Origin of the sequence: Lysinibacillus boronitolerans JCM 21713 = 10a = NBRC 103108 (genome assembly GCF_000772935.1) — a bacterium.
Classification (GTDB): Bacteria; Bacillota; Bacilli; order Bacillales_A; family Planococcaceae; genus Lysinibacillus; species Lysinibacillus boronitolerans.
Window position 1 is genome coordinate 1 of the sequence record NZ_JPVR01000065.1, and the last position, 57,671, is coordinate 57,671.

Here is a 57,671-nt window from a genome sequence, read left to right on the forward strand (position 1 = left end):
CAAAAGCCATCGAGAGTGAACCTCTCGATGGCTTTTGTCTACAGTCTGAGCTGTGGATGTTATCATCCACAGCTTTTTTTGCTTATTCATCTTGTTCATTAAAGTAGTTGAGAATTCCCTGATAAATACCAAGAGTCGCTTGTTCACGGAATTTAGCTGTTGTAATAACGCGCTCCTCACTTGAATTACTTAAAAAGCCTAACTCAATAAGGACGGCCTTTTGACGATTTTCTCGTAATACTAAATAATTCCCTTGTTGTGTACCACGGTCTCTTAAATCTAGTTTACTGGAAAGGCCGTCATGAATTGCTTCAGCAAGCCCTTTTTGATTGCTATTCATATAATAGGACGTGAAGCCGTTAATGGAGCTATCATCTGTTGCATCGTAATGAAGGCTAATAAAGGCATCTGCCTCATATTGATGGGCAATCGATACACGCTTACGCAATGCCACATATTCATCCGATTCTCTTGTCATGACAACGTTTGCGCCAGCAGCACTTAGCTTGGAAGCTAGCAAAGTGGCCGTTTTTAAAGTTATGCCCTTTTCCTCAGTACCACGTTGACCAGTTGTACCATGGTCATTTCCACCATGACCAGCATCAACAACGATCGTTAATCCACTTAAAGTACCTTTTTTACGGGGTTCTTCTATTTCTTTCTGTGGATTTGTCGCTTTATTGGAACTTGTTGTGACCACCCAGTTCGCGACAAAGGCTGTTTTTTCGTCGTCTATTTGTATTTCATAAAAATCATTTTTAACGCCTACTATCGGGTAATTTCCACCAGCATCTACACGTTCAACCACCTCTGCTGCTGTTGAGGCATCCGTTCGTAGGTTTGTCCCATTATAGATAATCGTAACAGACTCTAACTCTTTGGAAGATGATGTTTTTGAGGTACTTTTTACTTTATTGGAGAATGTACCGTAAAAACTATAGACCCAACCAACTTTTTTATCATTGTACTGAATTTGTACCCAATTATGCTCATGTGCGAGTACTTTAAAGGCTTGTCCTTTTGTTGCGGTGCCGATTTTTTTAGCGTTCAAATCTGGCTTCTTACGAACATTAAGGGTATCCACTAAAATGGTGAAGGTTGCATCTTTATTAGCGGATGCCGTGGTTGTAGTAGTTACTTCTACAGCATCTTCCTTGGGTTCCGTTTCCTTTTTAGGGTTATCGTTGATCGTGACATAATCCTTCGACACCCATCCTGTTAGTCCATTCCAATCGATTTTTGCCCATTCTCCATTTTCTTCAACGAGGTTTGCTTGGTTACCTGTAGAAAGTTGACCAAGAACAGCTGAAGAGATATCTGGTTCTGTTCGAATATTTAAACGGTCAACTTGTGAAATGACGGTTTTGTCGATCACTTGTTTAGCATTAGTAGGTGCTGTCAGCCAAGAGGCAACCCATCCTTCGTAATTACCTGCTTTGACTTGGTACCAATCACCTTCTCGACCGATTGAGGTTAAAGGGTCACCTTCTTCTAAAGTCGTAATAATGGGATAAGACAATCCAGGACCCTCACGCAAATGAAGAATCGTTCCAGCGACTTTTAGATCACTGGTGTCAGCGGAAGCTCTTTGAACAAAGTTCTTATTTGGAATCGCCATCGTTACCATTAGTACGAAGATGATTATACTATGTAAAATTTTTGTCCTCATCAGATTCCTCCTATTCCTTGTGCTATTTTACCATGCTTTTATCATAAAATTCGTGGTAAAATGGTAACAGAATTAGTTATTTTCAAGATAGACGGGTGAAAAATACAAAAATAGTTGACATTGCTTTAGCTAGTGACTAACATAAAGGGTAATCGAAAAATGATTAATCGCTTATGACCAAGCAAGTAGCGTATACCACTATTGGAAAAGAGAGGGAAAGACTTAGGCTGCAATCTTTCCTACAAAAATGTATCACGTGAATAACACTTGAGAGGCTTTTTTCTGAAAAGCAGTGCCTAGTAGGAAAAAACGGAATCGGCCGTTATCCGATTAAGAGGAGGACACATGTAATTATTTTGTGTCAACTAGGGTGGAACCGCGGAAGCTTATACAGCTCTCGTCCCTTGCATTAGCAAGGTGACGAGGGCTTTTTTTGTTGCCCAAAAAGTAATGAGTTTTTCGAGGGATTGCTGTTTTTGCTCAGAGAAGAGGGGAAGGCGCTCCAACTAGTGTGAAAAGCGCTCATCAGAGGTTGTAACCCGCTCAGAACGGCCAGAAATCCGCTCAATCAAAGCATGCATTCGCTCAAAGTGGTACAACAGCTGCTCTATCATAAGCAATCAATATAGGAGGGAATTACATGAGTTTTAAAGTGCCACGAGGGACACAAGATATTTTGCCAGGTCAATCTGAAAAATGGCAAAAGGTTGAAGCGATTATTCGTGATATTTGTCGTGTTTATCGCTATAACGAAATTCGCACACCAATTTTCGAGCAAACGGATCTATTTGCACGTGGGGTTGGGGAAACAACTGATGTTGTACAAAAGGAAATGTATACATTTGAAGATCGTGGAGGGCGTTCATTAACACTACGTCCAGAAAATACGGCTGGTGTCGTACGTGCCTATGTGGAGCATAAAATGTTTGGTGCTCCAGATCAGCCAGTTAAGCTTTCTTACTTAGGACCAATGTTCCGCTATGAGCGTCAACAAGCGGGTCGTTATCGTCAATTTGTACAGTTTGGAGTAGAAGCAATTGGTTCAGCAGATCCTGCGATTGATGCAGAAGTCATTGCTCTTGCTATGGACGTCTATGAATCAGCTGGTTTAAAGGATTTAAAATTAGTGATTAATTCACTTGGCGACAAAGAAACACGTGATACACATCGTACTGCTTTATTACAGCATTTTGAGCCACATATTCATGAGTTTTGCTCAGACTGTCAAAATCGTTTGCAAAAAAATCCATTGCGCATTTTAGATTGTAAGGTAGATCGTGAGCATCCGTTAATGCAAACGGCTCCAGCGTTAACTGATTTCTTAACAGAAGAATCAGCTGCTTATTTTGCTCAAGTGAAAACGTACTTAGATACATTGGCTATTTCATACGAGGTTGATCCAAATCTCGTGCGAGGACTTGATTATTATAATCACACAACATTTGAAATTATGTCCACAGCATCAGGCTTTGGAGCGATTACAACACTATGTGGTGGTGGACGCTACAATGGATTAGTGCAAGAAATTGGCGGTCCTGATGTACCAGGTATAGGTTTTGCATTAAGTATTGAGCGTTTGTTGCTGGCACTTGAAGCAGAGGGTGTTGAATTAGACACAGCTTCAGGGCTAGATGTTTACATTATTGCAATGGGCGATGAGGCGAAGCAAAAGGCTGTTGAGCTGACAAGCACTTTCCGAGCGAAGGGACTTGCGACAGAGATGGATTATTTAGACCGTAAAATGAAGGCTCAAATGAAATCAGCGGATCGTCTAGGTGCAAAATATACCCTTGTTCTTGGTGAAACGGAGCTTGAAGAGCAGGCAGCAGCTGTCAAACATATGGAATCTGGGGAGCAGCACAAAGTGGCATTCTCAGAGCTAGTGAACTATTTAACACAACAGGCATAAAACAGACAGAGGGCATTCCTAGTGAAATGCTACATAAATTGAAGATATTTTGGAGGAATTTAACAATGGCTACAAGAACACATGCGAGTAACGAGCTTTCAGAAGCGTTACAAGGCGAAAAAGTCGTATTAAAAGGTTGGGTACAGCGTCGTCGTGACCTTGGTGGTTTAATTTTCATTGATTTGCGTGACCGTACAGGTATTACGCAAGTTGTTTTTAGTCCAGACGTTGCAGAAGCACATGCATTAGCGGATAAAGTGCGTAGTGAATATGTGATCGAAGTGGAAGGCACTGTCATCCTTCGTACAGAAGATCAAATCAATCCAAATGTGCCAAACGGTAAAATCGAAGTGGAAGCAACAAAATTAGTGGTGATTAATACAGCAAAAACAACACCATTCCAAATCGAGGATCGCACGGACGTATCAGAAGATTTACGTTTAAAATATCGCTATCTAGACTTACGCCGTCCCGTAATGTTCGATACATTCAAAATGCGTTCTGATGTGACACGTACAATTCGAAACTTCCTACAAAACGAAGGTTTCTTAGAAGTAGAAACACCTATTTTAACAAAATCAACGCCAGAGGGTGCTCGTGACTATTTAGTCCCTTCACGTGTTCATGAAGGTGAATTTTACGCTTTACCACAGTCACCTCAATTATTTAAACAATTATTAATGGTTGCTGGTTTTGAAAAGTACTTCCAAATTGCGCGTTGCTTCCGTGACGAAGATTTACGTGCTGACCGTCAACCAGAGTTTACACAGGTGGATATTGAAACGAGCTTCTTAACACAAGAAGAAGTATTAGAAATGAACGAGCGCTTGATTCAAGCGGTTATGAAAGAAGTAAAAGGAATCGACATTCCTGCACCGTTCCAGCGCATGAAATACCAAGAAGCGATGGATCGTTATGGTTCAGATAAGCCAGATGTACGTTTTGGATTAGAGCTAGTGGCGTTAAATGATATTTTTGAAGGCTGTAACTTCAAAGTATTTGCGGATACGGTTGCACAAGGAAAACAAGTGAAAAGTATCAATATTAAAGGTGCAGCTGACAAATATTCTCGTAAAGACATGGACGAGTTAACAAAATTCGTTGGGATTTATGGAGCAAAAGGTCTTGCTTGGTTAAAGGTAACAGAAGAAGGCTTAAATGGTCCAATCGCTAAATTCTTTGATGAAGCATTAGCTGCAGCCTTAATCGAGCGTATGGGAGCGGAAGTTGGCGATATTCTAGTATTTGTAGCAGATAAAGCCGCTGTTGTAGCAGCTTCTTTAGGTGCTCTACGTACGAAATTAGGACAAGATTTAAATCTAATCGATGAATCACAATTTGCCTTCCTTTGGATTACTGACTGGCCGTTATTCGAATACTCTGAGGAAGATGGACGCTACTATGCAGCACATCATCCATTCACACGTCCGTTTGATGAAGATATAGCGTTAATGGACACAGATCCTGCAGCAGTACGTGCACAAGCATATGATATCGTTTTAAACGGCTACGAACTTGGTGGTGGTTCATTACGTATTTACGAACGTGACCTACAAGAGAAAATGTTTGAATTACTTGGCTTCTCAGAAGAAGAAGCACAAGCACAATTCGGCTTCCTATTAGAAGCGTTTGAATACGGCGTACCACCACATGCAGGTCTTGCATTTGGTCTTGATCGCTTCGTCATGCTATTAGCAGGTCGTACTAATTTACGTGATACAATTGCATTCCCGAAAACAGCTAGTGCAAGCTGCTTGATGACAGAAGCACCAAGTGAAGTATCTCCTGAGCAACTAAGTGAATTAAGCCTGGCCATCAAACCATTTAGAAAATAATGTGTAATACAAAATACCTGGACTTCCTAGCAAATACTGTTGGGAATCTAGGTATTTTTTGCGTTTTCTTAAGAAATTATAGATTATTAGAGAAAATCGTTTGAATTATCAGAAAAGTGGTGGTATGATAACTGTAATACGAATCCTGATGTGTTTGTCTAACTGCTAACTCTACTTCACAGTTTTGACCGAACATTATAGAATCGGGAGCCTTCATTTTGTAGTCGCAAACATGCCCCTAACGGAGCGGGACGTTTAAAGTTGCAAAGCGGGCACCCACCTGCGAATTGCGGGTTCAAAACGAATGTTTCTTGGCATTACGGCACAATTGGGATTCGTCCTATACATAGGATTGAAAGGAGCTTATCATAGCTCCTTTTTTATATCAAATTAAACAGGATCAAGGTTGCTAAGAACGAGTATAGAATTTTAAATAAATATTTAGAAAATACAAAATATTACTTTTTATTTCTGATGAAGCATCATATAATTGGTATAGACAACTATACCTTTATGAAGAGGCTATCTGTTCTAAAGATTAATAATCTTCTAAGTTATGGTTATCCTTTAGGTGGAATCCTTGGATGAACTTTTTTGAAAGCGTTTTAATTATGGATGCGGAAGTAACTGTTTAAGAGAAAGTAAATTGTATCAATATTACGAGTCGATGATTTGTCAGTAGAGAACATAATGGGTACAACGATTGAACGCAGATGCTACAATGATAGAGGGGCGTTCAGCATGCCATCATTAGCATACAACAAGCGAGGATGTAAATATGTCCTTTTCACACTGTCATGCAGATGTTGTTAGTGGACATAATTGAGCTTTACTTAATCAACAATGCGATATACAAAAAGCGATCTGAAGAGGTAAAGTTGTATTGAGAAATCATAAAGGCGATAAGGAAGGTGCAAGAATTGTTAGAGAAAAATTCTCATATACCTATTTATATACAAATAGAAGAGATTATTAAACAACGAATTTATTTAGAAGAATACAGAATTGGTGAGACCATCCCATCAGAACGAGAACTTTCTGCACAATTTGATGTAAGTAGAATGACTGTTCGTCAATCCATTACCAATCTAGTAAATAGTGGTCTATTATATCGAGAAAAAGGGAGAGGTACATATGTTGCAAATCCAAAATTAGAGCAACCGTTAAAAGGCTTAACGAGTTTCACGGAAGATATGCGAGCAAGAGGAATGGAACCAAGCAGTAAGGTGTTACGATTTGAGAAAATCATACCACCAGTGGATATTGCAAGAGATTTAATGATAGAGCCTGGTGAAGAAGTATTTTTTGTAGTGCGCATAAGAAATGCAGATGCGCAACCAATGGCAATCGAAAGAACATATATCCCCGTTAAAATTTATCCAGAGTTGGATGAGAAGCAAATAATGGGCTCGCTTTATGCCTTAATCGAAGCAAAGTTCCATCAAAAAATTGGAAATGCGGTACAACAGATGGAAGCAGCCATCGTATCGAAAGAGGATAGTAAGTTTCTACAAATTAATCAAACAGCACCAGTTTTAATTATCAAACGTACAAGTTATTTATCAGATGGTAAGCCCTTTGAGCTTGTACGCAGTACGTATCGAGCTGATCGTTATAAATTCATAAGTGAAATTAAAAGGTGATTTTATGCATGCATATTTTTCTGAAATCGAAAAGCTTATCCAGATTGTGAAGGAGCAGGAGGCATCACATATAGGTGAGGCGGCACAACTCATTGTCCAACGTCTCCAAAAAGGTGGGATAATTCAATTATTTGGTTGTGGTCATTCACAGCTATTGGCACAGGAGGCATTTTATCGAGCAGGTGGTTTAGTACCCGTACGTCCTATATTTATTGAACCTTTAGCTTTACATGCTGGAGCATTAGCTTCTTCAATCAATGAAAAAGATCCAACTATTATTGAACAGCATAAGGAACAGTTTGACTTTCGTGAAAATGATGTTTGCATCGTCATTTCAACCTCAGGGAGAAATGCAGCACCTATTGACGTCGCTTTATTAGCAAAGGACTCAGGGATATTTGTGCTATCCCTCCAGTCACTCCTCTATAAGGAACAGTCTACACGGCATCACAGTGGGCTACGGCTAGAAGATGTGGTAGATTTCGTCATCAATACCCATATACCGATTGGCGATGGTGTACTAAATATACATGAGATGCAGTATGCGCCAGCATCCACTGTTATTGGCTCATTACTAATAAATGCTTTGTTCAGTGAAATCATAGAAACGCTAGCAAAGTCCTCAATAGAGTTACCGATATTTGTCAGCAATAATGTTGATTCAGATTGGTCGCATAATGAGAAAATGATTGCCAAATATCAACATCGGATTAACTTTACGTGAAAGAAAGGAGATATGGTAAATGAAGAAAATGTATAAGATTACATCTCCTGAAGGTATTCATGCCAGACCTGCTGCATTACTTGTTACTGCAGTGACACCATTCCAAAGTGATATTAAATTAACATACAAAGAAAAATCCGTTAATTTAAAGTCTATTATGGGCGTGATGTCACTAGGTGTTAAACCAGAAAGTGTAGTGGAAATTTCAGCAGATGGGCCAGATGTGGCAACATTATTTCAAACTGTTACCGAAGTCATGTTGTCTAACGCAATAGGAGAAGAATGGCAAGAGGAATAAAAGATTCTTGCAGTGGTTACGATCATACCACTGCAACAGAATCTTATAAATAATTGTCTGAATATTGGAAATTAAGAGGTGGTTAAATGGACATTCACATCGTCTCGCCTAATGATTATGGGCAGATTCATCGACTGAGAGACTATTGCTTTCCAAATAAGTATACAGGGGCTCGTCGAGAAGATTTTCATTATTGGATTGAGCAAAGCACGACATTAGGTGCTTATGATCATAATAAAGTTGTTGGTCAGCTTTTAATATTGCCGTTAAATATAACGGTTCATGGGGTTTCTTATAAAATGGGAGGCATCGGCTTTGTTGCAACGTATCCTGAGTATCGACAGCAGGGTATTATCAAAAGGCTTATGACAGAAGCGCTACAAAAAATGCGAGACAATGGACAAACGATTTCAGTATTAGCACCATTTTCTGTGTCCTTCTATCGTTATTTTGGTTGGGAATTATTTTTTGAGAAGCTCCATTATACAATTCCTCAGACGCTTTTTCCCTCTTTAGGGAAACAAGTAGACGTCATGAAAAGAATGAGCTTTGAATGGTTAGATCCTGCACTTTTTCAGATGATTAAAGATTTTCATAATGCACTGGCAATTGTTCAACATGGTGGCATGGTAAGGGATGAAGGATGGTGGAAAAGAATTGAGAGAAGGAGCCCAGATAGTCACTTTGCAGTCTATTTTCAAGACAATAATATAGAGGGCTATATTCGTTATACGATTCAAGATGGGATATTTACTATCCAAGATTTTGTGGTAGCAAATCACTTAGCCGAACAAGCTATGTGGCGTTATGTGACATCTCATGCAGCGAGTGTCAGTAGCATAACCGGGGTTACTAGTAATCATTATCCTTTTGGCTTTTATTTCAAGGAGCCACAATTCAAAAGAGAAGTCAAACAGGATGTGATGATTAGAGTAGTAGATGTTTTCGCATTTATGCAGCAGTATCCGTGGAAGGATATTCAAGAAACATTAACCATTCGTATTGAAGATCCATTTTGTCTCTGGAATGAGCATGTTTATCAAATAAATAAAAATGGTCAGGTCTCAATAATTGAGACAAATTCAGTCTCTGACAAGCATATGCTAACACTACCAATTAATCTTTTTTCTGCGATGATGGTAGGATATCTTTCCGTCAAAGAAACGGTTGTCTATGCTAATCAACCTACGGCAGAAAAAATTATCGAACAGTGGCAACGGGCACTCCCTACTGAAAAGCCAGCATTTTATGAGTATTTTTAGGTAGTGAATAATAAGAAAATTTGAAATTTTTTTGGCTTTTTTTCTGGACTATACCAGTTGAGTATAACCATTAATTTTACGATAAAAGTAACGTAGCCCAATTTTGTAAATAACTTGATTAATATAAATTTAATGTAAAATTTATATTGTGGTATATACCAATAGGTGCTATTCTCAAAATAAGTAAGCGATTACACAATCGAAGAAAATAAAAGGAGTGTATCGAATGAAAAACATCATGTTAGTGTGTGTAGCGGGTATGAGTACTAGTTTATTAGTGTCAAAGATGCAAAAAGCAGCTCAAGAGCAAAATATTGAAGCCGATATTTTCGCCATTGCTGAGGGAGAGGTTGAAAAGATCCTAGCGACAAAGAAGGCTGATGTTCTTTTATTAGGCCCACAGGTTCGTTATTTAAAAGGATCCTTTGAAACAAAATATAAGGATAAGGGCTTTCCAATCGATGTGATCAATATGGCGGATTATGGCATGATGAACGGTGAAAATGTCCTGAAACAGGCACTACAACTAATTGGATGAAAGAAGGGCAAAGGGGAATGGAAGATACAGCATTAATGGAGTCCATTATGGGACTGATTGTGCATAGTGGAAATACGAAAAGTGAGTGTATGGAAGCTATTCAACTAGCAAAAAAGGGGCACATTGAGGCAGCAAAAGAAAAAATTAACCTAGCGAATGAGTCATTAATTGATGCACATCATTCTCAAACGGGCTTACTGTCTCAAGAAGCAAGGGGAGAAAAAGTAGAGGTTTCGATGTTATTAATTCATGCGCAAGATCATTTAATGAATGCCATTACTTTTCGCGATTTAGCACAGGAAATGATTGAGCTATATGAACGAATCAAAGGGGAGTAACATCAAATTTTGATGTTATAAATAAAAAGCAAAGGGAGTGTATGTGAGTGTTCCGTTTTTTAGAAGAAAAGTTTGTACCGGTTGCTGCTAGGGTAGGGAATCAGCGTCATTTAGTTGCCATTCGTGACGGATTTATTACGATTATGCCTTTAACGATTGTGGGATCTTTGGCTGTACTTATTAACAATTTGCCTATCGATTTTTATCAAAATGCACTCGATGCCATTTGGAAACATGAGACATGGACTCAATTCGGCGGTAATATTTGGAGTGCTACATTTAATATCATTTCACTGTTACTTGCCTTTACCGTTGCTTATCATCTTGCAAAAAGTTATCAAAAAGATGGGCTGTCTGCTGGGGTCATTAGTCTATCAAGCTATATGACATTTGGGACTTTCGGGGAAGGCGGATTAACCGGCTTAACAACAGGTACGGGTGGAATATTTATTGCTCTGATTGTTGCACTACTTTCTACAGAATTGTTTTGTAGATTGTCTGGCAATCCTAAGCTACTAATTAAAATGCCTACGGGTGTACCACCAGCTGTTGCCAAATCATTTGCTGCGTTACTTCCTGCCATTATTACGATTGGAATATTTGCTATAGTACGTACAATTATTTCAGCAGGTTTTGATATACCTGATATTGTCGGATCCTTCTACTCTGCGGTTCAAGAGCCATTTATGGGTCTAACAAATACATGGCTAGCCGCTTTAATTTTGGCATTTATACCTACATTTTTATGGACACTTGGCGTACATGGAGCAAATATCATCGAACCATTCATGCAAACGATTAATTTACCCGCTATAAACGAAAACGTTGCAGCTATCTCTGCTGGTAAAGTTGCGCCTTACATTGTCAATAAACCATTCTTTGATGCTTTTATTAATATGGGGGGCTCTGGCACGACAATAGCACTTATTATTGCGATTTTCATATTTGCTAGAAAGAATAAGCAATATAATACAGTTGGGAAATTATCTGCAGCACCTGGGATTTTCAATATTAATGAGCCATTACTTTTTGGGTTACCAATTGTATTAAATCCGGTTTTATTCGTACCGTTCATTTTGACACCAATGATAAATGTAACCATCGCATTCTTTGCAACGAAATGGGGCTGGGTGCCAGCTGCTACCGTCTCACCACCATGGACAACACCGCCGATTATTAATGGATTTTTAGCAACTCAATCTTGGCGTGGTGCTGTTTTGAGCATGGCCTTAATTGTCATCGCTGTTTGTATTTATCTGCCATTTATCTCGATGGCAAACCGTATGGCAAGGCAGAATGAGCAAAAAGCTGCTTTAGAGGCACAGAGTGAGGAATCTGTAGTGGAATCCAGAGGACAAAAAGTAGAAGTATAAGCGTCAAATTAACGGAGGGTTTGAAGTGAAAAGATTAGGAATCTCGCTATATCCGCAGCATAGTACGTTTGAGGAAATGAAGCGCTATGTTCAGCTGGCTCATGACAATGGCTTTGATCGTATTTTCACATGCCTAATGTCATTAAAACAGGATGAGGAGCGTCAAAAGTTACAGCAAATCAATGAATTTGCCCAACGCCTCGGCTTTGACATATCCGCTGATATTGCACCAGGTGTTTTTGAAGATTTAGGGTTAACCTATAGGGATATTGGCTATTTAAAAGAACATTATTATTTGGCAGCCTTACGTTTAGATATGGGGTTTTCAGGTCAGGAAGAAGCGTTGATGTCGCTTGATGCAAGTAATCTAAAAATAGAATTAAACATTAGTAATGGTACGAAGTATGTAGATAATATACTCTCTTATCAGCCCAATAAGGAGAATATTATTGGCTGTCATAATTTTTATCCAAGACGCTTTACTGGGCTATCTCGTCAGCATTTTTTACAAACGTCTCAACACTTTAAAGCACACAATGTGAGGACAGCAGCGATGATCTCCTCGCAACATGGTCAATTTGGACCTTGGGAGCAAACAGAGCACGGGTTACCTACATTAGAGGAACACCGTCAACTCCCAATCACTGTACAGGCGAAAGATTTATGGCATACGGGGTTAATTGACGATTGTATTATTGGCAATATGTTTGCTTCTGAGGAAGAACTACGTGCATTAGGACAATTAAATCGTAATAAGCTTGAGTTAAGGGTTATCCAGTCTGAAGACACGAGCATTTTAGAGGAGACGATTCTTTATAAAGAGCCTCATTTTAATCGAGGTGATGTGTCTGAATACGTGATTCGGAGCACCCAATCCCGTGTGAAATATAAAAATGGAGATTTTCCTGTGCATGATATAAGGCCATTAAAAACAGGAGATGTCACGATTGATAATAATTTAGATGTTCGTTATAAGGGAGAGCTACAGATTGTGCTAAAGGACATTCCGAATACGGGATCGAGTAATGTCGTAGCTCGCATTGTGGAGGAAGAACAATTTTTATTGACACATATTCAACCATGGTCAACATTTGGATTTACAAAGTAAAGAAGAGTGAAAAAGAGATTGAGTCATCAATCTCTTTTTCTTTATGGTGGTCTTACATATTCCGTAGGCAAGTTGGATTTTTTCTTTATATTTTTCTCTTGAACAATAACATGATAAAATGTAAGATAGGTTTTGATTTTATCTTAGTATATAACTAGGTTTACTAATAAAATTTCATAGATGGAGAGTGTCAGGATGTTACATCAATTTTCACGTAACGAGCTCGCAGTAGGTACAGAGGGTCTCGAGAAATTAAAAAATACAACGGTTGCTATACTTGGTGTAGGGGGCGTTGGCTCATTTGCTGCTGAGGCATGTGCACGAAGCGGAATCGGCCGTATAATTTTAGTTGATAAGGACAATGTAGATATCACAAATGTTAACAGACAACTTGTCGCATACCTATCAACAGTTGGTCAATCAAAATCAGCTGTCATGAAAGAGCGTATTGCAGATATTAACCCAGCATGTGAAGTGATTGACATGCACATGTTTTATACGGAAGAAACCTATGAAGAATTTTTTGCACAAGGCATTGATTATGTGATCGATGCAAGTGACACAGTGATGTATAAAATTCATATAATGAAGGAATGCTTAAAGCGTAATATCCCTATTATTTCAAGCATGGGTGCAGCAAATAAAATGGACCCTACTCGCTTCCAAATTGCAGATATTTCAAAAACACATACAGACCCATTGGCTAAAATCATTCGTACAAAGCTACGTAAAGAAGGAATTCATAAAGGTGTTACGGTTGTATTTTCAGATGAAAGTCCAATTGTCGTACGTCCAGATGTTGTCGAACATGTAGGTAAGCCTGATGCAGCAATTCGCAAAGCAAAGATGCCGCCTTCATCTAACGCCTTTGTCCCGTCCGTAGCGGGTTTAATTGCAGCAAGCTGGGTAATCAATACCATCCTAAAAGATGTAAAAATTACGCGCGTACAAGGTTAATACCATTTACGTGCTTTGGTAATAGTCAAAAAACAGCATAAATGTTCATATTCGTAGAAGTAGCTGCCTTAATTGTATTTAGAGGTAGCTACTTTTTCTATGTTACAATTAGACCGTTGTAAAAAAGGAGGCGTATACAAATGGAAAAAATTTATCAAATGGAATATAGAGGTTTAAATCTTTTCGACGAGATTAGCACAGTAGAGTTAGCTATAGATGAAGAAAACCAAACTATACATATTTTTGATGTTGGACAGGTTGTCAGCCCCATTTTTAATTTTGATGTATCAGCCTACGAATTGTCAGATGGTTTTTATAAAATGGCTGATGTTCTGCGACATAAAAAAATCTTAACAAATCAACAAGCAGGTAGTGATTTAACATTAAGTGAATGGTTAATTATGAACAATGCTTATTTTTATATACCTCAAAAGCGCATTAAAAAATATGTGCATGGAAGTATTATCGAAATCATCGATCGAGCAAAGGATCCATGGTTATTTGATGAATATGTACAAAGGGTATAATTTTACCAAAATAGTTCCCCTTATGTACATAAAATGCTATTAATTCACGAAATTGTCTTATTTTTTTCATGTCCACACTACTTCATATGGTTTATTGCTATAATTTAAATCATCCATTAGATAATCGATCAGTTTGTTTGGTTTGCTTGGTGCTACTCAGTGAATAGCCAGGAAGTTAAACAGCAAATGACATATGGGAGAGTGGGGAAATGGAAATTCAAGTAATTCGTGATCATTTAGATATTGTCAAACTTCAAGAGAAAATGAATGCCATTGTATTTGACTATTTGGATACATCCAACAATTATCCGAAAGCCATGAGAGAATTGAATCCTTTATATATACAAGTCACAACCTATTATAAGGAATATGTTAATCAACGGGCAGGGGAATTACCAAAAGCAAATACGTATTGGCATTTATTTATCGATTGTTGTGCAAAATTATGCTACTTTTTAGCTGCATCGACCTATTATTCTTCGAATGCTTTACAAAAAACGCCTGAAAAAGTAGAGCATTTATTAAAAATAGCAGCCTATTCCTTACCAAGTATTGAGCAGGAAGAGAATGAGCAATTATTAGAAGATATCATTGCTCTTTTAACTGAAGTGCTAGAGGATGAAGAACAAGCAACAATCATACGCAACGAGGTGCTGTCACAGAAAGGTGAAGTGAAGCAATGTCTTCAACAGTTTAAATTATTTGTTGATCAGGAACTTTCTTCTTAGACCTTAGACAATAATAGACTATCTATTTTCTGAAAATAGCCTATACGTCAAGAATCTACGTAACTAATTGTAAATAAATCAGTTTTTTCTACAATGTTCGATGTGGAAAGAGAGTGATTTACTTGCTTTTTTAGTGGCGTGGATTCTTTTTTTATTGTGGGGAAAGTAAAAAGACATATTTTCTTGAAAGGTATTTATGTATTTTTGTCGAATTATAGTTAGAAAATTGGTAATATATGTGCTCGCGCTGTAAGAACTTATTGGAAGGGGGCTAAGCAATGATTGTAAATGGAATAGAAATAGATTTGGCGAATTTGGAAAAACCTCTTTTATTAGTTAGTGAGGAAGATGAACTATTATTTCAACAGCTTATCCAACCGACAATTGAACAGGAGCTTATTCAATGTCAATTAGCGCTCTCAACAAGGAAATCTATTTCATTGGTCAAAGATATTTGGTTGGCTATGTATAGAGATCGGGAAAAGCTGTACATCAATAGCGGCCATGCCATGCTTTATCCAATTCGTTTAATTCTTTTTGAACTAGTCACACAAGCAGAATATTTCCAACGCTTGGCAAAAAAATCACGTGGCGATGAATGTCTTTCCCTTATCTATGCAGTGATTCTTTTGCAATTTGTCTTGCAGTGGTTAAAAGATCGATTTAGTGGAAATCAAGAGGTCTATGGTGCATTAAAACGGTTATACAGAGTGTCGGATGATGAATTAAGTACGGACCCCTCCTGTGAAACAAGAGAACAAAAAATTGCACAAGCAATTGCTGTAAAAGCAATTCGCTTTGAGGTAAGAGAAAACAATCAAGAGTTCGCGAGCTTATTGTATCAGTCGTATAATTTAATTGTCTTTTTGCATAGTAAGGCAGATAAAGGAGATGTAAAAGAATCCATTTTGCCATCACTTCGACATTTAGCAGAACCATTAAATTTGTTTTACCAAGAACGCTACACAACAAATAACCCGAGCTTTACAGGATGATTGCTAGAGCAGCCTATCCTGTTGTTAGATAAAAAGCAAAGTCATTTCAATTCCTTGAGATAGTGACTTTGCTTTTGTTTTATTATTTCTTATATTGAAATGATTTGAGTTTGTCGTAGATACTGGCCATGCGTTTTTCCTCACCAGCAATAACAGGCTTGTAGAATTCAGTGCCTACAAGTTCGTCTGGCAAGTATTGCTGGTTTACCCAACCACCAAAAGTACCAATCGGTGTGTTATGAGGATATTGATAGCCAACATGTCCTAAATCTTTGGCACCCTCGTAATGAGCATCTCGCAAATGATGTGGAATATCGCCTGTTTTGCCTTCATGAATAGCCTTAATGGCAGCATCAATTGCCACAATGGCTGAATTGGATTTTGAGGCAAGGCACATTTCGATGACAGCACTTGCAAGTGGGATACGTGCCTCTGGTAATCCAAGTCGTTCGGCTGCTTGAATAGCAGCTAACATATGAGGTCCGACTTCGGGATTAGCCAGACCAATATCCTCATAAGCCATAACAAGGAGGCGTCTGCTGACAGCCACTAAATCGCCTGTTTCCAATAAATGCGCTAAATAATACAAAGCAGCATTGGTATCACTGCCACGCACAGATTTTTGCAGGGCTGATAGTAAATTATAAAAATGTGATCCTTTTTTATCGCCATATACACCAATTCGACTGATGAGATGTTCAATGACATGGTCGGCAGCAATCGTTTGCCCATCCACCTCGTCACTGGCATAATAAATGGATTCAAGCAAAGTTAATGCCTTTCGCGCATCTCCGTTTGCTGCGGCTGCAATTTGTTCAATTTGTGATGGTGTTAAGGCAAAATGATATTTGCCTAGTCCCCGTCTTTCATCAGCTAATGCTTTTTCGATTAATTCGATTAAATTTTCCTTCGTTAAGCGTTTTAGCTGATAAATTTCGCCACAGCGTGAACGAATCGCTGGATTAACATCATGATACGGATTTTCTGTCGTGGCACCAATTAATACAATCGATCCATTTTCTACATGTGGTAACAGCGTATCCTGCTGTAATTTATTGAAGCGATGAATTTCATCCAAAAAAAGAAGCACTTTCCCTGAAATTCTGGCTTCTTGGACAATATCTTCCACATCTTTTTTGCCAGCTCGTGTGGCATTAAGTGCGAAGAAAGGGAGCTTGGAACTTCCTGCAATGGCATTGGCAATGGATGTTTTACCGATTCCAGGTTCTCCATATAGCAACATGGAAGGGACATGTTCATTTTGAATCATTTTATAAAGGGCGGTGTTGGGACCAATGAAATCCTGATGACCAACAATCTCATCAAGGGTTAAAGGTCGCATTCGAAAAGCGAGTGGTTCATTGTGCAAAATAACTTCCCCTTTCAGTCGTTGTCATTTTTTTGCTTCATCCATTTTTTTACGCTAAAATAAAGCACTCATATAGCTTTTGAACGATTTTATATCGCTTTAATTAGTATATCATATCCTTCTAGGTGTATTTCCGAGTTCATCAAGAGGAGATTATGATATACTGTTGGTAGTATTTTGACTAGACTAATTGAGGGTGATAAAATGAAAATTTCAACAAAGGGCCGTTACGGGCTTACAATTATGATTGAATTAGCAAAGCATTATGGAGAAGGACCAATTCCTTTGCGTAAAATTGCTGCGGAAAAGGAGCTTTCAGAAGCATATTTAGAGCAATTAGTATCTCCGCTTCGTAATTCAGGCCTAGTAAAAAGTGTACGTGGTGCTTATGGTGGTTACATGCTAGCTAATCCACCTAGCGAAATTTCAGCGGCCCATGTTATTAGTGTGCTAGAAGGACCTATTCAACCAGTAGAGGGCATTGAAAATGAAGAAGCACCTCAACGTGAGTTATGGCTACGTATTCGCGATGCAGTAAAAAATGTGTTAGATACAACGACCATTGAAGATTTAGCACAATATACAGAAGAAAATGTAGTGGAAGGCTACATGTTCTATATTTAAAATAGTTTAAGCTAAAGCGCTACTCCTGCATTCACTTCATCTTTTAGGGAGATTGTGAACGATTCACATCTCAATAACTATTTTACGATGAGTGATGTGGGTTTTGTGCTTTTATCTCGATTCAGAAATGTTTTTTGTCCTAAAATGAACCACCAAGTACGGAAGACTCCCCTCTCATAGAGGAGCGAGGTATACTTGTATTGATTTTGCAAGCATTAACTGAATCAAGCGAAAGCCTCTGGCGGATGTCACAGAGTTTGAAAAGGGCTTTTCGAGCGAGCTCGAAAAAATCCTGACTTAATTACGCCGAGGTGTAATTGATAAAAAGGAGTTTTCAACATGAATTCATATATCTATCTCGATCATGCGGCCACATCTCCAATGAATGGCCAAGTAATAGAGGCGATGACGACTGCTATGCAGGAGGTATTTGGCAATGCATCGAGTATTCATAAAGCAGGTCGAGAGGCAAGAAAATATCTAGATGATGCACGTGAGCTATTGGCGAAATCAATTGGTGCGCAAGCAGGGGAAATTATTTTCACAAGTGGTGGCACAGAAGCTGACAATATGGCAATTTTAGGGACTGTCTATGCCCGTGCAAAGGAAGGAAAACACATCATTACAACGCAAGTAGAGCATCATGCAGTATTACATACTTGTGAAAAACTTGAACGTGATGGCTTTGAGGTGACCTATTTACCTGTCGATCAAAGAGGGCGTGTCGCGGTTGAGGATGTCCAAAAAGCCCTTCGTGAAGATACTATTCTAGTGACAATTATGTATGGAAATAATGAAGTTGGAACGATTCAGCCAATTGCGGAAATTGGTGAGCTATTGCGTGAGCATCCTGCCACTTTCCATACAGATGCGGTTCAGGCTTATGGCTTAGAGCGCATTGATGTAAATGAATTACAGGTGGATTTATTGAGTGTATCTGCTCATAAAATCAACGGTCCAAAAGGTGTTGGATTCCTTTATCAAAAATCAGGAACACCGTTAGCAAGTTATGCTCTTGGAGGCGCACAAGAGAAAAAACGTCGTGCAGGTACTGAAAATATACCTGCCATTATTGCTTTTGCGACAGCAGTGCAAGTTGCAAATGAGTTGCGTGAAGAAAAGCGTTCACTATACAATCACTTTAAGCAAATTATGCTTGCTGTTTTTTCACAGCAAAAGCTAGCATTTCATGTAAATGGTGATGAGGTACATTCGTTGCCTCATGTTTTAAATATTAGCTTTGCGGGCATGGAGGTAGAATCGTTTTTAGTGAACCTTGATATGGCAGGTATTTATGTTTCGAGTGGTTCGGCATGTACTGCAGGATCGATTGATCCTTCTCATGTGTTAGTAGCAATGTTTGGACAAAGTGCAGAGGAGCTACGAAACTCCATCCGATTCAGCTTTGGGCAGGGTTTAACGGAAAAGGATATTCGAGATGCGGCAGAAAAAACGGCTCAAATTGTGAAAAAGCTAGCTAAAAAATAATTTGCAAAATACCATGTTATGTTTCGGTAGAATATTGAAACATAAACTGTAATTAGATAAAAGAAAAGGTGACCACAATGAAAGAAACACGTGACCCCTCTCAAATTCGAGTTGTTGTCGGCATGTCAGGTGGGGTAGATTCATCGGTGGCGGCATACTTGTTAAAACAACAAGGATATGAAGTAATCGGGATCTTTATGAAAAACTGGGATGATACGGATGAAAACGGTGTTTGTACAGCTACTGAAGATTATGACGATGTGATAAAAGTATGTAATCAAATTGGTATCCCATACTATGCTGTCAATTTCGAGAAACAATATTGGGATAAAGTTTTCACATACTTTTTAGAAGAATATAAAGCAGGGCGTACACCAAATCCTGATGTTATGTGCAATAAAGAAATTAAATTTAAAGCATTTTTAGAGCATGCCATGAACCTTGGTGCTGATTATTTAGCGACAGGTCACTATGCACGAATTGATCGTAGTGGTGATGGTGAAGTTAGAATGTTACGTGGCGTTGATGATAATAAAGATCAAACATACTTTTTAAATCAATTATCACAAGAGCAATTGGCGCATGTAATGTTCCCAATTGGTGATATAGAGAAAAAAGAAGTACGAAAAATTGCAGAAGAAGCAGGACTTGCTACTGCCAAGAAAAAAGATTCAACAGGCATTTGCTTTATCGGTGAACGTAATTTCAAAGAGTTCTTAAGTCAATATTTACCAGCTCAACCTGGGAAAATGGAAACAATGGATGGCGTTGAAATGGGCCAACACGATGGTTTAATGTACTATACACTTGGTCAACGACACGGGCTTGGTATTGGTGGGGACGGCGAGCCTTGGTTTGTGCTAGGAAAAGATTTAGCGCGTAATGTTCTACTTGTCGGACAAGGCTTTGACAATGAATATTCGTATTCAACATCATTAACAGCAGTGAAAATGAACTATACTTCGACAAAAAAATTGCCTGGGAAATTTTCTTGCACAGCAAAATTCCGTTATCGTCAAACCGATACACCAGTAGAAGTTGAAATTTTACCAGATGGGCGTGCCCATATTACCTTTGCAGAGCCTGTCCGTGCTATCACTCCAGGACAAGCTGTTGTTCTTTACGATGGAGAAGAATGTATGGGTGGCGGAACAATTGACGAAGTCTTTAAAAGTAATGAAAAACTAACATATGTTGGATAAATTGCGTTAAGACTGCTTTTATGGCCTCTTGGCTTCCTAAAAGCAGTCTTTCGCTACATAGAGGTGAAGAATAAATGAATTATAATGAACAGGGCATCCAAGCATTTCAAGAAAAACGTTATGAGGATGCTGCTCAACTATTTACAAAAGCAATTGAGGCAGAGCCTGAAAATGCTCTTGGCTATGTAAATTTCGGCAATTTATTAGCCGTATTAGAGGATACTGAACGTGCAGAACGTTTCTTCCAAAAGGCAATTACTGTGGATGAATCAGCAGCTACAGCCTATTACGGTCTAGCCAATTTATATTACAATGCTGAACGCTATGCTGAGGCTGTGAAGCTATATGAGCAAGCGCTAAAACATCATATTGAAGGTGCCGATGTCTATTATATGATGGGGAAATGCTTTGAACGTATGGATAACACAAAATTGGCATTACCTTATTTACAACGTGCTGTAGAAATTGCTCCAGAGGATACACAGATTCGTTTAGCCTATGCGATCGTACTATGTGCATTAGAAATGTTTGAGGAAGGGAAGAAGGAGTTGGATCTCTTGATTGAACAGGATTGGAATAATGCAGATGCACATTATAATTTAGGTGTACTATATGCCGTGTCCACTGAACAAACAGAAGATGCAATGTATCATTTGAAACAAGCCTTTACATTACAACCTGAATATGACCAAGCGCGTTATATTTACGATATGATTGCTCAACGATTTAACTGATAGATAATAAGCAGCGAGTGAATGTTGATTTACATTCTTGCTGCTTTTTTATTGATTTTATCTAGTAAAACAGAAAAACATCGTTTATTTTTTCATAAATTGAATCCCTTCTCTTTTATTTCTAGTTCAAACTTGGTAATGTATGTCATGCAGGAAAGGAAAAGGTGACAGAATGAATAAAGTATTTATGGCACTATTACTTGTAACAGCACTTGCTGCAATTGAAGGAACGATTGTAAGTACTGCTATCCCAAGTATTACGGCTGATTTATTAGGTGTAGACTTAATAAGCTGGATCTATTCCGCTTATTTACTAGCCTCAGCCATTGCGGCGATTATTTTTGGTAAATTAGCCGATTTATTTGGCCGTAAACGAATGATTATTACAGGTATCATTATTTTTTTAGTAGGTTCTATGTTATGTGGTTTAGCTCAATCCATGGAGCAATTAATTGTTTTTCGAGCAATTCAAGGTATTGGCGCAGGTTCAATTTTGCCCATCACATTAACAATGGTTGGTGAATTATTTAAGACTGAAAAAGAGCGTGCCAAAGGACAAAGCTATTTAAGTATGGTATGGGGCGTTTCTGGTGTTGTAGGTCCATTATTTGGAGGGTTTATTGTTGACCAAGTATCTTGGCATTTTATTTTCTTCATTAATGTACCGTTTGGTTTAGCCTCTATTTATTTAATTGCTAAACATTATAAAGAACAACTAGAGGCAGTGAAGCGTAAAATTGACTACCTAGGTGCAGTATTTTTTACAATTGGCATGGTTGCGCTACTGTTTGTGATTATCGAAAACAGTAAAACACAAACTTGGTTATCAGGTCAATCGCTGCTAATGTACGGTGTTGCCCTTGTATTCTTAAGTATTTTTATCTGGGTGGAGTTGCGAGCAGAGGAGCCAATTATTCCGTTAACATTGTTTAAAAATGGACGTCTAATGGTCATTAATGCATTAACTTTAAGCGGCATGTCTATTGTCATTGGTGTGACGGTTTATATTCCAATATTTGCCCAAAGTGTTTTAGGCAAAAATGCAACGCAGGCTGGTTTATTATTAACACCAATGTCTATTTTTTGGACGGTGAACTCGATTATGGCAGGTTATTTAATCGGTCGTTTAACAAATAAACGCATTATCCAAATGGGTACGATTTTACTTGTTACGGGTACATTATTGTTGGCAAGACTATCTTCCGGTTCTAGTGATTTCAGCGTTTATTTCGCTTCATCATTAATTGGACTAGGGATGGGCTTTATTATGCCGATGTTGATGATCTCCATACAAAAGGTGGCAGATCCGAAGCAGCTTGGTATATCAATTGGTTTGAACTCCTTTACGAATACATTTAGCCAAGCGATTGGGGCAGCACTATTTGGTATGATTTTCAACCTAGCAACGAGTGAAAAAATGGCTTCATTAGGAAAGGGTGAAATTCAATTAAATGGTGAATTTGCAAAAGGTGGCTTTAATTTAGAAGAAGTAAGCTTTTTAAAGGACACTATTGCGAATGGCGTCAGTTATGTATATATAGCTACCTTTATTTTTGCTATTTGTGCTCTGATTTTCTCCTTTTTTGTAGCAACGAAATCCATAAGGAAGTCGCAATAGCGAAATACAATAGAATCCACCTCACATTCTGTGGTTAAGCAGTGTGAGGTGGATTTTTCATTTGATGACCAAATCTCAGCATGGATTTACTTTTTAAATAGCGCATCATCCATTATTTTATTGCCAGGTAGTTCCGTTAAGTATTTCGCTAGATGTGCGATTGGGGTACTGTCTAGCAATGAAGGTTCGGCTTCATTTTCTTTTAAAATATTGATTTCCTTGTTCAGTCGCTCCATTTTTCGATCTAATTCAGCTGCTTGTAGGGCAGCTTCCTTTAATTCATGTCGAATATGCTCAGGTACTTCTTTATTGTACTTATAATAAATTTTGTGCTCTAAGCTTGCCCAGAAATCCATTGCAATTGTACGAATTTGAATCTCTGTATAGACCTTTTCCATATGGTCTGACATAAAGATCGGGATTTTAATGATGAGATGTAAGCTTTGGTAGCCATTTTCTTTTGGATTGGCTATATAATCCTTCACCTCAACAACTTCCATGTCATGCTGTGCTTGTAACATGGCGCTTACCTTGTAAATATCCTCCACGAAGGAACAGGTGATGCGAGCACCAGCTATATCACGGATATTTTCACGCACCGCCTCAATTGAAGGAGGAAGCTCTTTTTTCATCATCTTCGTTAAAATACTTTTCGGTGATTTTACACGTGTCGAAATATGTTCAATTGGATTATATTCATGAATTAACTTAAATTCTTCTTGTAAAATATTAATTTTCGTTTCCACTTCCTGTAGAGCAAATTTGTAAGCTAAAAAGAAGCGTGTTAATTCAGTTTGAAATGATTTTAAAGTGTTTACTTCTAGTTCAGTTTTCATCGTTGTTAAATCCTTTCTTTTTCGGTTTGTTCGATTTTTATTTTTGTATGGCAATGAGATAGCCGATAATTGGCGAAATTCCATAGCCATATCAGCCACTAAAAATAATTTGATCCACATCTAGGACTGGAGCTAAATGAAGGCTAATATAAGTAGTGAAATGTACTGCCATATCGAATTTACTATAGCTCTCCATAAAATAATGGTGGATAAACATGCAAACCCAGTGATTTGCGCTGTATTTGGTTGCATTAATAATATACCTTCAATTGAGGAACATGAATCCTATCATACATGATAAATATTTATTTATTGAAAGCATCCATAAATAAACAATTAATATAGGCAAAATAAAACTAGCCAGATAAAAATGAATCGGACCTAAAGTTATCCATCAATGAACACCCTCTATACCATTAAACCAAAAGGGCATAATGCGTAAAATGATTAAAACAGATCGGATAGAAAGAGGGCTTACATCTAAAGATTTAAGGGTAGTTTTTGTTGAAATAACACAGCAAAAACTAATACCTGAACATATTCTGTATTCAAAATAAAGCCTATGCCATGAGAGATCATGGTGAGAGCATCCCTATAAGAAGGGCGGGAAGCATAAAAAATAATGTAGGAAATGTTGAGTATGTAGTTTAGTGATAGAACCCCCCTATGGTTTATGCTATATAATATATAACTTACATGACAATGAAAAGGTTTCGGTAATAGGGGGAAGGAATTATGCAGAAGAGGGTTTGAGGGTAAAACAAGGGAAGCTTTCCGTCCCTTGTTTTAACTAATTATTTCAGCATTTAAGTTATAACGTTTATTAAACTCATCAACGAAAACTTGTAGATCAATATAGGTTCCGATATAAGGCTCTGTTTCTTGATCGCGTAAGAACCCACATGTTGCCTTTAGTGATTTTGAAAATTCCAGTAGCATTTGTTCGTTGTCAAGCTGCACATGAATCGCAAGAGAATGATCTTTTTTATTCACTTTAAAATACTTACCATCTATGATTCTCTCTAAATTTGTTTCGTGAAATGGAAAAACATAATCCTTATAAATAAGCTTCACAAGATCCCGCCTTTTTTACAATATTCTACTACATCTGTATAAGGTAAATTGCCCCCAAAAATAGAGAGCGCACTTCCTATTGTTACATGAAGTTTTCCATTGGCTAATTGATTAAACTTTTCTAAGTCTTCAATTGAACGAACGCCGCCTGCATAGGTAGTCGGAATAGATGTCCAGGCAGCTAAATCCTGTACCAAGCTTTCCTGCATGCCACCCTTTTTTCCTTCAACATCGACAGCATGTATTAACAGTTCATCACAAAAATCTTCAATATAGGCAATGGACGCTGCATTGACTTCGAAATGACTAAATGTAGTCCATTTATCTGTCATGACAAACCACTTCCCGTCACGCATCTTACAGCTGAGATCGATGACGAGGTGCTCTTTACCTATTAATTGATTTAAATGCTTTAAACGAGCTAAATCGAGCTGACCATCATGGAAAATATAGGATGTGACAATGACATGCGAAGCACCTGCGTCAATATACTTTTGAGCATTGTCAGACGTGATGCCCCCACCAATTTGTAAGCCTTGAGGATAGGCTGTTAAAGCGGATAGGGCAGCATCTTCATTACCTGAACCGAGCATGATAACGTGTCCACCTGTTAAACGATCTTGGGCAAACATTTGTGCATAGTAGCTAGCGTCATGCTGAGAAATAAAGTTTTCTACAACTGCTTGATTCGTATACCCTAAAGTACTCCCTACAATTTGCTTTACTTTGCCATCGTGTAAATCGATGCAAGGTCTAAATTCCAATAATTTCACAATCCTTCCGTGCAACTAATTCTTCTTAATCATAGCATGGAATAGAGGATAAAGGCAGAGAATTGTCATTTGTCAAAAAAATGTAAAAATAATAAAGCGAATATATATTTGTCTGCGATATTTTCATGGGGCTATGGTAAAATAAAAAGATTGAAAACTATAGAAAGGACGGACCGAACATGACAGATCATTTAGATTTATTTGAACTTAATAAATTTTTTATACTCGGACGTCCGATCGTCTCTATCTTTCATAATGCGCAAAATATGTATTCGATTGTACGTGTGAAAATTCAAGAGACGAATTTGCAATATGAAGATAAAGAAATTATTGTTGTTGGTTATTTTCCCCCACTACAAATGGATGAGCAATATCGATTTACAGGTATTTTAAAACAGCATCCTAAATATGGTGCTCAATTTCAAATTGAGACATTTACGAAAGAGGTACCTGCCACCGAGCAAGGAATTATTCATTATTTATCTAGTGACCTATTCGTTGGAATCGGGAAAAAAACAGCTGAAACGATTGTTGAAAAACTAGGTGCTAATGCACTCCGTGTTATTTTAGAAGATCCAAGTGCACTCGATGCTGTTCCGCGGCTATCCGCTGAAAAAAAAGAAGTTATTCATCGCACTATTGAGCAAAACTTGGGCTTAGAACGGGTCATGATACAATTGAATGAGTGGGGATTTGGTCCACAGCTTGGGATGAAAATTTATCAAACCTATCGAACAGAAGCCATTGAATTACTAACAGAAAATCCATACCGCTTGATTGAAGATGTGGAAGGGGTTGGTTTCTTTCGAGCCGATGAGCTAGGTGCGAAATTAGGTATAACCGGTAAACATCCTGATCGTGTCAAAGCAGCGATTTTACATATTTTAAATACAGCTGCTTTATCAGATGGACATGTCTATCTCGATGCAGAACATGTTTTACCGCTCGTTAAGGAAATGCTTGAACAAAGCCAACGACAGGAGATACCGTTCGAGGACATTTCTCAAGCCTGTATTGATTTGCGTGAAGATGGCAAAATTTGTGGTGAAGAGACAAGGTTATATTTGCCATCACTCTATTTTTCAGAGGTAGGGATTGCATCGAAAATCTTATCGCTTATCGAGCGGAATAATAAGGCTGAACATTTTAGTAAAGATGAAATTCGAAAAGCCATTGGAGAAACAGAGGAGTTACTCAATGTTACCTATGCAGAAACACAAGCGAATGCCATTGAACAGGCTTTAAATTCAGCTGTTATGATTTTAACGGGTGGTCCTGGTACGGGGAAAACCACTGTTGTACGGGGAGTCGTGGAAGTTTATGCAAAGCTTCATGGCCTATCCTTAAATCCAAAAGAGTATGCCCAAAAAGAGGAGCCATTTCCGATCATTCTTTGTGCGCCGACTGGACGTGCTGCTAAACGATTAGCCGAATCAACAGAGCTTCCAGCGATGACCATCCATCGACTGCTTGGCTTTACAGGGCAAGAAAAAGAGGAAGAGACAGAGCGGGAAGTGACAGGGAAGCTGATTATTGTGGATGAAATGTCCATGGTTGATACATGGCTAGCCCATCAATTATTAAAAGCTTTACACGAAGATGTCCAGGTTGTCTTTGTAGGAGATCAGGATCAGCTCCCACCGGTGGGTCCAGGACAGGTGTTAAAGGATTTATTAGCATCCAAGCAGCTACCAACTGTTGAGCTAACAGATGTTTACCGACAAGCAGAGGGCTCAACGATTATTGAACTTGCCCATCAAATAAAAAAAGGAACGATTCCAAAAGAGTTAACAGCTAAAACTTCTGATCGTTCGTTTATTAAGGCTTCAGCCGATCAAGTTGCCAACGTTGTTACACAGGTTGTCAAAAGTGCTGTCGCAAAAGGTCAGGAAATCCGTAATATTCAAGTGTTGGCGCCCATGTATAAAGGACCAGCTGGTATAGATAATTTAAATAAAATGATTCAAGAGCTTATTAACCCAAATGATACTGGAACACGAAAAGAGCTGGTCTTTGGGGATGTAACCTATCGAATAAAAGATAAAGTCCTTCAATTAGTCAATCAACCTGAAAGTAATGTCTTTAACGGAGATATGGGTGAGGTCATTAGTATTATTAAGGCAAAAGAGACGGTAGAAAAACAAGATTTACTGATTGTATCCTTTGATGGCATTGAAGTAACCTATCAACGAAGCGATCTCAATCAATTGACACTAGCTTATTGTTGCTCCATTCATAAATCTCAAGGCTCTGAGTTTCAAACGGTCATTATGCCTGTCGTTAGAGGGTATTCCAAAATGCTGCGTCGTAATCTATTATACACAGGGATTACACGTGCAAAAAACTTTTTGATTTTATGTGGGGAACCAGATGTGCTTGCGGATGGTTTACAACGTACAGATGATCTACAGCGTTTCACCTCTTTACGTGCAAGACTTAACCCAATGGAAATTGTTGAAGAACTTGTGGAAGTCGAGGCAGTTTCTTTAGAAAATGAAGGGATGCAGGAGCCTGTTTCCATTGAACAAAAGCTAACAGTAGAAACAGCCCCTTATATTCATCCAATGATTGGTATGAATGATGTCTCTCCATATGATTTTTTAGATGACTAAAATAAATATCTATCTATAAGTACCCGATTAGACTGTCTAATCGGGTTTTTCTAATTGATCATATCGTCACCTAATATTTGGACATTTCATATACTAGATAAGTACAAAAACATAGGGAATGTATAGGGGTGACAGAATGCCAATAATGACAGGGCAGCAGTATATTGAACGAATTGATGCTTTAAAAACGTATATTTCGCTAGATGGGAAAGTCGTAACAGGAAAGGTGTCAGAACATCCTGCCTTTAAAGGAATTATGCAGAGTCAAGCGAAACTTTTTGATTTACAACATCAAGAGGCACTTCTTGAAAAAATGACCTATGAATCGCCAACTAGTAAACAGAGAGTTGGCATGTCCTTTCTTCAAGTAATGACGCCAGAAGATCTTGTGAAAAGGCGCCATGCAGCAAGGGAATGGGCATTATCTTCTCATGGCTTTATGGGAAGAAGTCCTGATTATATGAATACAACATTAATGGCCCTGGCATCAGCAGCAGACTTTTTAAAAGAAAAGCCAAATTGTTTTCCAGAGCATTTGCTAAAGTTTTATGAGTATGCTCGTGAGAATGATATTACGATGACACATACCTTTATCGAACCACAGGTGAATCGCAAGCGCTATTACTATGAGGATGAAGAAGTGACCATTGCTGCTAAAATCATTGGGAAAACAAGTGAGGGCTTAGTCATTAAAGGGGCAAGATTACTAGCGACACAGGGTGGCATAACAGATGAGCTTCTTGTTTTATCTACAAATGGCTATGATGAAGGAAAGGGATTTGGCTTTTCTATACCGAGTAATACGAAGGGGTTAAAATTTTTATGTCGACAGTCTTTTGTAGGTGGACCTTCTACTTTTGATCATCCTTTGAGTGCTCGTTTTGAAGAAATGGATGCGATCGTTGTATTTGATGATGTAGTTGTTCCATGGGAGCGCGTTTTTTATTATGAAAATGTCGACGTTGCAAATCAATTTATGAATGTCAGTGGCTTCCAGGCTTATGGTTTACATCAAGTGTTGTCTCGCCAAATTGCCAAGACTGAATTTGTACTAGGGGTTGTACAATCGATTGTGGACACTATTAATATCGGTGAATACCAACATGTACAACAAAAAGTAGTGGACGTAATTGTTCCATTAGAAACGATGAAAGCATTGTTAATTAAATCAGAAGTGGATGCACATAGGGATATGTTTGGCTTTATTCGACCTGATCTCTCAACATTACAAGTGGCTATTCAAATTTTCCCGAAAGTATATCCAACTTTTACGGAAATTATCCAGCAACTAGGGGCAAGTGGCTTGATGTCCATACCAACTGAACATGCATTTGCAGCAGATGAGGGTGACCTTGAACATTATTTGCAATCATTCAAAGATAAAGGTGAGGAGCGAGTAAAGAAATTCCGTTTAGCTTGGGACTTAACGATGAGTAGTTTTGGCACAAGGCAAACATTGTACGAACGCTTTTTCTTTGGTGATCCTGTGCGTTTATCTAGCCTGCTCTATCAATCTTATCAACGAGAGCATTTAGTGCAACGAGTGGAAGACTTTTTGAAAAATGATTGATTGACAGTTTTGAGGCAATCCGCTATGATGTGTAGGAACAAAAAAATAACATCCCTTCGTTAGGTGAGGCTCCTATGCTGGAGATACGCTACTACCCAAAAATGTCGAGAGACGCCAATGGGTCAACAGAAATCATCGAAATAAGGTGTTTTTTAACGTAGCTGGACATATTCCTATGCCGCATAGTGCTAAAACTCAACGTTTGAAGGTAACAAGCATGCAATGTTTTTAATTGCTATTTTTTGATATGTGTATTCAACACGCCTTCATTCGTAGAAGGCGTGTTTTTGTTATGAAAGGAAGGTGATGAGAAATGGATAGTAGTCCTGAACCGAATAAGTATCATTTAGGCAAACGGAAACACATAAAAAGTCATCGATTTCTGATCACCGACACAGACAAAAGGTGATAAAGGATGACCTTTTGTTTCCCTCAATAACAAAACACGAGGTGAAATGCAATGATTAAAATCCACTATTATAATAGCGGCAGCAAGACAGTCCAACATGATTTCAATATGATGGATTTCCAACTTCCTATTCATAACGGAGACTTATTATGGGTAGATTTATATGCGTATAGTTATAATGAATTGAATAATATAGCAGATGTATTTGGCTTTCATCCACTAGCTGTGGAGGATTGCTTACATGAGGGCTCACGTCCGAAAATGGATAGTTATGGTGATTATAAATTTTTTGTGCTTCATGCACCAATCTATAATGAAAAAAGTAACAATGAAATTACAACCGTTGAATTAAATATTTTTATGGGTCCAAACTATATTGTGACTGTGCATAAACAAAAGTTGCAATGGCTAGGCAACATGGAGAATGTTTGTATCAATAGTCCAAAATATTTGGAAAAGGGTACTGATTTTTTATTGCATACCATTATTGATGGAATTACAGACGAATACTTCCCCGTATTAGAACGAATTCGAGCACGTATAGATGAACTGGAAGAAGAGATTTATGATTATCAACCGAAAGTGGTGACTGAGGAATTTCTTGCACTGAAGCGGACAATTATTTTAATTCGTCAGGCCATAATGCCACAAAGAAGAATTTTTTCAACAACCAATGGCCAGTGGAAATTTGATATTCAAGAAGAAAATATTCCATTCTATAAAGATTTGAATGACCATCTAGAACGGATTGTCGACTCTACAGAGACTTTCCGCGATTTAGTTAACAGCACGCTTGATACGTATTTTTCAATAATCAGTGGTAAATCTATTGAAAAGCTGAATTTATTAACGGTCATTTCGACAATTATGTTGCCGCTATCTGTAATTACTAGCTTTTTTGGTATGAATGTACCTTTACCTTATCAGGATTCACCCTATACAACTATTGCTATCAGCGCCTTTTTAGTTATATTTACGTGGGGTATGTGGGCATATTTCAAAAAAATGATTGCTTAGTTTGTGTTAGTCATACTAGTACTAATTGACAGCGCAATAGATTTTTTTTATAATTTTCGATAGAAAAAGTAAAAACGATGATGGAAAAAGTACGTATTTGTGTGTGGACAAGAAAGGGATTTCTAGGCTGAAAAAATCCTCACAGCAGCAAATGCCGAAAGCTACTCCAGAGTGCAGCTAATCCCTGCCGTTCACTGACGTTACAAGTGCTAAAGAGGTAAGTAAAAATTTTTACTTACAACTAGGGTGGTACCGCGAGACTAATGACAAGTCCTCGTCCCTTTTTTGGGGATGAGGGCTTTTTTTATTTTCTTCGGTAAATCGCAGGATTCGTATCGTGATTTTACAATATTAAATAGGAGGAATTTATCCAATGAAAGCAGTAGATATTCGCCGTATGTATTTGGAATTTTTTAAAGAAAAGGGGCATCATCATGAGCCATCAGCACCACTTGTGCCGATAAATGACCCATCACTCCTTTGGATCAACTCAGGTGTTGCAACATTGAAACCATATTTCGATGGCCGTATTATTCCTGATAATCCACGTATTACCAATGCGCAAAAATCAATCCGAACGAACGATATTGAGAATGTTGGGAAAACAGCTCGTCACCATACGTTCTTTGAAATGTTAGGAAACTTTTCTATTGGTGACTACTTTAAAAAAGAAGCGATTCATTACGCTTGGGAATTTTTAACAGATAAAAAATGGATGGGCTTTGATCCAGCGTTATTATCCATTACGATTCACCCAGAAGATCAGGAAGCATATGATGTTTGGCATCAGGAGATTGGTATTCCAGAAGAACGTTTAATTCGTTTAGAAGGAAACTTCTGGGATATCGGAGAAGGTCCATCTGGTCCAAACTCTGAGATTTTTTATGATCGCGGTGTAGAATACGGCTCAGATGAGAATGATCCTGAAATGTATCCAGGTGGGGAAAATGAGCGTTATCTTGAAATTTGGAATCTTGTGTTCTCTCAATTTAACCATAATCCTGACGGTACTTACACGCCACTACCAAAGCAAAATATTGATACAGGTATGGGCTTAGAGCGTATTGTATCAGTCGTTCAAAATGTACCAACGAACTTTGATACAGATTTATTCATGCCAATCATTGAAAAAATCGAGGAATTTGCCAACCGTAAATATAAGCGTCCTGGTGAAGTGGATTTAAATGAAATCTTTGGCTCAGAAGAAGATATTAATACACCATTTAAAGTGATTGCAGATCATATCCGTACAGTAGCATTTGCAATAGGCGATGGTGCCCTGCCATCAAACGAAGGACGTGGCTATGTATTACGTCGCTTACTACGACGCGCTGTTCGTTATGCTAAACAAATTGGTATTGAAAAACCATTTATGTTTGAACTTGTACCAACTGTGGGTAAAATTATGGAAGACTTCTATCCAGAAGTTACGGAGAAATGCGAATTTATTCAACGTGTCATTAAAAATGAAGAAATTCGTTTCCATGAAACATTAGATGGTGGTTTGACTATCTTTAATGAAGTAGTGGAATCTCAAAAAGCTGCCGGTCATGATTACATTCCAGGAGCAGATGCTTTCCGTTTATATGATACTTACGGATTCCCAATCGAGTTAACGGAAGAATATGCAGAAGAAGTAGGCATGAAAGTAGATCATGAAGGTTTTGAGGCAGCAATGGAAGAACAACGTGAACGTGCGCGTGCTGCTCGTCAAGATGTTGACTCTATGCAAGTACAGAATGAAGTATTAGCAAACTTAACGGTGGAAAGTGAATTTGTTGGCTATGATACGTTAACAGCTAGTACTGAAATCGCTGCAATGATCGTCAATGGTCAAGTAGCAAAAGTCGCTTCAGAAGGTCAAGAAGCATTGGTTATTTTAGCGAAGACACCATTCTACGCTGAAATGGGTGGCCAAATTGCCGATAGTGGAACAATTTCAAATGATAGCTTTACGGCTATTGTAAAAGATGTTCAAAAAGCACCGAATGGTCAACCGCTTCATACGGTAGTAGTTGAATCTGGTGAAATGCATGTGGAAGATGCAGTGCAAGCAGTGGTCAATCGTGATGATCGTAATTTAATCATTAAAAACCATACAGCGACACATATTATGCAACGTGCATTAAAAGATGTGCTAGGCGATCATGTGAACCAAGCTGGATCATATGTAGGCCCTGATCGTTTACGCTTTGACTTCTCTCACTTTGGTCAAGTTACAAAAGAAGAATTACAACAAATTGAACGTATTGTAAATGAAAAAGTGTGGGATGATATAGAGGTCGTTATTGAAGTAAAAGGCATTGATGAAGCAAAAGCAATGGGTGCCATGGCCTTGTTCGGTGAAAAATATGGAGATGTTGTACGTGTAGTATCAATCGGAGATTATTCAATTGAGCTATGTGGTGGTATCCATGTTAAACGCTCTTCTGAAATTGGCTTCTTCAAAATTGTTTCAGAAGGTGGTATCGGTGCAGGTACTCGTCGTATTGAAGCTGTTACAGGAAAAGTGGCTTATGAAGCAGTAAAAGAAGAAGAAGCATTATTAAATGATGCAGCAGCATTACTAAAAGCAAATGCGAAAGATATTGTCACAAAAGTACAGGCATTACAAGCCGACTACAAAGAATTACAACGTGAAAACGAAGCATTATCTCAAAAAATTGCCAATGCACAGGCAGGGGCAGTTGTGGATGCCGCTCAAACAATTGGAGATGTAACAGTGCTATCTACAAAAGTGGAAGCGAAGGATAACAATCAACTTCGTCAAATGATGGATGACCTGAAAGCGAAGATGCCAAAAGCAGTCATTGTTCTTGGAGCAGTTGATGGTGAAAAAGTTATGTTATGTGCTGGCGTTTCAAAAGAATTAGTTGGTGGCAATTACCATGCAGGGAATATTGTGAAAATGGTTGCAGAAGCATGTGGTGGTAAAGGTGGCGGTCGTCCAGATATGGCGATGGCAGGTGCAAAAGATGCATCAAAACTTGATGAAGCACTACTTTCTGTGTATGATTATGTTAAATCCATTTAATTAATTCACCAAAACATGTTATAATAAAGAGAAATTGGAGATGAGCTTGTTTGCACATCTCCTTATTTCTGAAAGCGAGGTGCTGGTCATGAGTTCATTTGATCAAACGATGAAATTTAATTTTCCAGAAGAATCAATGGAACAGGAAGTCAAGCAGGTAATGTTGAAAGTTCATTCTTCGTTAGAGGAAAAGGGATATAACCCTATCAATCAGATTGTTGGTTACTTACTTTCTGGTGATCCGGCGTATATTCCTCGCCATCAGGATGCTCGTAATTTAATTCGCAAGCTTGAGCGTGACGAAATTCTAGAGGAGCTTGTTAAATTTTATATTAAAAAGAATAACGAGGACTAGAAATGAGAATTATGGGATTAGACGTTGGGTCAAAAACTGTGGGTGTTGCTGTAAGTGATGCACTTGGTTGGACTGCCCAAGGTATTGAAACCGTAAAAATTGATGAGGCTAATGGTGAGTTCGGTATTGACCGTATCGCCGAGCTAGTAAAGGAATATACTATAACAGAATTTGTTGTAGGATACCCAAAAAACATGAATAATACGGTAGGACCGCGTGGTGAAGCATCCGAGAACTATAAAAAGTTGTTGGAAGAAACATTTTCACTACCCGTCAAGTTATGGGATGAACGTTTAACGACGATGGCTGCAGAACGTATGCTGATCGAAGCGGACGTGAGTCGCAAAAAGCGCAAGCAGGTCATTGATAAAATGGCAGCTGTGATGATTTTACAAGGCTACTTAGATAGCAAAAATTAATTGATGAGGTGACAATGCATGGCACACGAGCATAACCATGAAGAAGAACTACATGTTCAACACATTACAGTGATTGACGAGAACGGAAACGAGCAGCTTTGTGAAGTGATTCACGTTCATGAATCTCCAGAGTTTGGCAAATCATATGTATTTTACTCAATGGTAGGCGCAGAGGAAGACGAAGATGGCTCCGTTGAAATCTTCGTATCTTCATTTGTACCATCTGAAAATGGTGAAGATGGTGAATTAACACCAATCGAAACTGAAGCAGAGTGGGATATGGTAGAGGACGTTTTAAACGCTTTAGAGGATGAATACGAAGACTAAACTTCTAACTCAAAGCTTGGAACAAGGATCGCAGCTTGCAGTCCTTGTTCCTTTTTTATTGACACTCTTCTATATGTAGAAGAATTGTTGGGACCTGCTCATAAAGTGAGGGGATTCGCTCAGAAATAGAGTGAAAGTGCTCTAAGAATGTGAGAACCCGCTCAAAAGTAGAGAAAAAGCGCTCCTAAACAGGGAAAACCGCTCAAAAATTGGAGAAGCTATCTAAAAAGTGCCTAACCTCAAAAAACGATTTAATAAATGACATCAAATTGTCATAAAGGAGGAAACTGTATGAATGAAGAAACGCAAGAATTTATGATCATTGGGAAAGATGGTAAGGAACAGCAGTGTCGTGTGGTCTTTACCTTTGATGCGGAGGACAAGTCCTATGTGTTATTTTCCCTTGTAGATGAAACAGGTCAAGAAATCCCAGGAGACCTTTCGGCGATGACTTTTGATTACGATGATAATACAGGTGAGATGACCAATTTACAGCCTGTTGAAACAGATGCAGAATGGGAAATGATTAATGAAGTGGTATTAACATTACTAGATGAATTTGAAGAAGAACCACAGCTAATTACTGTGACGGACGAAGAAGGAAAAGATCAAGTGTGCGAAGTCATTCATACGTTTTCATCTGAGCATTTTGGTAAATCGTATGTATTATATGTGCCAGCAACAGAAGAACCGATTGATGAGCGTGATATTTTTGCTGCCCAATATATAGCTGGAAATGAAGGTCAAATTGAAGAGCTATACCCGATTGAGTCAGATGAAGAATGGGAATTTGTAGAAGAAGTATTAAACACTTTATAGAATGAACTATTTCTAGAATGCTCAAAAATCTGCTAACGAAAGTTGTTGGCAGATTTTTTACATATGTAATTTCTCCTGAATTGTCGATTTCTGTTTGTCGTGAAAGTTGATTTCTAGTATGATATTGAATAGTGATAGGGGGGAAACCCGTGGATAACGGTTCTAAAAAACAAGAAATGTTTTCAAAAATGCAAGAAAGAAAATCTGAGGTAAAGATCGTGAGAAAAATCGTCGCAATTATTGCCATTGTTTTCGTACTAATAATTGGAGTTGTTGGTTTATTTGGGTACAATTATGTAAAAGGTGCTTTAAAACCACTGGACCCTAATGCAACGAAAACAATTGCGGTAGAAGTACCAATTGGCTCTAGTTTGTCCTCCATTTCAACACTACTAGAGAAAAAAGGTGTCATAAAAGATGCACGTGTTTTTAAATACTATGCAAAATTTAAAAATGAATCACAATTTCAAGCGGGAAATTATGATTTAACACAGGCAATGACATTTGATGAACTCATTGAAAGCTTGAAAACAGGGAAGGTATATCGTAAGCCTGTCTTTACGATGACAGTCCCAGAAGGCTTAACACTTGAACAAATTGGGAAAGTGATTGAAAAGAAAACACCGTACACACAAAAAGAATTTATGGATCTTGTGACGAGTGACACATTTGTTCAACAAATGATGGCTAATTATCCTGAGCTAGTTACAGAGGCTGTTTTAGCTGACAACATTCGCTATGACTTAGAGGGCTATTTATATCCAGCTACGTATTCTTATTATGAAGAAAAACCATCTTTACAAGCGATTGTAGAAGAGATGGTAGCAGCCATGAACAATGTGGTGAAGAACTATAGTGATGTTTTAGCTGAAAAACAAATGTCCGTACATCAGCTATTAACATTTGCTTCATTATTGGAAGAAGAAGCGACTGCTCAAACGGATCGAGAGACTATTGCAAGTGTCTTCTATAATCGAATCAATGAAGGGATGCCACTCCAAACAGACCCAACCGTGCTCTATGCACTGGGTGATCACAAGGATCGTGTTCTATATGAAGATTTAGAAGTGGATAATGCCTATAACACTTACAAAAATAAAGGTCTACCGCCTGGTCCAATAGCGGGGGCAGGTAAAACTTCGATTGAGGCATCATTAAATCCAAGTCAAACAGATTATTTCTACTTCCTAGCAGATAAAGAGGGTGTCAACCACTTCTCAAAAACCTATGATGAGCATTTGCAGAAGGTAGAAAAATATTTACGAAAAGAAGAATAAACGTATAGGAAGAACAAAAATCATATAGCAAACAGATGGATAGAAGGAAAGAAAAATAGCTTTCCTTCTATTTTCATGCTATTATAAAGTGTGATTTTTGATCAATCCGTTCATTTATGCGGGACAAATATGCGTGGTGGCAATTGTTTGAGCATATCGAAGCAATTGCTCATTTTTGTATGGCGAAGTACCAAGACATCACGTTTGGTCTTTTTCTTTTTGTTGATAAATGATGAAGTACAGACAACGACAAACGCTCGTTGCCTTTTAAATGAGGGTGGAAACAATGGAATTATCAGATGCATATATACAATCATTTATACAGCCACGTAATGAATTGCTTTTAGAAATGGAAGCATATGCGGAGGAGAATCATGTACCGATCATGCAACTAGCAGGTATAGATGCATTAAATCAGCTGTTGCGTATTCAAAATCCGTCAAAAATTTTAGAGATAGGTACGGCAATCGGTTACTCTGCTATTCGTATGGCTGAGGCATTGCCTAATGTCCAAATTGTTACAATTGAACGTGATCAAGATCGTGTAGCAAGGGCAAAAGCCTATATTAAACGTTCGACTGTATCAGATCGAATTACGGTCATTGCGGGTGACGCTTTAGAAGTGGATGACGAGGCTATTAACACAACATTCGATGCTGTCTTTATTGATGCTGCGAAGGGACAATACCAACGCTTTTTTGAAAAATACGTGCCTTTAGTAAAATCAGGTGGGGTATTATATATCGATAATATGTACATGCATGGTTTGTCTGATTTAGAGTTGAAGGATGTTCCACGTCGTAAGCGTACAATGATTCGCAATTTAAAAAACTTCACGGATTGGATTATGCAGCACCCAGATTATACGAGTGCTTTTTTACCAGTCGGTGACGGTTTATTACTATGTTTGAAGAGGTGACTACTATGAAAAAACCAGAATTGCTTGTGACACCACAATCATTAGAACATATAAAAGCACTTTTAGCAGCTGGAGCAGATGCTTTTGTTATTGGTGAACAACAATTTGGTCTACGTCTAGCAGGAGAGTTCTCAGTTGAGGAAGTTGAAGAAGCGACGAAGCTTATTCACGAAGCGGGTAAAAAGGTGTATGTTGCAGTCAATGCACTTTTCCATAATGAGAAACTAGAGGCACTTGCTGATTATTTAAAAGAAATGCAACGTATCGGAGTGGACCGTTTAATTTATGGTGATCCAGCGGTACTTATTATTCGCCGAGAGCAAGGTGTCACAATTCCGTTACATTGGAATCCAGAAACGACAGCCACAAACTGGTTTACGGCCAATTACTGGGGGAAACGTGGTGCAACGCGTGCCGTGTTAGCACGTGAACTTTCTCTTGATGAAGTATTAGAAATTAAAGAAAATACTGAGATGGAGATTGAAGTACAGGTACATGGGATGACATGTATGTTCCAATCAAAACGTCCATTACTCGGCCATTATTTCTTATATCAAGACAAAGTAATGGCTATTGAAAATCGTCAAGAAAATCGTAATATGTTCCTACATGATGATGAACGGAATAATAAATATCCAATATACGAAGATGTAAATGGTACACATATTTTTAGTCCAAATGATATGTGTATTATTGATGAGCTTGGCGATTTATTTGAGGGTGGCATCGATGCGCTGAAAATTGAAGGGGTACTTCAAACGCCCGACTATGTAGTAAAGGTAACAGAAGCTTACCGAAAAGCGATCGATACGTATTTTGACGAGTCAGAAGAGGCATATGAAGAGATAAAAGATGATTTATTAGCAAAAATTGAAGATATTCAACCAGCCATTCGACCATTAGATACAGGCTTTATCTTCAAGGAAACAGTTTACTAGGAGGGGGCAATAACATGGCATTAGCGTTAGAGCAAAATGACAAAATCCGTGAGATTGTCGACGGTAAACGTGTCATTACTAAAAAACCAGAGCTACTTGCCCCAGCAGGTAGTTTAGAGAAATTAAAAGTAGCAGTCCATTACGGAGCAGATGCTGTATTTATCGGTGGGCGAGAGTTTGGTCTACGTTCGAATGCGGATAACTTTTCAATTGAAGAAATGCGTGAAGGTGTAGAATTTGCCAATCGATATGGTGCGAAAATATATGTAACGACAAATATTTTTGCCCACAATGAAAATATGGATGGTTTAGAGCGTTACTTAAAGGACATTGAATCAGTCGGGGTAACTGGTATTATTGTAGCAGACCCACTCATTATTGAAACATGTCGCACAGTAGCACCTAAGCTTGAAATTCACCTTTCCACACAGCAGTCACTGTCCAACTGGAAGGCCGTGCAGTACTGGAAAGAAGAAGGCTTACATCGTGTCGTTTTAGCACGTGAAGTAGGCGGAGAAGAAATGAAGCTGATGAAGGAAAAGGTCGACATTGAAATTGAGGCCTTCGTTCATGGTGCAATGTGTATTGCCTACTCTGGGCGTTGCGTTCTTTCTAATCATATGACAGCTCGTGACTCAAACCGTGGGGGATGCTGCCAATCATGCCGCTGGGACTATGATCTATATGAATTAGAAGATGGTGAAGAAAAAGCACTTTTCGATGATAGCCATGCGCCATTTGCGATGAGTCCAAAAGATTTAAAATTAATTGAAGCAATTCCTCATATGATTGAGCTAGGTATCGACTCGTTAAAAATTGAAGGTCGTATGAAATCCATTCACTATGTAGCAACAGTCGTTACTGTGTACCGTAAAGTGATTGATGCTTATTGCGCAGATCCTGATAACTTTAAAATTAAACGTGAGTGGCTAGAGGAATTAGACAAATGTGCCAACCGTGATACGGCTGAAGCATTCTTCCATGATGCACCTGGCTTTGAGGAGCAAATGTTTGGTGTGCATGGTCGTAAAACAACCTATGAATTTGCTGGTCTTATTTTAGATCATGATCCAGAGACAAAAATAGTGACAATGCAACAGCGTAATTATTTTAAACCTGGAGACGAAGTAGAATTCTTTGGTCCTGAAATTGAAAATTTCCGTATAACAATGGGCGAAATTTGGGACGAGGATGGCAATAGCCTAGATGCAGCCCGTCATCCATTACAAATTGTTAAATTTAAATGTGATACACCATTGAAGCCGCATAACATGATGCGAAAGGAGAATAACTAATGGCAGTGAAGCGTCCTGTTGTCATCGGAATCGCGGGTGGCTCATGCTCGGGAAAAACGAGCGTGACGCGCGCTATTTATGATGTTTTCCGTGAGCATTCTGTTGTGGTGATTGAACAAGATTTTTATTATAAGGATCAAAGCCATTTAACATTTGAAGAACGCTTAGGAACTAACTACGATCATCCTTTAGCTTTCGATAATGATTTATTAATTGAGCACATAAAAAAGTTGTTAGTGCGTCAACCAATTGAAAAACCTGTGTATGATTACGTCCAACATACAAGGGCAGAAGAAGTTATTCACGTTGAACCAGTAGATGTTATTATACTAGAAGGTATTCTAGTGCTAGAGGATGCTGATTTACGTGATTTAATGGATATTAAATTATTCGTGGATACAGATTCTGATTTACGCATTATTCGTCGCATTATGCGTGATATTAAAGAGCGCGGTCGTACAACGGATTCGGTAATTGAGCAGTATTTATCGGCAGTTCGACCAATGCATAATTTATTTATTGAACCAACGAAACGTTATGCTGATATCATTATTCCTGAAGGTGGGGATAATGAGGTAGCAATTGATTTAATGGTAACGAAAATTAAAACTATTCTTGAAACCGACAACGTATTGTAATAAGATAGAGTGGTATTGACAATATTTACATGCATATTTAAAAAAAGCATGCATACTATTAGGTCAAAGCGTAATTTGAAAACGTTTAAAAATAATAAAATTCGATTAAATGCAACTTCCACGCATTTAGTCGAGTTTTATGTTTTTATATTGAAGAAACAAGGAGTGAAGGACTTTGGCAAATGAAAAACAGTACCCTATGACAGCTGAGGGAAAACGTAAATTAGAAGAAGAATTAGTAAAATTAGAAACTGAAACACGTAAAGAAATCGTTGAACGTATTAAAATAGCACGTGATTTTGGAGATCTTTCAGAAAACGCTGAGTACGATTCAGCAAAAGAAGAACAAGCCTTTTTAGAAGGTCGTATTTCTACTTTAAAATCAATGATTCGTAATGCAGTGATTATTTCTGAAGACGAGACAGATAACAGTGTAGTATCACTAGGGAAAACGGTTACATTTGTAGAAATCATCAATGGTAAGCCATCAACAGATGAAGAATCATATACAATTGTTGGTTCTGCTGAGGCAGATCCTATGGAATTCCGTATTTCGAATGAATCACCAATTGCAAAAGGTCTACTTGGTCGTGCTGAAGGTGAAGAGGTTGTTGTTCAAACACCTGGCGGCGAAATGAAAGTGAAAATTCTTTCAATTAAATAATATGACTATGTACAAGCAGTTAGCCCTTGGCTGACTGCTTGTGCCATTTTTAGCATGAAAACTAGTGTAGTAAAATAGTGAGGTATAATTATTTTGCAAGTGCTGTCGAACTTGATAGAATAATGCCTAGAGAGGGGGAGACATTATGAGTGAACGACAAACTCGAAGTGGTCGTCATTTGCAGCCATCTCGTAATAAAAAGCTAGATAAACTATTGAATGTGTTAATTGGTGTTGTGGTTGTACTCATTATTATCACAGCAACCTATGTGTTTAAATGGCAAGATGATGCAGATCAAGCAGTGAAAGATGAACCAGCTCAAGAAGAACAGAGCGGTGATAATGAAAAAGAAGTAGAGAAAGAACCGACGGATGAAGAAAAACAAGATCTTGCTGTAGAAGAAGATAAACCTTCAGAGGAAGAATCAACACCTGAGGTATCCCAGGAAGAACAAAGCGCAGCAGAGGAATCAGCATCAGATAATCCGATTGTTGAGAAGGTCATCACGAATAAAAATTGGCAGCCAACACCTACAACACAAACAGGTCAGCATGTGTCTTCATATAATGACAAGTCTGTAGACTGGGCTGAGAAAGTAGCAACAGTATCTACTGTAACAGGTATTGACCAAAGCAATATGATCATTTGGCGTATGCAAAATAATGGTGGTCCTAATTCATCCATTGCTACTGTTTCGACCAATGATAAATCTCAAATGTATCGTGTAAGCATGGAATGGGTTGATAATGAAGGTTGGAAGCCTGTGAAGCTAGAGCAACTAAATACATTAGAAGGCGCCTATTGACGAAAATCACTCTTTTGATTATTTTTAATAGAGTTGATAAAGAAGGGAAGTAACAGTACATGAAAATTGCAGTAATTGGCGCAATGGAAGAGGAAGTGGAGCTTCTAAGAGCAGCATTAGATAATGCACACAGCACAACGATTGCAGGTAGTGAGTATACAACAGGAACGTTTGAAGGGAAGGAAGTCGTATTATTAAAAAGCGGTATTGGTAAAGTCAATGCTGCTATGTCTACGACAATCCTTTTACATGAGTTTAAACCAGATGTTGTCATTAATACAGGCTCTGCAGGAGGATATGATGAAGCTCTTGAGGTAGGCGCTGTCGTTATTTCTGATGAAGTTCGTCACCACGATGTAGATGTCACAATCTTTGGCTATGAAATTGGACAAATGGCTGGTATGCCAGCAGCATATAAATCAGATGAGAAATTGATGCAGGTGGCTGAGGAGGCTGTGAAGGCAGTTGGAGAGCACCAGTATGGCGTTGGTTTAATTTGCTCTGGGGATGCTTTTATGAATGATCCTGAACGTGTAGAGGCTGTTCGTCGTCATTTCCCTCAAATGAAAGCTGTAGAGATGGAAGCGGCTGCAGTTGCACAAGTTTGTTATCAATTTGCTACACCATTTGTAGTCATTCGCGCATTATCAGATATTGCAGGTAAAGAATCGAATATTAGCTTCGATGAATTTTTACCAGTTGCTGCAAAACATTCGACACAAGTCGTATTAAAAGCAATTTCCTCACTATAAACTACACAGAATGGTCAAAATGTGTGGTTGATTCTGTGAGAAAAATCACAGTTCATTGAAAAAACAAATGCTACACTGACATTAATAAATCTCTTCATAATAGAATGGGAGGCATTCATGATGTTATTTTTAACAGCAGGTGTAGTCATTATTACAACTTTAATAGGTACGTTGATTTCAGCAGAACTCTCTGAATCAGCACATTAGTATGACGGGAAAGCTCCTTTGCGACATAAACATGTCGCAGGGGAGCTTTTTATATGCCATGAAATAGGCATATTCTTCCGCCATTGATGATTGAATTTTTTTAATAACCATTTTACAATATATTATTCGATAGTTTTTTGGTCTCGTTTATACAATTGATAAAGTTTAATAAGTGCCCGTTTTTCAATGCGAGATACATAGCTACGTGAAATATTTAAGCGTGCTGCAATTTCCTTTTGCGTAAGTGCATCCTGTTGATTTAACCCATAACGGAGTGTCACAATTTCGAGTTCACGTTCATCGAGCATATGCAAATAGTGGTAAAGTTGTGCTACATGCTCTTTATGCTCTAGCTTCTCTGTGGCACTTTCTTCATCACACTGAAGTAGATCACGAATTTGCAATGCGTTTCCATCTTTATCAGTTCCAATCGGCTCAAATAGCGAAACGTCTTTTTGCACTTTCTTTTGGGTGCGTAGATGCATTAAAATCTCATTTTCTATGCAACGAGCTGCATATGTGGCAAGTCTTGTTTTTTTATCAGGGGTATAGCTCTCAACGGCTTTCATTAGTCCAATTGTTCCAATGGAAATATAATCATCGAGTTGCTCATGTTTTGGATGGAATTTTTTAACGACATGCGCGACAAGTCTCATATTACGTTCTATTAGATCAAGACGCGCTTGCTCATCGCCACCTAAAAATCGTTCAATACAAGCAGCTTCCTCTTCTTTTGAAAAGGGTTTATGGAATGTTTGCCCCTTTAAATAGCCAAGCAACGCAGGGATTTCAAGCCATAACTGCAACATCGATGTAAAAATTCCGCTCATTGAATGATTTCATCCTTTCCCCATTTTTCGACAGTATATGTTTAAAAGCCGTGGGAAATGAAAAAAGTGCAACAGCAAATGTGCTGTTACACTTTTTTTAACGTAAATGTACTAATCATGAGAAAAGCTAAAATGGGGAAAAGGAAAAGATAAAATGCCGGATGGAACGTATAAGCTGCGAAATACGTTAAAGTTAAGAACGTACCTGCGGCTGTAATTGGTAAACCTGTGAAATAACCGTTCGCTTCGCTAATATTGAAGCGAGCTAAACGCATCGCGCCACAGACGATAAATAATACGGCCATCATCATGCCGACAAAACCAAAATCAACTAGAACAACTTCATACATTAATAATGCAGGCGCCACGCCAAATGATATAATATCACTCATAGAATCTAATTGTTTACCTAATTCAGACACTTGTCCGAGCGCTCTCGCTACCTTACCATCGTAGCGATCAAGAAGAGCTGCTATAAAGATAAACAAGACACTATAGCTATAGTATTCATGTAGAGTGGCCATAATAGCCGCGCCTCCAAAGGACATATTACTAATTGTTATGAAGTTAGCTGCGTGCGATTTCATTTTCTTAACCGTGGTATCCACCAACTTGTGATAAAAAAACAAGGGGGATCACTCCTTTGCACTTAAGATATTGTACCATTATACTTCGAATGCGAAAAAATTGACAGTCTAAATTAATGGATAGGGGTTTTACTGTATGAAAGAAAAACTATATCAACGCTTGATAGAACTAACGAATGGAAAGCAATCTTCCAATCTTTTGCAAGCAATTGCAAAAGCGAAGTGGAGTAAACGTATAATTCCAAGCTACATGAAGTTATACGATATTAACCTTGAAGAAGTTTCAAAAAAACAACAACAATTTTCGTGTTTACATGATTTTTTTACAAGAGAACTTATTGAAGAGGCTCGACCTATTGAAAAAAATCCAACTGTATATGCAAGCCCTGTGGATGCTAAAGTAGAATCCTTTGGTCGTATTGAATGGGATATGACATTTCTTGTGAAGGGTAAGCCTTATGCATTACAAGATTTACTCGGCAATACAGAACGAGCTGCACAATATGCAGACGGACATTTTATCGTTTTTTATTTAAGTCCGGCTGATTATCATCGTATCCATAGCCCGATAGATGGAGAAGTTTTACGCCAATATACACTTGGTCAGAAATCTTATCCTGTGAATCAGCTAGGTCTTACATACGGTAAAAAACCAATTTCTCATAATTATCGTTTAGTAACTGAGCTGAAAGCAGCTAATAATCAGCATGTTGCCTTTATTAAAGTGGGTGCGACCTTTGTGAATTCAATTGTACTCACAAATACAACAACGAAATGGCGTAAGGGGCAGGAAGTTGGTTATTTCTCATTTGGTTCCACTGTTGTAATGCTATTTGAAAAAGATACCATTAAATTTACGGATAATGTTGTAAAAGGAAGCCCAATTCGAATGGGTGAAGCCTTTGCAAATATGCTATAATGGTCGAATAATACGTTAAGATTAGGGGTCGCTATTTTGTATAATTTTTTATTACCGAACGAATTTGTGACGAATATTTTTGAAATTACGCCGGAAAAGTTACAGGAATTAGGGATTAGAGGAATCATTACGGATTTAGATAATACGCTTGTTGAATGGGATCGTCCAGATGCAACAGAAGAGCTAATCATTTGGTTGCGCATTATGAAAGAATCTGGTATTCGTGTTATTATTGCGTCAAATAACAAGGAAGCTCGTGTAAAGCATTTTGCTGAGCCGTTAGGTATCCCTTATATTCACAAGGCGAAAAAGCCACTTCGTAATGCTTTTTATAATGCGCTGATTCAACTAGGCCTGCGTCCAAATGAAGTAGTGATGGTAGGAGATCAACTCCTTACGGATGTAATGGGAGCAAACCGCTTAGGCTTACACACGGTGCTCGTGAAGCCTGTTGCACAATCAGACGGGCTTGTAACAAAATTGAATCGTTTCATTGAACGTCGCGTATTTAATGATTTGAAACGAAAAGGAATTATAACTTGGGAGGAACAAGAATGATTGAAATGCCAAATTGTATTGGCTGTGGTACAACAATTCAAACAGAAGATAAAACAGCAGTTGGGTATGCACCCCCATCATCATTAGAAAAGGATGTAGTCATTTGCCAGCGTTGCTTCCGTTTGAAAAATTACAATGAAATTCAACCAGTATCATTAACAGATGACGATTTTTTACGTATTTTAAATGGTCTTGGCACACAGCAAGGCTTAATCGTAAAAATTGTTGATATATTTGATTTTAATGGCAGTTGGCTACCAGGGCTTCACCGTTTTGTAGGAAAAAATCCTGTCCTATTGATTGCGAACAAAGCAGATTTATTACCAAAGTCAGTGAAACCGAAAAAAGTTATTAACTGGCTGAAACGAGAAGCAAAGGCTCTTGGGCTACAGCCTGTCGATGTCCTACTAGTCAGTGCCCATAAAGGCAAAGGGATGGCAGAAGCAATGGAAGCCATCGATGAGTATCGTAAAGGACAAAATGTATATGTTGTTGGCTGTACAAATGTTGGGAAATCCACGTTCATTAACAGGATTATTAAGCAGGCAACAGGTGAGGGTGAAGTGATTACAACCTCGCACTTCCCAGGTACGACTTTAGACATGATTGATATTCCATTGGATGATGGTAGTGCATTATATGATACGCCAGGTATTATTAATCATCATCAAATGGCACATCACATTGATTCCAGTGAATTAAAATATATTATGCCGAAAAAAGAAATTAAGCCGAAAGTCTACCAACAAAATGCTGGGCAAACCTTATTTATTGGTGCATTGGCAAGATTTGATTTTATTCAGGGAGACCGTTCTGCCTTTACAATCCATGTGGCAAATGATTTACCAATTCATCGTACAAAGCTTGAGAAGGCAGATGCGTTATATGAAGAGCATAAGGGGGAATTATTGGCGCCACCAACTGCGGACTTTATCGACCAGTTGCCACCATTGGTTCGTCATGAATTTTCCATCAAAGAAGCGAAAACAGATGTTGTATTTTCTGGGCTAGGCTGGATTACCGTTCAGCATGCGAATGTAGTAGTAGCAGCTTACGCACCAAAAGGTGTACAAGTTTCAATTCGTCCTTCGCTAATCTAAATGGAGGACATAGTAGAGAGAGGGACTAGAACATGAAGAAGTGGTTTGCAGTTATGGGTGATCCAATTGAACATTCAAAATCACCTGCCATGCACAATGCTTGGTTCGAGGACATGTCAATTGATGCGACATATATTCCTTTACATGTAAAGCCTAATCAATTAGAGTCAGCTGTCGCTGGCTTGAAGACATTAGGGGCAAGTGGCTGGAACGTGACAATTCCTCATAAAACAGCAATCATTCCATATCTAGACGAGCTAGATGAGCTGGCACAAAAAATGGGTGCAGTGAATACCGTCGTTCGAACAACAGAAGGAAAGCTGAAAGGCTATAATACAGATGGTATTGGATTTGTTCGATCACTCGAAGAAGCCGTTGGGGTATCTCATAAAGACAAGCCTGTATTACTTGTTGGTGCTGGTGGAGCAGCTCGTGGCATTGCCTTTGCTATGCAGCAACAAGGCTATTGTCATGTAACCATTGCCAATCGTACGGTGATGAATGCACAAAAGATTATTGATGAAATGGGTATGGGACGTGCCATTTCTTTACAACAAGCGGAAGAGACGCTAGCTGATTTCAGCATTATTGTGCAAATGACATCAGCTGGCCTTTCCACGGGCAATTTTTCAATGCCATTTTCATTAGATCGGCTGATGAAAGGAGCAATTGTTGCGGATATTGTGTATAATCCATTAATGACGCCTTTTTTACAAGCGGCTGAAGAAAAAGGAGCAACGATTGTTACTGGCTTAGGAATGTTTGTCCATCAAGGAGCCATCGCTTTTGAACACTGGTTAGGAAACTATCCAAATACAAATTCAATGATTGCGCAACTGAAGGCGCAATTAGGAGGAAACTAATTTTTATGTTAACAGGTAAACAGAAACGTTTTTTACGTGCAGAAGCACACCATTTGACACCTATTTTCCAAGTAGGAAAAGGTGGCGTTAATGATGAAATGACAAAGCAAATTCGTGAGGCATTAGAAGTACGTGAATTGATAAAAGTACGTATTTTAGATAACTGTGAAGAAGATAAACATGAAGTCGCTGAAGCATTAGCAACAGGCGCTCATGCGGAGCTTGTCCAATTAATCGGTCTGACAGTTGTTTTATATAAAGAGTCCCGCAATCATAAAAAGATTGTATTACCAAAAGTAGCGAAATAAGGTGAGACGATGAAAAGGGTCGGTTTACTAGGAGGTACATTTAACCCACCACATATGGGTCATCTTTTGATAGCAAATGAAGTATTTCATGCGCTAGAACTTGATGAAATCCGCTTTATGCCTAATGCCATCCCACCACATAAGCATGCACGTTTTGATGCTAGTAATGTTGAACGGCTTGAAATGGTAAAACGTGCGATTCGCCCATTTCCTTATTTTTCAGTAGAGTCGTATGAGCTGGAGAAGGGTGGCGTATCCTATTCCTATGAGACACTTTCTGCATTGTGTAGAAGAGAGCCGAATGTGAAATTTTACTTTATCATCGGTGGCGATATGATTGATTCGCTACATACATGGCATTGTATAGATGATTTAGTGAAGCTTGTTCAGTTTGTCGGAGTAAAGCGTCCAGGGACAGCCGCGGCAACAGAGTACCCTATAAGTATGGTGGAAATACCCCAAATCGATTTATCGTCCACACTGATTCGTGAACGCCTGGCTACAGGAGGAACGGTGACATTTCTACTACCAGAAGCGGTAGAGACGTTCATACGAGAGGAAGGTCTTTATGGAACGCGAACAGTATTTAGCGGCGATTAAGCCAAGAATGCCTGAAAAACGTTTTATTCATACAGTCGGAGTGATGGAAACGGCCATCAACCTAGCTCAAAAGTATGGCGAGGACGTAAAAAAAGCTGAAACAGCAGCTATCCTCCACGATATTGCTAAATATGCGGATATTGAGTGGATGGAGAATATCGTTCGTGATGAAAAATTAGATGAAAGACTCATTGGATGGGGTAGTGAATTACTACATGGTCCAGTAGGTGCATATATAGCACAAAGTGAGTTTGGCATCACAGACGAAGAGCTGTTGAATGCTATTCGTTTCCATACTACTGGGCGTGCTAGTATGAGCCGTTTAGAAAAAATTATTTTTGTCGCAGATATGATTGAACCGAACCGTCGATTTGATGGTGTGGAGCGTCTGCGCAAAAAAGCACAAAAAAATTTGGATAAGGCGATGAGTGCATGTGTACGCCATACTTTGGCATTTTTAATTGACACCAAGCAGCCAATTTATCCTTTATCAATAGAATGTTATAACGATATGATGAACAGAGAGGATAGTGAAGGATGACTTCAACTTTATTACAAGCAGCGTACAAAGCAATTGACGACAAACATGGTGAGGATATTGTCGTTTTAAATATGCAAGGAATTTCCCTTTTAGCAGATTATTTTATCATTGCTCATGGTAACTCAGATCGCCAAGTGCAAGCCATTGCACGTGAATTACAGGATGTAGCTGAGCAACAAGGCTATGAAATTCGCCGTGTCGAAGGATTCGATGGAGCACGTTGGGTACTAGTTGACCTAGGCGATGTTGTGGCACATGTATTCCATAAGGATGAGCGTGCTTATTATAATTTAGAGCGTCTTTGGGGCGATGCACCGCAACTAGACATGCCAGAGGCCTAAGTGAGTTACGAACGCTTTGCTCATGTCTATGATGAGCTGCAAACGGATATTCCTTACAATCTTTATATAGATTGGGTTGTACAGCATGCACCGAGTAGCCAATACCCAAAACTTTTAGATATTGGTTGTGGCACTGGTGTACTTAGCTTGTTATTTGCAAAGTCTGGCTATCAAGTCAGTGGAATTGATTTATCAGAAGAGATGCTGTCCATTGCAGCAGAACGCTTTGCTGGTGCAGGCTATCATGCCCCATTATACTGTATGTCTATGGTCGAACTAGATGGCTTTGAGGAAATCGATGTTGTCACAATCACAATTGATTCCTTGAATTATGTGATAGAGGAGCATTCTGTTTATACGACATTAGAACGTATCTATTCGGCGTTGCGTGATGGAGGACAGCTGTTTTTTGATGTTCACTCTTTATTTAAAATGAATGAGATTTTTTTAGATGGTCCGTTCACATATGATGATGGTGATATTAGTTATGTATGGCATACGGAGCCTGCCGACTTCGAGCATTCGGTTATTCATCAAATGACCTTTTATGTACGAGATGACGCAAGTGCATTATATGAACGCTTTGATGAGGAGCACGTGCAACGTACTTTCACTATCGAGCAGTATATGACTTGGTTACGTGCCATCGGTTTTAGTTATGTGGAAATCACAGCAGACTTTTCGGATGAGGCACCTGATGATGAAAGTGAACGCATTTTTATTCGTGCGGTGAAATAAAGAAAAGAGAGCTACACTGTGTAATAGGCAGTGTGGCTTTTTTGATGGATAGAAACGCTAAAGTAGCGGATAGAACACTTGTACAGTCGGATAGAAACGCTAAAGTAGCGGATAGAACACTTATACAGGCGGATAGAAACGCTAAAATAAGTGGATAGCTCTCTTCAACAGGTAATTGAAACTCTGATGTTTTTTTATCATTTTCAACAACCCATCCATAGTGTAAGATATATGTAACTCCATATGATGATCTTTCATAAGGAAAGGATGGTACTGTGCTACAATCTTTATGGCAAAAGTACAAAAAAAGTATGTTATTCCCCAGCATACTAGTCGTCAGTGGACTTTGTTACTTCTATTTTTCGAGTTCTGACTCTTCACCTCCCCAAGAAGAGCTCATCGAAACAATCCAACCTATTGAAGAAAAAAATTTGAGTGAATCTGCTGAGGAAGCGGTTATGCAGCAGGTATTTGTGGAAATAAAGGGTGCTGTAATGTATCCAGGCGTTTATGAACTTGAGCAAGACCAACGTATAAAAGATGTTGTACAGCTCGCTGGTGGCTATACAGAGAATGCTGACACACAATTTATCAATCATGCCCAAAAGGTACAGGATGAAATGGTAATCTATATTCCTATCAAAGGCGAACAGCTAGAGGAAGGAGCCCATTCTCTGTTAACGCTACCTACTGAAAGTAATAATAAAGAGCAAAAGATTAATATCAATAAAGCTGATGAAGCAATGTTAGCAACATTGCCAGGAATCGGTCCTTCCAAAGCTCAAAGTATCCTGACGTATCGAGAGGAAAATGGGCAGTTTCAAACCATAGAAGACTTAAAAAATGTTAGTGGTATTGGTGATAAAACATTTGAGAAGCTAAAGGATGCGATTACCGTAAAGTAATACTTAACACGATGGTATATTGACGCCCCTTTTCTAAAAGGGCTACACTATAGTAGAAAAGCAAGAGAAAGTTAATTTGTTAGATAATTTTTGGAGGTAGTCATATGGAGCGAATTACTTGGGATCAATTTTTTATGGCACAAAGCCATTTACTCGCATTACGCAGTACATGTACAAGACTAGCTGTAGGAGCAACTGTTGTGCGGGATAAACGTATTATTGCAGGTGGTTATAACGGTTCCATCACAGGGGACGAGCATTGTATCGAAAAGGGGTGCTATGTGGTTGATAATCATTGCGTGCGTACCGTGCATGCTGAAATGAATGCCTTACTGCAATGTGCTAAATACGGAACACCGACAAAAGGTGCTGATTTGTATGTAACACATTTCCCATGTTTACCATGTACAAAATCTATCATTCAAGCTGGCATAGAACGTGTGTATTACGCAACGGATTATAAAAATAATCCATATGCACAGGAGTTATTTGCAAAAGCTGGAGTGGAAGTAGTTCATGTACCCTTTGATGAACGTAAAATCGATTTTTTACGAGATGACAAGCTAGCTTTGTATACAGAAATGCTGCACGAGCTTCGCGAGAGTGGGGTATCTGCTGAAAAATTGCTCCCATATGAACAGAAGGTGAGTGCATTATTTGGCATCAAGCTTTAAAGCATAGATGGATTATGATAGCTCTTGCTGTACTGATAGCTACTATTGCGGTATACAAATCAGTATGGCTACTCATTTTTTTACTGCTACTAGCCCTGTGGCTCATCATAAAAGGTGAGTCACGTTTCCTTGCAATTTTTGTAATAACTAGTGGTCTACTAACTTATTTTTTCCTTTCTATCAATCATCTGACGGAACCTTCCCCATTACCGTCAACCTTCCCTATAACTTGGTCAAATGACTATAAAATAAACGGGCAAAAACTCCGTGGGTTTGCGACAACAACAAATGGCGAAAAACTTTACGTGGTTTATACCTTTTCTTCAGAACAAGAGAAAAATTTTTATGAAAATACCTCATTAACAGGAATGACATATTTGGCAAAAGGTGAACTTGTGACCCCCTCACCATCTGCACATGCTTATGCCTTTTCCATGTCAACCTATTTAACAAGCAAAGGAGCAACAGGCGTTGTAGAAATCACGAATTGGCATTATGTAGGAAAACGAACCTCCATCTTCACGATTCTTGCCGAGGTAAGACATAATATGAAAAAACATATAGAGAGGACTTTTCCCAAATCGCTTGTAGCAGAGGCTCAAGCACTTCTAATAGGGGTGCAAGATCAGATGGAGGATGAACTGCAGCGTGCCTATCAAAAGCTCGGTATTACCCATTTATTTGCGATTTCTGGGCTCCATGTCGCGCTGATGTCTTGGCTCTTTTTTGAAGGATTACTTAGAATAAGAATTCGCAAGGAAATGGCTACTGTCGTGCTATTGATCCTCTTACCTATTTATGGAGTCATTGCAGGTGGAGCACCTTCCGTATGGCGTGCTGTTTCTGTAGTAGAGTTGATGCTGCTACTGCGCTTTTTTAAGTGGGTTCTTTCGATGGATGATGCGTTAGCTATTAGCTTTATCGGCTTTGTTTTGCTTGAACCAGGTGTTATTTTCCAAATTGGTTTTCAACTATCCTATTTAGCAACCGTTAGTCTTATTTATTCTGGTATTATTTTTAAGCAGACAAGAACTTGGCTAGGTCGTTCTTTTTTTATCACGTACGTGTGCCAACTGCTCGTTTACCCACCATTACTCCATCATTTTTATGAATTATCTTTATCCTCGTTTTTTGTCAATATTGTTTTTGTTCCACTGTTTTCCTTTGTTATATTACCATTTAATATTGTAGCCTTTGTGTTATCCTATCTTTCCTTACCACTTGCCAACATCCTATTTGCAGGCTATGAACCACTGCGTAATTGGCTGACCGAAATAATCTTTAATATGCAAGAGCTCCCTTGGCAATTATGGTCACCAGGTAAACCATCTATTTGGCTGAGCTGCATTGCAATGTTAAGTGTTTTAGTAAGCTTCTACTATTTGGAAATAAAACGGTTCAGGAAAGCTATGATGGTCCTTGTCATTCCTGCTATTTTGATTCATTTGGCACCCATGTTGTATAACGAAACGAAGATTACCTTCTTAAATGTAGGACAAGGAGATAGTTTCGTCATTGAATTGCCATTTAGACGGGCAGTTTATGTTATAGACGCAGGTGGAGTATTGCGCTTTGAGCAGGAATCGTGGAAGAAAGCAGATAGTCCTTATGAGGTAGGGAAGCAAGTTGTCGTGCCATTTTTAAAAGGCAAGGGTATACGAACTATCGATATTTTTATTGCTTCGCATGCGGACGCAGATCATATTGAGGGAGCAGAGGAAGTATTACAAGAGATAAACATAAAGGAAATCCACGTTACACCTGGCTCATTGAATGAGCCTTTAATGCATGATTTATGGCAAGAAGCAAATAAGCGCCATATTCCTATTAAAGAAAAAATGAAGGGGACCTCGTGGCGTGTAGGGGAAACAGATTTTTATTACTTATGGCCTGATGACACCTTTTATGAGGGAAATGATGATTCTCTTGTCCTCTACATGCAGCAAAAGGGGTTTACAGCGTTATTTACAGGGGATCTGGAGCAATATGGCGAACAACAGCTGATCAAGCGTTATGGACCTTTATTGGCCAATCTCACATTGCTGAAGGCGGGGCATCATGGGAGTAAGACATCGAGCTCAGAAGCCTTTGTCGAGCTGCTGCAACCCCAATTAACCGTTTTTAGTGCAGGTCTTCATAATCGTTATGGTCATCCACATGAAGAAGTAGTACAACGTTTTGTCAGTAGACATTTAGTGACATGGACAACAGGGGTGAATGGATCAATCGAAGTACGTATTCGTGATAATCGCTGGTCTGTTAACATAAATGAAAAGAGCCTTGTCCAATGACCAAGGCCCTTTTCCTGCATAAGTCCAATTACTGTGATACAAATTCTACTATAGTTGCAATAATAAACATTAGCGTGAAAACGCCAAATGATACACCGAAGCCAACACCAGAATCGATGGCATCGTTACGTCGACATTGTATGTTTTTTCCTTCAAATGGATTCATTGTTATCCCTCCAATTCTGTTATTTATTATAAGACAACATGGTCATAAAAGCTATATCGAAAAGGTGATTTCCCCGTCTGGCAAGGAATCGACACAATTCGGTCAAAGACACAAAGGACTATGAAATCATGTATACTAATAGTATTGCTAGATGGAGGGGAAATTATGATTTCAACGGTTTGGAATACAATAAAAAAAGGTGAGCTTGCACCAGTATATTTGCTTGTTGGTGAAGAAAGCTATTTTATAGATGAAACCATTAAACGTTTAAAAGAGGCAATGGGTCCAGAAGAAGATCTGGAGATGACTACATTTGATTTAGAAGAAGTACCTGTAGATGCGGTCATGGATGAAGCAGATACCATTCCTTTTTTCTCAGAACGTAAGCTTATTATTGCTAAAAATGCATCGTTTTTAAAAGCAACCGAGAAAGGGAAGGAAAAAATCGATCATGATGTGAAACGATTGGAAACATGGTTGTCGAATCCTTCTGATTTTTCCGTAACGGTTTTTATTGCTCCTTATGAAAAATTGGATGAGCGCAAAAAAGTGACTAAAATGATGAAAGAGCATGCATTATTTGTACAAGCAGAAACACCAAAAGAGCAGGATTTAGCCGTATGGATTCAAGGCATTGTCAAAACACAAGGTAATAGCATTACACAAGATGCTATTGAATTGCTTGTTACGATGGTCGGAGCCAACATGCTACAATTACAGATGGAAATTGACAAGCTAACCCTTTATTTAGGTGAAGGTGGCGAAATTACAACTTCTTTAGTGGAGGATTTGGTGGCAAAAACATTAGAGCAAGATGCCTTTAAAATGCTTAACGCATATTTGGCAAATGACTCTGTCGGAGCCTTGTCTATCTATCATGATTTATTGCGACAAAAACAAGAACCTATTATGTTAGTGGGCTTGCTAGCATCCAATGTTCGTACCATGTCAAATGTTTTTTATTTATTGAAAAAAGGTTATCACCCTCAACAAATCGCTAAAAATTTAAAAATTCATCCGTATCGCGTCAAACTTATGATTGAGCAACGGCATCGGCCTTCAGAAGAAAATTTGCTACGGGCATTATATCAATTAGCAGAGGTTGATTTACAGCTAAAATCGTCTGGTGGAAATCGAGAGCGCTATCTAGAGCTATTTTTATTGCGCCAACTATAGGCAAAGAAAGCTGTCCAATAAGGGCAGCTTTTTATGTTCTCTATAAAATTAAAAAGATCAGCTACTCCTAATAGAGTATCTGATCCTTTAAACAATTACGCTTTTTTAGCAAGGCGAGACTTTTTACGAGCCGCCGCGTTTTTGTGGATAAGTCCTTTTGAAGCTGCTTTATCTAAAGATTTGAAAGCTGCTTGTAAAAGTTCTTGTTTGTTTTCAGCGTTAGCAGCAACAGCGTTTTCAGCTTTTTTCACTGTAGTACGCATTGCAGATTTAGCTTGAGAATTAGCAATGTTAGCTTTTTCGTTAACTTTTACGCGTTTAATCGCAGATTTAATGTTTGGCATATATTTCACCTCCTAAATTAGGTACGAGATGATATCTTCTCATTGATTTCTTGTGTCAATACAACAAAAATCATTTTAACAAACGCTTGGCCAAATTGCAATAGATAAATGCAAAGAATATTTACTTGACAGTTTGAACAAACTACAGCTTGAGGTGAACTGTATGCAAAATTTTAATTGGCAACGAACAGATTTAATCGATGAATCAGAAGAGGTAGTTGTCCATCAGACCAAAGAGCAAAAAGAAAAGCTTGAACAATCAAGTGGCATTCAAATTGAAGATCGGAATGCTGGTAGGGTAAAAATTACAGATGTTCGAGTAGACGCTGAAGGAGAAAAACAAATTGGCAAAAAGGAAGGGCAGTATATTACCCTGTCTGTCCCAACGCTAACATTAGAAGATCAAGAAGGCTTTGCACAACTTGAGCAAGAATTGCTAGTAAATTTCAAAAAAATGCATGAGGCACTTTCTTGGCAAGAGGACGATAAAATTTTAATAGTTGGTTTAGGTAATCGCACCATTACACCCGATGCAATAGGTCCCTATTTAATTGACCATTTGCATGGTTTAGATGTCATTGATGAAAAATTTGTCATGTATGCTCCTGGGGTAACAGGACAAACAGGCTACGAAACAGGTGAGTTTGTGGCTGCTATTGCTGAGCGTCTGCAACCGAAATTAATCATTGTAGTAGATGCACTTGCTACAAGAGCGAGTAATCGACTCTGTAAAACCATTCAATTAACTGATACAGGCATCCATCCAGGTTCAGGAGTAGGCAATCAACGGCAAGAAATTTCCTATGAGATGCTTGGCATTCCCGTAACAGCAATAGGGATCCCTACTGTAGTAGATGCACCTGTATTAATTGCGGATGCGGTAGAAACAATGCTACGTTCGATAGCTGCTCGTGTAGCTGAACGCAGTAAACCGTCATCAAAGCTTTCATTATCCTCATGGCAACCAGATATCAACAAGGAACTGGATATGACATTAGTACAACCTATATTTGGAGAATGGGCGACATGGACGAAAGAGGAGCGGCAGCAG

Annotated in this window: 58 protein-coding genes, 1 other RNA gene, 1 riboswitch and 2 other annotated features (1 of these 62 running past the window's edge); of the genes, 50 read left to right on the plus strand and 9 right to left on the minus strand. The window is 38.5% G+C overall.

The window, feature by feature from the left end:
- Positions 1-82: 82 nt before the first annotated feature.
- On the minus strand, positions 83-1,669 hold the full coding sequence (locus tag CD31_RS05490; protein ID WP_036076239.1) for an N-acetylmuramoyl-L-alanine amidase family protein: 1,587 nt from the start codon (positions 1,667-1,669) through the stop codon (positions 83-85).
- Positions 1,670-1,833: 164 nt separating this feature from the next.
- Positions 1,834-2,077 (plus strand) — a binding site (T-box leader).
- 232 nt (positions 2,078-2,309) lie between these two features.
- On the opposite strand from CD31_RS05490, the gene hisS reads away from it, so the two are divergent.
- The 15 genes from hisS to CD31_RS05560 all read left to right on the plus strand — a co-directional run bounded on the left by hisS (position 2,310) and on the right by CD31_RS05560 (position 15,904).
- Positions 2,310-3,578: a histidine--tRNA ligase gene (gene hisS, locus CD31_RS05495; RefSeq protein ID WP_036076240.1), complete on the plus strand. Its 1,269-nt coding sequence runs from the start codon at positions 2,310-2,312 to the stop codon at positions 3,576-3,578.
- A 65-nt stretch (positions 3,579-3,643) separates the two neighbouring features.
- The gene (aspS, locus tag CD31_RS05500) at positions 3,644-5,413 is read left to right on the plus strand and encodes an aspartate--tRNA ligase (protein WP_004226768.1); all 1,770 of its coding nucleotides are present in this window, start codon (positions 3,644-3,646) and stop codon (positions 5,411-5,413) included.
- A 139-nt stretch (positions 5,414-5,552) separates the two neighbouring features.
- A non-coding RNA gene (ssrS, locus tag CD31_RS22870) (6S RNA) lies at positions 5,553-5,752 on the plus strand.
- Between the two features lie 581 nt (positions 5,753-6,333).
- The gene (locus CD31_RS05505) at positions 6,334-7,056 is read left to right on the plus strand and encodes a GntR family transcriptional regulator (protein ID WP_016991628.1); all 723 of its coding nucleotides are present in this window, start codon (positions 6,334-6,336) and stop codon (positions 7,054-7,056) included.
- Positions 7,057-7,060: 4 nt separating this feature from the next.
- Positions 7,061-7,780 carry a sugar isomerase domain-containing protein gene (locus tag CD31_RS05510; RefSeq protein ID WP_036076241.1) on the plus strand — a complete coding sequence of 240 codons (720 nt, stop codon included), beginning with the start codon at positions 7,061-7,063 and terminating at the stop codon, positions 7,778-7,780.
- A gap of 19 nt (positions 7,781-7,799) precedes the next feature.
- Entirely contained in the window at positions 7,800-8,078 is a 279-nt protein-coding gene (locus CD31_RS05515; RefSeq protein ID WP_036076242.1) for an HPr family phosphocarrier protein, read from the plus strand.
- A gap of 86 nt (positions 8,079-8,164) precedes the next feature.
- Positions 8,165-9,340: a GNAT family N-acetyltransferase gene (locus CD31_RS05520; protein WP_036076243.1), complete on the plus strand. Its 1,176-nt coding sequence runs from the start codon at positions 8,165-8,167 to the stop codon at positions 9,338-9,340.
- Between the two features lie 226 nt (positions 9,341-9,566).
- Positions 9,567-9,878, plus strand: coding sequence for a PTS sugar transporter subunit IIB (locus tag CD31_RS05525; RefSeq protein WP_016991624.1), 312 nt, complete (start codon positions 9,567-9,569; stop codon positions 9,876-9,878).
- 17 nt (positions 9,879-9,895) lie between these two features.
- Positions 9,896-10,216 carry a PTS sugar transporter subunit IIA gene (locus CD31_RS05530; RefSeq protein WP_016991623.1) on the plus strand — a complete coding sequence of 107 codons (321 nt, stop codon included), beginning with the start codon at positions 9,896-9,898 and terminating at the stop codon, positions 10,214-10,216.
- A gap of 47 nt (positions 10,217-10,263) precedes the next feature.
- Positions 10,264-11,589 (plus strand): PTS sugar transporter subunit IIC, encoded by a 1,326-nt coding sequence (locus tag CD31_RS05535; RefSeq protein ID WP_016991622.1) that lies wholly within the window; start codon positions 10,264-10,266, stop codon positions 11,587-11,589.
- 25 nt (positions 11,590-11,614) lie between these two features.
- On the plus strand, positions 11,615-12,697 hold the full coding sequence (locus tag CD31_RS05540) for a DUF871 domain-containing protein (protein ID WP_036076244.1): 1,083 nt from the start codon (positions 11,615-11,617) through the stop codon (positions 12,695-12,697).
- A gap of 195 nt (positions 12,698-12,892) precedes the next feature.
- Positions 12,893-13,654 (plus strand): tRNA threonylcarbamoyladenosine dehydratase, encoded by a 762-nt coding sequence (locus tag CD31_RS05545; RefSeq protein WP_016991621.1) that lies wholly within the window; start codon positions 12,893-12,895, stop codon positions 13,652-13,654.
- Positions 13,655-13,794: 140 nt separating this feature from the next.
- Complete coding sequence (locus CD31_RS05550) at positions 13,795-14,181, plus strand: hypothetical protein (protein WP_036076245.1); 387 nt, start codon at positions 13,795-13,797, stop codon at positions 14,179-14,181.
- A 209-nt stretch (positions 14,182-14,390) separates the two neighbouring features.
- Positions 14,391-14,909, plus strand: a complete 519-nt coding sequence (locus CD31_RS05555; RefSeq protein WP_016991619.1) for a hypothetical protein — start codon at positions 14,391-14,393, stop codon at positions 14,907-14,909.
- A gap of 278 nt (positions 14,910-15,187) precedes the next feature.
- On the plus strand, positions 15,188-15,904 hold the full coding sequence (locus tag CD31_RS05560; RefSeq protein ID WP_016991618.1) for a hypothetical protein: 717 nt from the start codon (positions 15,188-15,190) through the stop codon (positions 15,902-15,904).
- 82 nt (positions 15,905-15,986) lie between these two features.
- Here the strand turns inward: CD31_RS05560 and CD31_RS05565 are convergent, their stop codons facing one another.
- Positions 15,987-17,273, minus strand: a complete 1,287-nt coding sequence (locus CD31_RS05565) for a replication-associated recombination protein A (protein WP_016991617.1) — start codon at positions 17,271-17,273, stop codon at positions 15,987-15,989.
- A 204-nt stretch (positions 17,274-17,477) separates the two neighbouring features.
- Between CD31_RS05565 and cymR the strand changes: the two genes are divergently transcribed.
- The 5 genes from cymR to CD31_RS05590 all read left to right on the plus strand — a co-directional run bounded on the left by cymR (position 17,478) and on the right by CD31_RS05590 (position 22,939).
- Positions 17,478-17,897, plus strand: coding sequence for a cysteine metabolism transcriptional regulator CymR (gene cymR / locus CD31_RS05570; RefSeq protein ID WP_004226809.1), 420 nt, complete (start codon positions 17,478-17,480; stop codon positions 17,895-17,897).
- 339 nt (positions 17,898-18,236) lie between these two features.
- Entirely contained in the window at positions 18,237-19,385 is a 1,149-nt protein-coding gene (locus CD31_RS05575) for a cysteine desulfurase family protein (RefSeq protein ID WP_016991616.1), read from the plus strand.
- Positions 19,386-19,462: 77 nt separating this feature from the next.
- Positions 19,463-20,587 carry a tRNA 2-thiouridine(34) synthase MnmA gene (gene mnmA / locus CD31_RS05580; RefSeq protein ID WP_036076246.1) on the plus strand — a complete coding sequence of 375 codons (1,125 nt, stop codon included), beginning with the start codon at positions 19,463-19,465 and terminating at the stop codon, positions 20,585-20,587.
- 74 nt (positions 20,588-20,661) lie between these two features.
- Complete coding sequence (locus CD31_RS05585; protein ID WP_016991615.1) at positions 20,662-21,321, plus strand: tetratricopeptide repeat protein; 660 nt, start codon at positions 20,662-20,664, stop codon at positions 21,319-21,321.
- 172 nt (positions 21,322-21,493) lie between these two features.
- Positions 21,494-22,939, plus strand: coding sequence for an MDR family MFS transporter (locus CD31_RS05590; protein ID WP_016991614.1), 1,446 nt, complete (start codon positions 21,494-21,496; stop codon positions 22,937-22,939).
- Between the two features lie 86 nt (positions 22,940-23,025).
- Here the strand turns inward: CD31_RS05590 and CD31_RS05595 are convergent, their stop codons facing one another.
- The 3 genes from CD31_RS05595 to hisA all read right to left on the minus strand — a co-directional run bounded on the left by CD31_RS05595 (position 23,026) and on the right by hisA (position 25,613).
- Entirely contained in the window at positions 23,026-23,775 is a 750-nt protein-coding gene (locus tag CD31_RS05595) for a GTP pyrophosphokinase (RefSeq protein ID WP_036076297.1), read from the minus strand.
- Positions 23,776-24,561: 786 nt separating this feature from the next.
- A complete protein-coding gene (locus tag CD31_RS05600) occupies positions 24,562-24,849 on the minus strand; it encodes a hypothetical protein (protein ID WP_016991611.1) in 288 nt (95 codons plus the stop codon).
- Positions 24,846-25,613, minus strand: coding sequence for a phosphoribosylformimino-5-aminoimidazole carboxamide ribotide isomerase (hisA, locus tag CD31_RS05605; protein WP_036076247.1), 768 nt, complete (start codon positions 25,611-25,613; stop codon positions 24,846-24,848). Before hisA ends, CD31_RS05600 begins: the two co-directional genes overlap by 4 nt.
- 188 nt (positions 25,614-25,801) lie before the next feature.
- Between hisA and recD2 the strand changes: the two genes are divergently transcribed.
- From recD2 to mtnN, 16 genes are all read left to right on the plus strand, one after another.
- Entirely contained in the window at positions 25,802-28,234 is a 2,433-nt protein-coding gene (gene recD2 / locus CD31_RS05610) for an SF1B family DNA helicase RecD2 (protein ID WP_036076248.1), read from the plus strand.
- Positions 28,235-28,370: 136 nt separating this feature from the next.
- A complete protein-coding gene (gene hpaB / locus CD31_RS05615) occupies positions 28,371-29,804 on the plus strand; it encodes a 4-hydroxyphenylacetate 3-monooxygenase, oxygenase component (protein WP_036076249.1) in 1,434 nt (477 codons plus the stop codon).
- A gap of 48 nt (positions 29,805-29,852) precedes the next feature.
- Positions 29,853-30,018, plus strand: a riboswitch (M-box (ykoK) riboswitch).
- Positions 30,019-30,264: 246 nt separating this feature from the next.
- On the plus strand, positions 30,265-31,230 hold the full coding sequence (locus CD31_RS05620) for a magnesium transporter CorA family protein (protein ID WP_036076250.1): 966 nt from the start codon (positions 30,265-30,267) through the stop codon (positions 31,228-31,230).
- 68 nt (positions 31,231-31,298) lie between these two features.
- Positions 31,299-31,515, plus strand: a binding site (T-box leader).
- 88 nt (positions 31,516-31,603) lie between these two features.
- Entirely contained in the window at positions 31,604-34,264 is a 2,661-nt protein-coding gene (gene alaS / locus CD31_RS05625) for an alanine--tRNA ligase (RefSeq protein ID WP_036076251.1), read from the plus strand.
- A gap of 88 nt (positions 34,265-34,352) precedes the next feature.
- Positions 34,353-34,619 (plus strand): IreB family regulatory phosphoprotein, encoded by a 267-nt coding sequence (locus CD31_RS05630; RefSeq protein ID WP_004226839.1) that lies wholly within the window; start codon positions 34,353-34,355, stop codon positions 34,617-34,619.
- 2 nt (positions 34,620-34,621) lie between these two features.
- A complete protein-coding gene (gene ruvX, locus CD31_RS05635; RefSeq protein WP_016994166.1) occupies positions 34,622-35,038 on the plus strand; it encodes a Holliday junction resolvase RuvX in 417 nt (138 codons plus the stop codon).
- Positions 35,039-35,056: 18 nt separating this feature from the next.
- Positions 35,057-35,365, plus strand: a complete 309-nt coding sequence (locus CD31_RS05640) for a DUF1292 domain-containing protein (protein ID WP_016994165.1) — start codon at positions 35,057-35,059, stop codon at positions 35,363-35,365.
- Between the two features lie 291 nt (positions 35,366-35,656).
- Positions 35,657-36,184: a DUF1292 domain-containing protein gene (locus tag CD31_RS05645; protein ID WP_016994164.1), complete on the plus strand. Its 528-nt coding sequence runs from the start codon at positions 35,657-35,659 to the stop codon at positions 36,182-36,184.
- A 149-nt stretch (positions 36,185-36,333) separates the two neighbouring features.
- Positions 36,334-37,461 (plus strand): endolytic transglycosylase MltG, encoded by a 1,128-nt coding sequence (gene mltG, locus CD31_RS05650; RefSeq protein ID WP_016994163.1) that lies wholly within the window; start codon positions 36,334-36,336, stop codon positions 37,459-37,461.
- A 286-nt stretch (positions 37,462-37,747) separates the two neighbouring features.
- On the plus strand, positions 37,748-38,380 hold the full coding sequence (locus tag CD31_RS05655) for an O-methyltransferase (RefSeq protein ID WP_036076252.1): 633 nt from the start codon (positions 37,748-37,750) through the stop codon (positions 38,378-38,380).
- A 5-nt stretch (positions 38,381-38,385) separates the two neighbouring features.
- The gene (locus tag CD31_RS05660) at positions 38,386-39,318 is read left to right on the plus strand and encodes a peptidase U32 family protein (protein WP_036076253.1); all 933 of its coding nucleotides are present in this window, start codon (positions 38,386-38,388) and stop codon (positions 39,316-39,318) included.
- 14 nt (positions 39,319-39,332) lie between these two features.
- The gene (locus CD31_RS05665) at positions 39,333-40,613 is read left to right on the plus strand and encodes a peptidase U32 family protein (RefSeq protein WP_036076254.1); all 1,281 of its coding nucleotides are present in this window, start codon (positions 39,333-39,335) and stop codon (positions 40,611-40,613) included.
- Positions 40,613-41,251, plus strand: coding sequence for a uridine kinase (udk, locus tag CD31_RS05670; RefSeq protein ID WP_004226858.1), 639 nt, complete (start codon positions 40,613-40,615; stop codon positions 41,249-41,251). Before CD31_RS05665 ends, udk begins: the two co-directional genes overlap by 1 nt.
- Before the next feature lie 175 nt (positions 41,252-41,426).
- Positions 41,427-41,915 carry a transcription elongation factor GreA gene (gene greA / locus CD31_RS05675; RefSeq protein ID WP_004226860.1) on the plus strand — a complete coding sequence of 163 codons (489 nt, stop codon included), beginning with the start codon at positions 41,427-41,429 and terminating at the stop codon, positions 41,913-41,915.
- A gap of 145 nt (positions 41,916-42,060) precedes the next feature.
- The gene (locus CD31_RS05680; RefSeq protein ID WP_036076255.1) at positions 42,061-42,720 is read left to right on the plus strand and encodes a YrrS family protein; all 660 of its coding nucleotides are present in this window, start codon (positions 42,061-42,063) and stop codon (positions 42,718-42,720) included.
- Positions 42,721-42,779: 59 nt separating this feature from the next.
- Positions 42,780-43,472, plus strand: a complete 693-nt coding sequence (gene mtnN, locus CD31_RS05685) for a 5'-methylthioadenosine/S-adenosylhomocysteine nucleosidase (protein ID WP_036076256.1) — start codon at positions 42,780-42,782, stop codon at positions 43,470-43,472.
- Between the two features lie 329 nt (positions 43,473-43,801).
- Here mtnN and sigK read toward each other — a convergent pair whose 3' ends face one another.
- Both sigK and pssA read right to left on the minus strand, forming a co-directional pair.
- On the minus strand, positions 43,802-44,509 hold the full coding sequence (gene sigK, locus CD31_RS05695; RefSeq protein ID WP_004226867.1) for an RNA polymerase sporulation sigma factor SigK: 708 nt from the start codon (positions 44,507-44,509) through the stop codon (positions 43,802-43,804).
- An 86-nt stretch (positions 44,510-44,595) separates the two neighbouring features.
- Positions 44,596-45,096: a CDP-diacylglycerol--serine O-phosphatidyltransferase gene (gene pssA / locus CD31_RS05700; protein WP_052125329.1), complete on the minus strand. Its 501-nt coding sequence runs from the start codon at positions 45,094-45,096 to the stop codon at positions 44,596-44,598.
- 136 nt (positions 45,097-45,232) lie between these two features.
- Here pssA and CD31_RS05705 point away from each other — a divergent pair, with 136 nt between their 5' ends.
- The 12 genes from CD31_RS05705 (at position 45,233) to CD31_RS05760 (ending at position 54,934) form a co-directional block, all read left to right on the plus strand.
- Positions 45,233-46,015: a phosphatidylserine decarboxylase gene (locus CD31_RS05705; protein ID WP_016994154.1), complete on the plus strand. Its 783-nt coding sequence runs from the start codon at positions 45,233-45,235 to the stop codon at positions 46,013-46,015.
- Positions 46,016-46,051: 36 nt separating this feature from the next.
- The gene (locus CD31_RS05710) at positions 46,052-46,573 is read left to right on the plus strand and encodes a YqeG family HAD IIIA-type phosphatase (RefSeq protein ID WP_016994153.1); all 522 of its coding nucleotides are present in this window, start codon (positions 46,052-46,054) and stop codon (positions 46,571-46,573) included.
- Complete coding sequence (gene yqeH, locus CD31_RS05715) at positions 46,570-47,673, plus strand: ribosome biogenesis GTPase YqeH (protein ID WP_004226877.1); 1,104 nt, start codon at positions 46,570-46,572, stop codon at positions 47,671-47,673. The genes CD31_RS05710 and yqeH overlap by 4 nt, the downstream gene beginning before the upstream one ends.
- 32 nt (positions 47,674-47,705) lie before the next feature.
- Positions 47,706-48,536 (plus strand): shikimate dehydrogenase, encoded by an 831-nt coding sequence (gene aroE / locus CD31_RS05720; protein WP_036076258.1) that lies wholly within the window; start codon positions 47,706-47,708, stop codon positions 48,534-48,536.
- Between the two features lie 5 nt (positions 48,537-48,541).
- Positions 48,542-48,844 (plus strand): ribosome assembly RNA-binding protein YhbY, encoded by a 303-nt coding sequence (gene yhbY / locus CD31_RS05725; protein WP_016994151.1) that lies wholly within the window; start codon positions 48,542-48,544, stop codon positions 48,842-48,844.
- A gap of 9 nt (positions 48,845-48,853) precedes the next feature.
- Positions 48,854-49,444 (plus strand): nicotinate-nucleotide adenylyltransferase, encoded by a 591-nt coding sequence (locus CD31_RS05730; protein WP_036076259.1) that lies wholly within the window; start codon positions 48,854-48,856, stop codon positions 49,442-49,444.
- Positions 49,413-49,985 (plus strand): bis(5'-nucleosyl)-tetraphosphatase (symmetrical) YqeK, encoded by a 573-nt coding sequence (gene yqeK, locus CD31_RS05735; protein WP_036076260.1) that lies wholly within the window; start codon positions 49,413-49,415, stop codon positions 49,983-49,985. The genes CD31_RS05730 and yqeK overlap by 32 nt, the downstream gene beginning before the upstream one ends.
- Entirely contained in the window at positions 49,982-50,326 is a 345-nt protein-coding gene (rsfS, locus tag CD31_RS05740; protein ID WP_004226890.1) for a ribosome silencing factor, read from the plus strand. Before yqeK ends, rsfS begins: the two co-directional genes overlap by 4 nt.
- Positions 50,327-51,064: a class I SAM-dependent methyltransferase gene (locus tag CD31_RS05745; RefSeq protein ID WP_036076261.1), complete on the plus strand. Its 738-nt coding sequence runs from the start codon at positions 50,327-50,329 to the stop codon at positions 51,062-51,064. It abuts the gene before it with no gap.
- Between the two features lie 275 nt (positions 51,065-51,339).
- Positions 51,340-51,969: a helix-hairpin-helix domain-containing protein gene (locus CD31_RS05750; RefSeq protein WP_036076262.1), complete on the plus strand. Its 630-nt coding sequence runs from the start codon at positions 51,340-51,342 to the stop codon at positions 51,967-51,969.
- A gap of 104 nt (positions 51,970-52,073) precedes the next feature.
- Positions 52,074-52,643, plus strand: a complete 570-nt coding sequence (locus tag CD31_RS05755; protein ID WP_004226897.1) for a ComE operon protein 2 — start codon at positions 52,074-52,076, stop codon at positions 52,641-52,643.
- A 368-nt stretch (positions 52,644-53,011) separates the two neighbouring features.
- Complete coding sequence (locus CD31_RS05760; RefSeq protein ID WP_244905074.1) at positions 53,012-54,934, plus strand: DNA internalization-related competence protein ComEC/Rec2; 1,923 nt, start codon at positions 53,012-53,014, stop codon at positions 54,932-54,934.
- Between the two features lie 28 nt (positions 54,935-54,962).
- On the opposite strand, the gene CD31_RS22875 is transcribed toward CD31_RS05760, so the two are convergent.
- Positions 54,963-55,100 carry a YqzM family protein gene (locus CD31_RS22875; RefSeq protein WP_004226902.1) on the minus strand — a complete coding sequence of 46 codons (138 nt, stop codon included), beginning with the start codon at positions 55,098-55,100 and terminating at the stop codon, positions 54,963-54,965.
- A 165-nt stretch (positions 55,101-55,265) separates the two neighbouring features.
- On the opposite strand from CD31_RS22875, the gene holA reads away from it, so the two are divergent.
- Positions 55,266-56,276, plus strand: a complete 1,011-nt coding sequence (gene holA, locus CD31_RS05770) for a DNA polymerase III subunit delta (RefSeq protein WP_036076264.1) — start codon at positions 55,266-55,268, stop codon at positions 56,274-56,276.
- Between the two features lie 95 nt (positions 56,277-56,371).
- Here the strand turns inward: holA and rpsT are convergent, their stop codons facing one another.
- Positions 56,372-56,620, minus strand: a complete 249-nt coding sequence (gene rpsT / locus CD31_RS05775; RefSeq protein WP_004226906.1) for a 30S ribosomal protein S20 — start codon at positions 56,618-56,620, stop codon at positions 56,372-56,374.
- 163 nt (positions 56,621-56,783) lie between these two features.
- On the opposite strand from rpsT, the gene gpr reads away from it, so the two are divergent.
- A protein-coding gene (gpr, locus tag CD31_RS05780) for a GPR endopeptidase (RefSeq protein ID WP_036076265.1) crosses the window boundary here: on the plus strand, positions 56,784-57,671 show its 5' portion. It continues 129 nt past the right edge of the window; only the first 888 of its 1,017 coding nucleotides appear in the window; its start codon is at positions 56,784-56,786; the stop codon falls past the right edge of the window.

Bases quoted from the DNA above. Each gene is read 5' to 3' on its own strand.
- aroE (WP_036076258.1), top strand. From the start codon at position 47,706: ATGAAGAAGTGGTTTGCAGTTATGGGTGATCCAATTGAACATTCAAAA.
- holA (WP_036076264.1), top strand. From the start codon at position 55,266: ATGATTTCAACGGTTTGGAATACAATAAAAAAAGGTGAGCTTGCACCA.
- CD31_RS05560 (WP_016991618.1), top strand. From the start codon at position 15,188: ATGATTGTAAATGGAATAGAAATAGATTTGGCGAATTTGGAAAAACCT.
- CD31_RS05575 (WP_016991616.1), top strand. From the start codon at position 18,237: ATGAATTCATATATCTATCTCGATCATGCGGCCACATCTCCAATGAAT.
- hpaB (WP_036076249.1), top strand. From the start codon at position 28,371: ATGCCAATAATGACAGGGCAGCAGTATATTGAACGAATTGATGCTTTA.
- CD31_RS05595 (WP_036076297.1), bottom strand. From the start codon at position 23,775: ATGAAAACTGAACTAGAAGTAAACACTTTAAAATCATTTCAAACTGAA.
- recD2 (WP_036076248.1), top strand. From the start codon at position 25,802: ATGACAGATCATTTAGATTTATTTGAACTTAATAAATTTTTTATACTC.
- CD31_RS05515 (WP_036076242.1), top strand. From the start codon at position 7,800: ATGAAGAAAATGTATAAGATTACATCTCCTGAAGGTATTCATGCCAGA.
- yhbY (WP_016994151.1), top strand. From the start codon at position 48,542: ATGTTAACAGGTAAACAGAAACGTTTTTTACGTGCAGAAGCACACCAT.
- mnmA (WP_036076246.1), top strand. From the start codon at position 19,463: ATGAAAGAAACACGTGACCCCTCTCAAATTCGAGTTGTTGTCGGCATG.
- CD31_RS05630 (WP_004226839.1), top strand. From the start codon at position 34,353: ATGAGTTCATTTGATCAAACGATGAAATTTAATTTTCCAGAAGAATCA.
- CD31_RS22875 (WP_004226902.1), bottom strand. From the start codon at position 55,100: ATGAATCCATTTGAAGGAAAAAACATACAATGTCGACGTAACGATGCC.
- udk (WP_004226858.1), top strand. From the start codon at position 40,613: ATGGCAGTGAAGCGTCCTGTTGTCATCGGAATCGCGGGTGGCTCATGC.
- rsfS (WP_004226890.1), top strand. From the start codon at position 49,982: ATGACTTCAACTTTATTACAAGCAGCGTACAAAGCAATTGACGACAAA.
- CD31_RS05645 (WP_016994164.1), top strand. From the start codon at position 35,657: ATGAATGAAGAAACGCAAGAATTTATGATCATTGGGAAAGATGGTAAG.
- sigK (WP_004226867.1), bottom strand. From the start codon at position 44,509: ATGAGCGGAATTTTTACATCGATGTTGCAGTTATGGCTTGAAATCCCT.
- CD31_RS05705 (WP_016994154.1), top strand. From the start codon at position 45,233: ATGAAAGAAAAACTATATCAACGCTTGATAGAACTAACGAATGGAAAG.
- CD31_RS05665 (WP_036076254.1), top strand. From the start codon at position 39,333: ATGGCATTAGCGTTAGAGCAAAATGACAAAATCCGTGAGATTGTCGAC.
- CD31_RS05520 (WP_036076243.1), top strand. From the start codon at position 8,165: ATGGACATTCACATCGTCTCGCCTAATGATTATGGGCAGATTCATCGA.
- CD31_RS05490 (WP_036076239.1), bottom strand. From the start codon at position 1,669: ATGAGGACAAAAATTTTACATAGTATAATCATCTTCGTACTAATGGTA.
- CD31_RS05680 (WP_036076255.1), top strand. From the start codon at position 42,061: ATGAGTGAACGACAAACTCGAAGTGGTCGTCATTTGCAGCCATCTCGT.
- CD31_RS05550 (WP_036076245.1), top strand. From the start codon at position 13,795: ATGGAAAAAATTTATCAAATGGAATATAGAGGTTTAAATCTTTTCGAC.
- mtnN (WP_036076256.1), top strand. From the start codon at position 42,780: ATGAAAATTGCAGTAATTGGCGCAATGGAAGAGGAAGTGGAGCTTCTA.
- alaS (WP_036076251.1), top strand. From the start codon at position 31,604: ATGAAAGCAGTAGATATTCGCCGTATGTATTTGGAATTTTTTAAAGAA.
- pssA (WP_052125329.1), bottom strand. From the start codon at position 45,096: ATGAAATCGCACGCAGCTAACTTCATAACAATTAGTAATATGTCCTTT.
- CD31_RS05755 (WP_004226897.1), top strand. From the start codon at position 52,074: ATGGAGCGAATTACTTGGGATCAATTTTTTATGGCACAAAGCCATTTA.
- ruvX (WP_016994166.1), top strand. From the start codon at position 34,622: ATGAGAATTATGGGATTAGACGTTGGGTCAAAAACTGTGGGTGTTGCT.
- cymR (WP_004226809.1), top strand. From the start codon at position 17,478: ATGAAAATTTCAACAAAGGGCCGTTACGGGCTTACAATTATGATTGAA.
- yqeK (WP_036076260.1), top strand. From the start codon at position 49,413: ATGGAACGCGAACAGTATTTAGCGGCGATTAAGCCAAGAATGCCTGAA.
- rpsT (WP_004226906.1), bottom strand. From the start codon at position 56,620: ATGCCAAACATTAAATCTGCGATTAAACGCGTAAAAGTTAACGAAAAA.
- CD31_RS05545 (WP_016991621.1), top strand. From the start codon at position 12,893: ATGTTACATCAATTTTCACGTAACGAGCTCGCAGTAGGTACAGAGGGT.
- CD31_RS05590 (WP_016991614.1), top strand. From the start codon at position 21,494: ATGAATAAAGTATTTATGGCACTATTACTTGTAACAGCACTTGCTGCA.
- CD31_RS05640 (WP_016994165.1), top strand. From the start codon at position 35,057: ATGGCACACGAGCATAACCATGAAGAAGAACTACATGTTCAACACATT.
- hisS (WP_036076240.1), top strand. From the start codon at position 2,310: ATGAGTTTTAAAGTGCCACGAGGGACACAAGATATTTTGCCAGGTCAA.
- CD31_RS05530 (WP_016991623.1), top strand. From the start codon at position 9,896: ATGGAAGATACAGCATTAATGGAGTCCATTATGGGACTGATTGTGCAT.
- CD31_RS05655 (WP_036076252.1), top strand. From the start codon at position 37,748: ATGGAATTATCAGATGCATATATACAATCATTTATACAGCCACGTAAT.
- CD31_RS05585 (WP_016991615.1), top strand. From the start codon at position 20,662: ATGAATTATAATGAACAGGGCATCCAAGCATTTCAAGAAAAACGTTAT.
- yqeH (WP_004226877.1), top strand. From the start codon at position 46,570: ATGATTGAAATGCCAAATTGTATTGGCTGTGGTACAACAATTCAAACA.
- CD31_RS05760 (WP_244905074.1), top strand. From the start codon at position 53,012: ATGACATATTTGGCAAAAGGTGAACTTGTGACCCCCTCACCATCTGCA.
- aspS (WP_004226768.1), top strand. From the start codon at position 3,644: ATGGCTACAAGAACACATGCGAGTAACGAGCTTTCAGAAGCGTTACAA.
- CD31_RS05730 (WP_036076259.1), top strand. From the start codon at position 48,854: ATGAAAAGGGTCGGTTTACTAGGAGGTACATTTAACCCACCACATATG.
- CD31_RS05555 (WP_016991619.1), top strand. From the start codon at position 14,391: ATGGAAATTCAAGTAATTCGTGATCATTTAGATATTGTCAAACTTCAA.
- CD31_RS05620 (WP_036076250.1), top strand. From the start codon at position 30,265: ATGATTAAAATCCACTATTATAATAGCGGCAGCAAGACAGTCCAACAT.
- CD31_RS05525 (WP_016991624.1), top strand. From the start codon at position 9,567: ATGAAAAACATCATGTTAGTGTGTGTAGCGGGTATGAGTACTAGTTTA.
- CD31_RS05510 (WP_036076241.1), top strand. From the start codon at position 7,061: ATGCATGCATATTTTTCTGAAATCGAAAAGCTTATCCAGATTGTGAAG.
- CD31_RS05660 (WP_036076253.1), top strand. From the start codon at position 38,386: ATGAAAAAACCAGAATTGCTTGTGACACCACAATCATTAGAACATATA.